The organism is Rhodococcus sp. IEGM 1302 (genome assembly GCF_030056935.1).
Lineage (GTDB): Bacteria > Actinomycetota > Actinomycetes > Mycobacteriales > Mycobacteriaceae > Rhodococcus_F > Rhodococcus_F qingshengii.
This window is the reverse complement of record NZ_JASHKY010000012.1, coordinates 114,215-163,035: the sequence shown is the minus strand read 5'-3', so window position 1 is coordinate 163,035 and position 48,821 is coordinate 114,215. Positions and strand designations below refer to the sequence as shown.

46 protein-coding genes and 1 riboswitch (1 of these 47 cut by a window edge) are annotated in these 48,821 nt (G+C 62.8%); of the genes, 21 read left to right on the top strand and 25 right to left on the bottom strand.

From position 1 onward, the window contains the following. From QM609_RS18240 to QM609_RS18210, 7 genes are all read left to right on the top strand, one after another. Positions 1-550: Cgl0159 family (beta/alpha)8-fold protein (locus tag QM609_RS18240; RefSeq protein ID WP_502942720.1), on the top strand; the 550-nt coding region annotated here is incomplete at its 5' end. A gap of 21 nt (positions 551-571) precedes the next feature. Next, positions 572-1,444: a 5-deoxy-glucuronate isomerase gene (iolB, locus tag QM609_RS18235; RefSeq protein ID WP_003940746.1), complete on the top strand. Its 873-nt coding sequence runs from the start codon at positions 572-574 to the stop codon at positions 1,442-1,444. 14 nt (positions 1,445-1,458) lie between these two features. Continuing rightward, on the top strand, positions 1,459-3,414 hold the full coding sequence (gene iolD / locus QM609_RS18230; RefSeq protein ID WP_050654910.1) for a 3D-(3,5/4)-trihydroxycyclohexane-1,2-dione acylhydrolase (decyclizing): 1,956 nt from the start codon (positions 1,459-1,461) through the stop codon (positions 3,412-3,414). A 52-nt stretch (positions 3,415-3,466) separates the two neighbouring features. Beyond that, positions 3,467-4,372, top strand: a complete 906-nt coding sequence (locus QM609_RS18225) for a sugar phosphate isomerase/epimerase family protein (RefSeq protein ID WP_007727370.1) — start codon at positions 3,467-3,469, stop codon at positions 4,370-4,372. Between the two features lie 26 nt (positions 4,373-4,398). Continuing rightward, complete coding sequence (locus QM609_RS18220) at positions 4,399-5,439, top strand: Gfo/Idh/MocA family protein (protein ID WP_007727372.1); 1,041 nt, start codon at positions 4,399-4,401, stop codon at positions 5,437-5,439. 2 nt (positions 5,440-5,441) lie between these two features. Next, positions 5,442-6,326 (top strand): sugar phosphate isomerase/epimerase family protein, encoded by an 885-nt coding sequence (locus QM609_RS18215; RefSeq protein ID WP_050654862.1) that lies wholly within the window; start codon positions 5,442-5,444, stop codon positions 6,324-6,326. Between the two features lie 24 nt (positions 6,327-6,350). Further along, the gene (locus tag QM609_RS18210; protein WP_050654861.1) at positions 6,351-7,856 is read left to right on the top strand and encodes a CoA-acylating methylmalonate-semialdehyde dehydrogenase; all 1,506 of its coding nucleotides are present in this window, start codon (positions 6,351-6,353) and stop codon (positions 7,854-7,856) included. Between the two features lie 62 nt (positions 7,857-7,918). Here QM609_RS18210 and QM609_RS18205 read toward each other — a convergent pair whose 3' ends face one another. Then, positions 7,919-8,491 carry a dihydrofolate reductase family protein gene (locus QM609_RS18205; RefSeq protein WP_003940686.1) on the bottom strand — a complete coding sequence of 191 codons (573 nt, stop codon included), beginning with the start codon at positions 8,489-8,491 and terminating at the stop codon, positions 7,919-7,921. Positions 8,492-8,689: 198 nt separating this feature from the next. Here QM609_RS18205 and QM609_RS18200 point away from each other — a divergent pair, with 198 nt between their 5' ends. Then, positions 8,690-10,003, top strand: coding sequence for a D-alanyl-D-alanine carboxypeptidase family protein (locus QM609_RS18200; protein WP_083197715.1), 1,314 nt, complete (start codon positions 8,690-8,692; stop codon positions 10,001-10,003). On the opposite strand, the gene yhjD is transcribed toward QM609_RS18200, so the two are convergent. From yhjD to QM609_RS18165, 7 genes are all read right to left on the bottom strand, one after another. Next, the gene (yhjD, locus tag QM609_RS18195; RefSeq protein WP_050654860.1) at positions 10,000-11,034 is read right to left on the bottom strand and encodes an inner membrane protein YhjD; all 1,035 of its coding nucleotides are present in this window, start codon (positions 11,032-11,034) and stop codon (positions 10,000-10,002) included. The two genes, QM609_RS18200 and yhjD, sit on opposite strands and share 4 nt — an antisense overlap. 51 nt (positions 11,035-11,085) lie before the next feature. Beyond that, positions 11,086-12,120 carry a tryptophan--tRNA ligase gene (trpS, locus tag QM609_RS18190; protein WP_003941025.1) on the bottom strand — a complete coding sequence of 345 codons (1,035 nt, stop codon included), beginning with the start codon at positions 12,118-12,120 and terminating at the stop codon, positions 11,086-11,088. Positions 12,121-12,146: 26 nt separating this feature from the next. Then, positions 12,147-12,641 carry a barstar family protein gene (locus tag QM609_RS18185; protein ID WP_030535081.1) on the bottom strand — a complete coding sequence of 165 codons (495 nt, stop codon included), beginning with the start codon at positions 12,639-12,641 and terminating at the stop codon, positions 12,147-12,149. Further along, positions 12,641-13,159, bottom strand: coding sequence for a guanyl-specific ribonuclease (locus QM609_RS18180; protein ID WP_050654908.1), 519 nt, complete (start codon positions 13,157-13,159; stop codon positions 12,641-12,643). Before QM609_RS18180 ends, QM609_RS18185 begins: the two co-directional genes overlap by 1 nt. Before the next feature lie 26 nt (positions 13,160-13,185). After that, the gene (locus tag QM609_RS18175) at positions 13,186-14,031 is read right to left on the bottom strand and encodes an exodeoxyribonuclease III (RefSeq protein ID WP_080712672.1); all 846 of its coding nucleotides are present in this window, start codon (positions 14,029-14,031) and stop codon (positions 13,186-13,188) included. Between the two features lie 36 nt (positions 14,032-14,067). After that, complete coding sequence (locus tag QM609_RS18170; RefSeq protein WP_050654859.1) at positions 14,068-15,207, bottom strand: MFS transporter; 1,140 nt, start codon at positions 15,205-15,207, stop codon at positions 14,068-14,070. 199 nt (positions 15,208-15,406) lie between these two features. After that, the gene (locus tag QM609_RS18165; protein ID WP_003940772.1) at positions 15,407-16,630 is read right to left on the bottom strand and encodes an NADP-dependent isocitrate dehydrogenase; all 1,224 of its coding nucleotides are present in this window, start codon (positions 16,628-16,630) and stop codon (positions 15,407-15,409) included. A 305-nt stretch (positions 16,631-16,935) separates the two neighbouring features. Further along, positions 16,936-17,076: riboswitch (SAM riboswitch) on the top strand. 143 nt (positions 17,077-17,219) lie between these two features. Here QM609_RS18165 and QM609_RS18160 point away from each other — a divergent pair. From QM609_RS18160 to QM609_RS18145, 4 genes are all read left to right on the top strand, one after another. Beyond that, complete coding sequence (locus QM609_RS18160) at positions 17,220-18,545, top strand: bifunctional o-acetylhomoserine/o-acetylserine sulfhydrylase (protein ID WP_007727392.1); 1,326 nt, start codon at positions 17,220-17,222, stop codon at positions 18,543-18,545. Then, positions 18,542-19,678, top strand: a complete 1,137-nt coding sequence (metX, locus tag QM609_RS18155; protein ID WP_007727395.1) for a homoserine O-acetyltransferase MetX — start codon at positions 18,542-18,544, stop codon at positions 19,676-19,678. Before QM609_RS18160 ends, metX begins: the two co-directional genes overlap by 4 nt. Positions 19,679-19,847: 169 nt before the next feature. Further along, positions 19,848-21,626 carry a DEAD/DEAH box helicase gene (locus QM609_RS18150; RefSeq protein ID WP_050654858.1) on the top strand — a complete coding sequence of 593 codons (1,779 nt, stop codon included), beginning with the start codon at positions 19,848-19,850 and terminating at the stop codon, positions 21,624-21,626. Then, entirely contained in the window at positions 21,626-22,201 is a 576-nt protein-coding gene (locus QM609_RS18145) for an SWIM zinc finger family protein (RefSeq protein WP_050654857.1), read from the top strand. The genes QM609_RS18150 and QM609_RS18145 overlap by 1 nt, the downstream gene beginning before the upstream one ends. A gap of 5 nt (positions 22,202-22,206) precedes the next feature. Here the strand turns inward: QM609_RS18145 and QM609_RS18140 are convergent, their stop codons facing one another. Together QM609_RS18140 and QM609_RS18135 are read right to left on the bottom strand one after the other, a co-directional pair. Beyond that, the gene (locus QM609_RS18140) at positions 22,207-22,491 is read right to left on the bottom strand and encodes a DUF3017 domain-containing protein (RefSeq protein ID WP_003940740.1); all 285 of its coding nucleotides are present in this window, start codon (positions 22,489-22,491) and stop codon (positions 22,207-22,209) included. 5 nt (positions 22,492-22,496) lie between these two features. Then, positions 22,497-23,354 carry a bifunctional methylenetetrahydrofolate dehydrogenase/methenyltetrahydrofolate cyclohydrolase gene (locus QM609_RS18135; protein ID WP_064112569.1) on the bottom strand — a complete coding sequence of 286 codons (858 nt, stop codon included), beginning with the start codon at positions 23,352-23,354 and terminating at the stop codon, positions 22,497-22,499. Between the two features lie 31 nt (positions 23,355-23,385). On the opposite strand from QM609_RS18135, the gene QM609_RS18130 reads away from it, so the two are divergent. Further along, entirely contained in the window at positions 23,386-23,898 is a 513-nt protein-coding gene (locus QM609_RS18130) for a GNAT family N-acetyltransferase (protein ID WP_228232559.1), read from the top strand. 32 nt (positions 23,899-23,930) lie between these two features. Continuing rightward, positions 23,931-24,206, top strand: a complete 276-nt coding sequence (locus QM609_RS18125; protein ID WP_007727403.1) for a DUF1905 domain-containing protein — start codon at positions 23,931-23,933, stop codon at positions 24,204-24,206. 6 nt (positions 24,207-24,212) lie between these two features. On the opposite strand, the gene QM609_RS18120 is transcribed toward QM609_RS18125, so the two are convergent. Further along, positions 24,213-24,833, bottom strand: coding sequence for a pentapeptide repeat-containing protein (locus tag QM609_RS18120; protein WP_030535090.1), 621 nt, complete (start codon positions 24,831-24,833; stop codon positions 24,213-24,215). Between the two features lie 33 nt (positions 24,834-24,866). Then, positions 24,867-25,547: an excalibur calcium-binding domain-containing protein gene (locus tag QM609_RS18115; protein ID WP_042923481.1), complete on the bottom strand. Its 681-nt coding sequence runs from the start codon at positions 25,545-25,547 to the stop codon at positions 24,867-24,869. Between the two features lie 136 nt (positions 25,548-25,683). Between QM609_RS18115 and QM609_RS18110 the strand changes: the two genes are divergently transcribed. After that, entirely contained in the window at positions 25,684-26,148 is a 465-nt protein-coding gene (locus tag QM609_RS18110) for a tRNA (cytidine(34)-2'-O)-methyltransferase (RefSeq protein ID WP_007727408.1), read from the top strand. A gap of 6 nt (positions 26,149-26,154) precedes the next feature. Here the strand turns inward: QM609_RS18110 and QM609_RS18105 are convergent, their stop codons facing one another. The 3 genes from QM609_RS18105 to QM609_RS18095 form a co-directional block, all read right to left on the bottom strand. Further along, positions 26,155-30,339 (bottom strand): bifunctional nitrate reductase/sulfite reductase flavoprotein subunit alpha, encoded by a 4,185-nt coding sequence (locus QM609_RS18105; RefSeq protein WP_283337331.1) that lies wholly within the window; start codon positions 30,337-30,339, stop codon positions 26,155-26,157. Between the two features lie 180 nt (positions 30,340-30,519). After that, positions 30,520-31,353, bottom strand: a complete 834-nt coding sequence (locus QM609_RS18100) for a DUF3626 domain-containing protein (RefSeq protein ID WP_050654854.1) — start codon at positions 31,351-31,353, stop codon at positions 30,520-30,522. Positions 31,354-31,360: 7 nt separating this feature from the next. Next, positions 31,361-32,497 (bottom strand): FAD-dependent oxidoreductase, encoded by a 1,137-nt coding sequence (locus QM609_RS18095; RefSeq protein ID WP_283337330.1) that lies wholly within the window; start codon positions 32,495-32,497, stop codon positions 31,361-31,363. A 73-nt stretch (positions 32,498-32,570) separates the two neighbouring features. On the opposite strand from QM609_RS18095, the gene QM609_RS18090 reads away from it, so the two are divergent. Further along, on the top strand, positions 32,571-33,251 hold the full coding sequence (locus QM609_RS18090; RefSeq protein ID WP_007727412.1) for a TetR/AcrR family transcriptional regulator: 681 nt from the start codon (positions 32,571-32,573) through the stop codon (positions 33,249-33,251). A 12-nt stretch (positions 33,252-33,263) separates the two neighbouring features. On the opposite strand, the gene QM609_RS18085 is transcribed toward QM609_RS18090, so the two are convergent. Further along, positions 33,264-34,175, bottom strand: coding sequence for a LysR family transcriptional regulator (locus QM609_RS18085; RefSeq protein WP_030535095.1), 912 nt, complete (start codon positions 34,173-34,175; stop codon positions 33,264-33,266). 91 nt (positions 34,176-34,266) lie between these two features. On the opposite strand from QM609_RS18085, the gene QM609_RS18080 reads away from it, so the two are divergent. Together QM609_RS18080 and QM609_RS18075 are read left to right on the top strand one after the other, a co-directional pair. Continuing rightward, positions 34,267-35,352 carry a TDT family transporter gene (locus QM609_RS18080; RefSeq protein ID WP_042449826.1) on the top strand — a complete coding sequence of 362 codons (1,086 nt, stop codon included), beginning with the start codon at positions 34,267-34,269 and terminating at the stop codon, positions 35,350-35,352. A gap of 74 nt (positions 35,353-35,426) precedes the next feature. Then, a complete protein-coding gene (locus QM609_RS18075; protein WP_050654852.1) occupies positions 35,427-36,068 on the top strand; it encodes a dihydrofolate reductase family protein in 642 nt (213 codons plus the stop codon). A gap of 47 nt (positions 36,069-36,115) precedes the next feature. Here QM609_RS18075 and QM609_RS18070 read toward each other — a convergent pair whose 3' ends face one another. After that, a complete protein-coding gene (locus QM609_RS18070) occupies positions 36,116-36,424 on the bottom strand; it encodes a rhodanese-like domain-containing protein (RefSeq protein WP_003940684.1) in 309 nt (102 codons plus the stop codon). An 85-nt stretch (positions 36,425-36,509) separates the two neighbouring features. Between QM609_RS18070 and QM609_RS18065 the strand changes: the two genes are divergently transcribed. Beyond that, positions 36,510-37,349: a CPBP family intramembrane glutamic endopeptidase gene (locus QM609_RS18065; RefSeq protein WP_003941033.1), complete on the top strand. Its 840-nt coding sequence runs from the start codon at positions 36,510-36,512 to the stop codon at positions 37,347-37,349. 33 nt (positions 37,350-37,382) lie between these two features. Next, positions 37,383-38,273, top strand: coding sequence for a dienelactone hydrolase family protein (locus QM609_RS18060; protein ID WP_050654851.1), 891 nt, complete (start codon positions 37,383-37,385; stop codon positions 38,271-38,273). Here the strand turns inward: QM609_RS18060 and QM609_RS18055 are convergent. The 4 genes from QM609_RS18055 to QM609_RS18040 form a co-directional block, all read right to left on the bottom strand. Further along, positions 38,260-39,267 (bottom strand): zinc-dependent alcohol dehydrogenase family protein, encoded by a 1,008-nt coding sequence (locus QM609_RS18055; RefSeq protein ID WP_050654850.1) that lies wholly within the window; start codon positions 39,265-39,267, stop codon positions 38,260-38,262. The two genes, QM609_RS18060 and QM609_RS18055, sit on opposite strands and share 14 nt — an antisense overlap. A 56-nt stretch (positions 39,268-39,323) precedes the next feature. Continuing rightward, positions 39,324-40,094 (bottom strand): glucose 1-dehydrogenase, encoded by a 771-nt coding sequence (locus tag QM609_RS18050; RefSeq protein ID WP_003940866.1) that lies wholly within the window; start codon positions 40,092-40,094, stop codon positions 39,324-39,326. Between the two features lie 14 nt (positions 40,095-40,108). Continuing rightward, complete coding sequence (locus QM609_RS18045) at positions 40,109-40,456, bottom strand: hypothetical protein (RefSeq protein ID WP_007727425.1); 348 nt, start codon at positions 40,454-40,456, stop codon at positions 40,109-40,111. A gap of 234 nt (positions 40,457-40,690) precedes the next feature. After that, positions 40,691-43,978 (bottom strand): error-prone DNA polymerase, encoded by a 3,288-nt coding sequence (locus QM609_RS18040; protein ID WP_050654849.1) that lies wholly within the window; start codon positions 43,976-43,978, stop codon positions 40,691-40,693. A 268-nt stretch (positions 43,979-44,246) separates the two neighbouring features. Here QM609_RS18040 and phoA point away from each other — a divergent pair, with 268 nt between their 5' ends. Further along, a complete protein-coding gene (gene phoA, locus QM609_RS18035; protein WP_003940796.1) occupies positions 44,247-45,779 on the top strand; it encodes an alkaline phosphatase in 1,533 nt (510 codons plus the stop codon). A gap of 31 nt (positions 45,780-45,810) precedes the next feature. On the opposite strand, the gene QM609_RS18030 is transcribed toward phoA, so the two are convergent. The 4 genes in view from QM609_RS18030 to QM609_RS18015 are tightly spaced (each overlapping or abutting the next) and all read right to left on the bottom strand, a layout consistent with a single transcriptional unit that may run on beyond the window. Next, a complete protein-coding gene (locus tag QM609_RS18030) occupies positions 45,811-46,581 on the bottom strand; it encodes a (2Fe-2S)-binding protein (RefSeq protein WP_050654848.1) in 771 nt (256 codons plus the stop codon). Continuing rightward, positions 46,578-47,411: an ABC transporter ATP-binding protein gene (locus tag QM609_RS18025; RefSeq protein ID WP_082238961.1), complete on the bottom strand. Its 834-nt coding sequence runs from the start codon at positions 47,409-47,411 to the stop codon at positions 46,578-46,580. Before QM609_RS18025 ends, QM609_RS18030 begins: the two co-directional genes overlap by 4 nt. After that, positions 47,408-48,448 (bottom strand): FecCD family ABC transporter permease, encoded by a 1,041-nt coding sequence (locus QM609_RS18020; RefSeq protein WP_050654847.1) that lies wholly within the window; start codon positions 48,446-48,448, stop codon positions 47,408-47,410. The genes QM609_RS18025 and QM609_RS18020 overlap by 4 nt, the downstream gene beginning before the upstream one ends. Next, on the bottom strand, positions 48,445-48,821 hold the 3' portion of the coding sequence (locus tag QM609_RS18015; protein ID WP_042449828.1) for an ABC transporter substrate-binding protein. The gene runs 619 nt beyond the window's last position; the window shows 377 of its 996 coding nt (coding positions 620-996); its start codon lies off the right edge, out of view — the gene reads right to left on this strand; it ends in the stop codon at positions 48,445-48,447. The genes QM609_RS18020 and QM609_RS18015 overlap by 4 nt, the downstream gene beginning before the upstream one ends.

Genomic DNA, 48,821 nt, shown 5'->3' with positions numbered 1-48,821 from the left:
CCGCGGCGGCCTGGCAGGCGCGAGCTTCGAACTCGACGACCGCATGACGGGATACACCGCGGCGGGCACCGCGAAGTTCGGAATGAACGGCGGAAAGATGCTGCTACGCATCGCACTCGACGACGCGGGCACACTGCCCACCATGACGGCATGTGCCGAAGCCGTGGACGAACTGGCCGCGGCCGGACTGATCGCGATGCTCGAGCCGTTTCTCTCCAGCCGCGTGAACGGCAAGGTCGTCAACGATCTCAGCCCCGACGCCGTCATCAAATCCATCCACATCTCCCAAGGTCTCGGCTCCACCTCGGCGTACACGTGGATGAAACTGCCGGTCGTCGACGAGATGGAACGCGTCATGGATGCGACCACCCTCCCGACGCTCCTGTTGGGCGGCGATCCGCAGATCGCGCCGGAAGAAACGTACGCAAAGTGGGACGCTGCACTTCAGCTGCCGTCCGTGCGCGGACTGATCGTCGGACGCGCGCTGCTCTACCCACCCGACGGCGACGTCACCGCGGCCGTCGACACCGCAGTCAAGCTCGTCCACTAGAAGCGACCTGGCAGGAGCAAGATGTTCAGCAAGTACTACGTCCCCGCCGGATCGTCCGCCGACGGTGATTTCACGACAGTGGTCACGCCGGAGTCCGCCGGGTGGACCGAATCCAGCTTGTGGACACTCGAACTCGCCCCGGGTGCGAACGTCCACCTGCAGTCCGGCGAGAACGAGATCATCGTCGTTCCACTGGCGGGTTCGGCCGTCGTTGTTGCCGAGGGGACGGAGATTCCCCTGACCGGCCGCGCATCGGTTTTCGACGGTCCGAGCGATTTCGCGTACGTCGGTCGCGACGCCGACTACTCGGTCAGCAGCACGGGCGGAGGCCGCTTCGCCCTGTGCGGAGCGCGCGCCGGCGCCAAGCTTCCCCATCGATACGGTCCCGCGTCCGGAGTCGCGGTCGAACTTCGCGGCGCCGGAAACTGCAGCCGACAGGTTCACAACTTCGCCACCGCAGACACTTTCGAGGCAGACTCCATCATCGCGTGTGAGGTCATCACCCCCGGCGGGAACTGGTCGTCGTATCCCAGCCACAAGCACGACGAGAACAGCGACGTCGAATCGGCCCTGGAAGAGATCTACTACTTCGAGATCGACAGAAGCCCCACCGGGACCGAAGGTTTCGGCTACCACCGCGTGTACGGAACCGCCGAGAGACCTATCGAGGTGCTCGAGGAAGTCCGCTCGGGCGACGTCGTCCTCGTGCCGCACGGCTATCACGGCCCGTCCATCGCAGCGCCGGGCCACCACATGTACTACCTCAATGTCATGGCAGGTTCGGGCGAGATCCGGGCGTGGAACATCTGTGACGATCCGCAACACACCTGGCTACGTGGAAGCTGGGATCACCAGGACATCGACCCTCGACTGCCGTTGCAGTCCCACAACTGACGGAAGTGAAAGCTGTGGCACCCACCAACAACGCAACCGGCAATCGTCCACCTCGCGACGAGCCGACCGTATACCTCACCGTTTCTCAAGCTGTCGTCCGCTTCCTCGCCAACCAGTACACCGAACGCGACGGCCAGCGCACCAAGCTGTTCGCCGGCTGCTTCGGAATCTTCGGGCACGGCAACGTCGCCGGACTGGGGCAGGCACTCTTGCAGGCCGAGATCCAGGATCTCGACGCCGGCCGTGAGCCGACACTCCCCTACGTGCTCGGCCGCAATGAACAGGCGATGGTGCACTCGGCTGTCGCGCACGCCCGCATGAAGGACCGCCTGCAGACGTGGGCGGTCTCGTCCAGCGTCGGCCCCGGTGCCACCAACATGATCACCGGCGCGGCACTGGCCACCATCAATCGTCTACCTGTATTACTCCTTCCCGCAGACACTTTCGCGACCCGCGCCAGTGCCCCCGTCTTACAGGAACTCGAACTCCCGTCGAGCGGCGACGTCACAGTCAACGACGCTTTCAAACCCGTCTCACGATACTTCGATCGGGTATGGCGCCCGGAGCAGTTGCCGAGCGCTCTGCTCGCCGGGATGCGCGTTCTCACTGATCCCGTCGAGACCGGCGCGGTCACCATCGCCATCCCGCAGGACGTGCAGGCCGAGGCTTTCGACTGGCCCGAGTCCTTCTTCGCCGAACGGGTGTGGCACGTGGCCCGCCCGCTCCCCGAACGATCGGTGATCGAACGCGCCGCCGCGATCATCCGCTCGGCTCGCAAGCCACTGATCGTCGCCGGCGGCGGCGTGATCTACAGCCAGGCCACCGACTCTCTGGCAGCGTTCTGCGCGCAGACCGGAATCCCCGTGGGGCAGAGCCAGGCCGGCAAGGGTTCATTGGTCTACGACCATCCACAATCCGTCGGGGCGGTGGGGTCCACCGGCACTACGGCTGCAAACGCACTGGCCACCGAGGCTGACGTCGTCATCGGAATCGGTACGCGGTACAGCGATTTCACGAGCGCGTCCCGCACCGCGTTCACCAATCCCGACGTTCGCTTCGTCAACATCAACGTCGCATCACTGGACTCCGTGAAGCAGGGCGGAGTCAGCGTTGTCGCCGACGCACGTGAGGCACTCGACGCGCTGGCACTTGCACTGAACGACTACCGGGTGGACGAGGAATACGCGTCCAGGATCGGTGACCTCGCTCGCGATTGGGATGCGATCGTCGAATCCGTCTACAACCCAGCCGAACCCGCTGCCGACGGGTCACTGAATCAGAATCAGGTGATCGGCCTGGTCAACACACTGTCCGATCCACGTGACGTCGTGGTGTGCGCTGCCGGGTCCATGCCAGGTGACCTCCACAAGCTGTGGCGAACCCGTGATTCCAAGGGGTATCACGTCGAATACGGGTACTCGTGCATGGGATACGAAGTTGCCGGCGGTCTAGGCGTCCGCATGGCGTGCCCCGATCGCGACGTGTTCGTGATGGTCGGAGACGGTTCCTATCTGATGATGGCCACCGAATTGGTCACCGCCGTACAGGAACGCCTCAAGGTCATCGTCGTCCTGGTGCAGAATCACGGATTTGCCTCCATCGGTTCACTGTCCGAGTCGCTGGGTTCCCAGCGCTTCGGCACGCAGTACCGCTACCGCTCGAATGACGGACGTCTCGACGGAGGGGTTCTCCCGGTCGATCTGGCCGCGAACGCTGCCAGCCTCGGTGTCGACGTCATCCGCGCCAACACCGCTGCCGAGTTCGCCGACGCGATCAAGGTTGCCAAAGCAAGCGACACCAGCACCGTCATCCACGTCGAAACCGATCCCCTGATCGGCGCCCCGGACAGCGAATCCTGGTGGGATGTACCGGTATCGGCCACCTCCGAACTGGAGTCCACCAAGAAGGCACGGACAACTTACGAGTCCTGGAAGAAGATCCAGCGACCGTACCTCCGTCCATCCGAATGAAAATTCCGCACAACCACACCCCATAAAGCTTGCCCGCGAAAGGAATCTAGACATGAGCGCGATTCGCGTCGGATCAGCCCCCGACTCCTGGGGCGTGTGGTTTCCGGACGATCCACAGCAGACCCCTTACACACGATTCCTCGACGAGGTATCCGCGTCGGGATACGAATGGATCGAACTCGGCCCGTTCGGATACCTTCCGACCGATCCAGCCAAGTTGACGGACGAACTCGGCGCCCGCGGCCTGAAGCTTTCGGCCGGTACCGTTTTCGAACACCTGCACCAGGACGATTCCTGGGATGCCGTCTGGAATCAGATCAAGGACGTCGCCAAGTTGACCGCAGCCGTCGGCGGCAAGCACGTGGTGGTCATCCCTGAGATGTGGCGCGACCCTTCCACCGGAGCGGTACTCGAAGACCGCAATCTGACGCCCGAGCAGTGGCGTAAGAAAACCGACGGCATGAACGCTCTCGGGAAGGCAATGCTCGAGGAGTACGGCGTCATGGCGCAGTACCATCCTCATGCCGACAGTCACGTCGACATCGAAGACAACGTCTACAAGTTCCTCGAAGGGACCGACGAGCGTTTCGTGAATCTGTGTCTCGACACCGGCCACATCAGCTACTGCGGCGGCGACAATCTCGCAATTATCAACAAACATCCGGAGCGCATCGGGTACCTACACCTCAAACAGGTGGATCCGGCGATAGTCGCCAAGGTTGAGGCGGAGGACCTGCCGTTCGGTGAGGCCGTCAAACTCGGTGCCATGATCGAACCGCCGCGCGGAATCCCCGACATGCCGCCGCTTCTGGAGGCCATCGAGAAGCTCGGCATCGACGTGTTCGCGATCGTCGAGCAGGACATGTATCCCTGCCATCCCGACACACCGCTGCCCATCGCAGCGCGCACTCAGAAATACCTGTCCACCTGTGGCGTCCCCGCCGTCCGTTTCAACTGAGCAACACAATCGAGGAGTACCACCGCATGTCTGACAACCAGGATCTCCGGATCGCAGTGCTCGGCGTCGGCATCATGGGGGCCGATCACGTCGACCGCATCACCAACAAAATCGGCGGTGCCCGCGTCACCGTCGTCAACGACTACTCTCTCGCCCGCGCCGAGGAAATCGCAGCACTGACGCCAGGGGCGCGCGTCGTCGTCGATCCGTTCGATGCCATCGCAGCCGAGGACGTCGACGCCGTTGTTCTCGCAACCCCGGGCCCGACCCATGAGAAGCAGGTTCTTGCCTGCCTCGAAGCGGGCAAGCCTGTTCTCTGCGAAAAGCCGCTGACCACCGACGCGGACAGTTCGCTCACGATCGTCAAAGCCGAAGCAGCGCTGGGAAAAAGACTGATCCAGGTTGGTTTCATGCGCCGGTTCGACCACGAATACACCCAGCTCAAGGATTTGATCGACAGCGGCGATCTCGGTCGCCCTCTCGTTGTGCACTGCGCGCACCGCAATCCTGCGGTTCCGAACGGCTTCGACAGCGCGATGATCGTCAAGGACTCACTCGTCCACGAGGTCGACGTGACACGATTCCTGCTCGACGAAGAGATCACCTCGGTGCAGATCATCCGACCGGCCGCGAATTCGCTTGCTCCCGAGGGCATTCAAGACCCACAGATCGCGATATTCGAGACCGAGTCCGGCAGACACGTCGACGCCGAGGTGTTTGTCACCACCGGAGTTGCCTACGAGGTGCGCACCGAAGTTGTCGGCGAACTCGGAAGCGCGATGATCGGACTCGACGTGGGACTGATCCGAAAGACCAAGCCCGGCAACTGGGGTGGACAGATCACCCCAGGATTCCGCGAACGCTTCGGGCAGGCCTACGACACCGAGTTCGCCCGGTGGATCAAGGCAGTGAAGACGGGCGCCGGCACCGGCAACTACATCGACGGACCAGGTGCTTGGGACGGGTACGCCGCGGCCGCTGTCTGCGCCGCCGGTGTGAAGTCTCTGGAGACGGGTCAGCGCGTCGTCGTGGACATGGTTGCGCGCGACTCTGTGGCCGGAGCTTAGCGATGAAGGTCGCACTCGACCCCACACCTTTCCATCACGATTACTCACTACTCGAGCTACCTCAGGTTGTTGCCGATCTCGGGTACGAGTACCTGCAGCTCACACCGCACGTCGACATGATCCCGTTCTTCAATCACCCGAAAGCCGACCACGCGCTCGTCACCGAGTTCCGGAAGGCCTGCGCGAGTGCGGGAGTCGGCATCGCGTCGGTGCTTCCGGTCCTTCGGTGGTCCGGCCCGGACGAGGACGCTCGCGAAGCAGCCGTGCGCTACTGGAAGCGGGCCATCCAGATCACGGTCGATCTCGGTGTCAACGTCATGAACACCGAATTCTCCGGCCGCCCCGAAAAGGCCGAAGAGTCCGAGCGTGCGTTCTATCGTTCGATGGAGGAACTGGTTCCGATCATCGAACGCGAGGGAATCGACGTCCTGATCGACCCCCACCCGGACGATTTTGTCGAAGACGGACTAGCCGCGATCCGCACGATCCGTGGTGTGAACTCCAAGAACCTCGGCATGGTGATCGTGGCGTGCCACCAATTCCACATGGGTGGGGACCTTCCCGCCATCATGGAGGCCGCCGGCGACATGGTCCGACTCGTTCACGTGGCGGACACCATGGATCATCACCGTTCCCACGGACTGCGCTACATCACCAATCCGCCAGGCAATGCCGTTCGAGTGCATCAGCATCTCAAAATCGGTGACGGAGACGTCAACTGGGACGAATTCTTCGGCGGTCTCGGCAAACTCGGCTTCTACGAACGTGAGAACACCGTGATGGTGTCGAGCGTCTTCGCCGAGAACGAAAACGCGCACGAGGTTTCCCGGTACCAGCGCGAGACGATGAACGACTACGTCGCCAAGTACACCTCCCCGAACTCCTGAGTCACCAGACCACTAGGAAATACCATGACCAGCACTGATACTCGTGTCATCGCGCACTGGTTGGACGGCAAGCCGTTCGCCGGAACGTCCGAGGACACCGCCCCCGTCACCAACCCCGCCACCGGACAGATCACCGGCCGACTGGCCCTGGCGAACCTCGAGGACGCCCGCGCTGTCATCGACGCGGCTGCGGCGGCCTTCCCCGCCTGGCGTGACACCTCACTGGCCCGGCGCACACAGGTACTGTTCAGCTTCCGCGAACTCCTCAATGCTCGCAAAGGTGAACTCGCCGAGATCATCACAGCCGAGCACGGCAAGGTTCTCTCCGACGCCCTCGGCGAAATCAGCCGCGGGCAGGAAGTTGTCGAATTCGCTTGCGGAATACCGCATCTCCTCAAGGGCGGATACACCGAGAATGCATCGACCAAGGTCGACGTCTACTCCATCCGCCAACCCCTCGGCCCCGTCGGCATCATCTCGCCCTTCAACTTTCCCGCGATGGTCCCCATGTGGTTCTTCCCGGTCGCCATCGCCGCCGGGAACACCGTGATTCTCAAGCCCTCGGAGAAGGACCCCACCGCGGCGATCTGGCTCGCCGAACTCTGGGCCGAAGCCGGTCTGCCCCCCGGCGTCTTCAACGTCCTCCAAGGTGACAAGCTCGCCGTCGACGAACTTCTGGAAAACAAAGCAGTCAAAGCGATTTCGTTTGTCGGATCCACCCCCATCGCCCAGTACGTCTATGCCACCGGCACCGCCAACGGCAAACGCGTGCAAGCACTCGGCGGCGCCAAGAACCACGCCATCGTTCTGCCGGACGCCGACCTCGACCTCGCCGCCGACGCAATGGTCAACGCGGGATTCGGCTCCGCGGGCGAACGATGCATGGCGATCTCCGCCCTGGTCGCAGTCGGCGACATCGCCGACGAACTGGTTGCCAAGATCGTCGAACGCACCACTCCCCTCGTCACCGGTGACGGCACCAAGAACTCCGACATGGGTCCGCTCGTCACCAAGGCCCATCGCGACAAGGTCGCGTCCTATGTCGATGCCGGCGAGAAGGACGGTGCCACGATCGTGGTCGACGGACGCACAGTTCAGGCCGATGGTGGACCGGACGGCTTCTGGCTCGGGCCCACCCTCATCGACCACGTCACCACCGACATGTCGATCTACACCGACGAAATCTTCGGACCTGTCCTGTCCGTCGTGCGTGTCGATACCTACGACCAAGCCCTCGAACTGATCAACAACAACCCGTACGGAAACGGCACCGCCATCTTCACCAACGACGGCGGCGCTGCCCGACGCTTCCAGAACGAGGTGGAGGTCGGAATGATCGGCATCAACGTCCCCATCCCGGTTCCCATGGCCTACTACAGCTTCGGCGGCTGGAAGAACAGCCTCTTCGGTGACACCCACGCTCACGGGACAGAAGGTGTTCATTTCTTCACGCGAGGTAAAGCCGTCACCAGTCGCTGGCTCGACCCCAGCCACGGCGGAATCAACCTCGGCTTCCCCGAGAACAGTTAGCCGGCAAGACATCTGTGGCCGAGACTCTCGAAGAGTCTCGGCCACAGATGTTTTCGAGAGGTCTACGTGACCGTGGGGTGGTACGTCAGTACTTGAACTCCGGATTCGTACCGACGATCGTCCTTCAACTCGAGGACGATCTTGTCGGCCGATTCGGGGAACACTCTCCCGCCGGACCCGAGAATGACCGGGAAGACCATCAGACGAAGCTCGTCGACCAGACCGGCCAGCAACAACGCGTGGACGAGCGTCCGACTTCCCGCGACCAGGATCTCGCCGTCGATCTGCTCCTTGAGCTTCGGGACAGATTCCTCGATGGGACCGTCGAGCGCCGTCGAGTTGTTCCATTCGAGCGGTTCGGTCGAACTCGTGACGACGTACTTGGGCATCTCGTTCATCTTGTCCGCAAAGCCTTGGTCGTCCTCGCGCTCAGGCCAGGCACCGGCGAAGCTCTCGTAGGTCCGCCGCCCGAGCAGAAGGACGTCCGCGGCGAGGGTTTCGTCGAGTTTGAACTTCATCTGATCGCCCTCCTGGTACGGAAAGACCCATCCAGTGTGCGCATAACCCGGTTCGCCACCGGGAGCTTCCATCACCATGTCCAAGGACACGAATTCTGTCACCACGATCTTGCCCATACCGATCCCCTGTCGTCAGTGCGTGTGCGCCATTCGAGTAGCCGACTACCCCACTGTTACAGACTCTGCGTGGTGGTGGAACTCATCGGCGGCGATCGTCCACTATGACCGATGTACAAACCGAATCGCCTGTTTTCGATCCCTCTGCTTGCGTGGCGATTCGGACGTTCCCTCACGTTCGCATACCCTCGTATATCGATGATGTGGCGTCGAAAGTGTGCAGTGGCAGTTGCCGGAACAGTGCTCTCAGGGAGCATTGCGTTTACCGGTGTCGTCGGGACCTCGGGAGTGGCCGGCGCCCAACCGGCCCCGCCGCCGCCCACCACCACCACCGAAGCGCCGTTCACAACACCCAACACCGACAGCTGCCCGTTCACGAGTAGCCCGGCACCGGCGATCGATCTCTCCGAAGCACCCGCGCCCGGATCCACAGCCCCGACTGCTGTCCCGATTCCGGAAAGCCCCGTCGGTGGAGACAAGCTCGGCGAGTGCGGTGTTGTGCTCCCTGACGGCGCTCCCCCGCTCCCGGCCGACATCGCGGCATCAGGATGGGTACTCGCGGACGCCGAAACCGGCGAGGTCCTCGCCGCCAAAGATCCGCACGGTCGCTACCGCCCCGCCAGCACCATCAAGATGCTCTTGGCTCTTGTCGCGCTCGACGAACTCGATCTCGACACCGAAATCACCGCAACGGCCGAAGACGCGGACGCTGAAGGTAGCGCTGTCGGCATCGGCAAGGGCGGCAAGTACACCAACCGGCAACTGATGCAGGGTCTGGTCATGGCGTCGGGAAACGATGCCGCGCATGCTCTTGCCCGCCAACTCGGCGGTGACGCTGCAGCCGTGTCGAAAATGAACGCGCTCGCGGCCGAACTCGGCGCCCTCGACACTCGCACGGCAACTCCATCCGGACTCGACGGCCCGGGGATGAGCAGCTCGCCGTACGACCTGGCCGTGATTTTCCATACCGCCCTGCAGAATCCGACGTTTGCCGGTCTGATCCATACCGAGACCGTCGAATTTCCCGGCTTCCCCAAGGATCCGACGATTCCCGACGATCAGGACCGCCCCGGATTCACTCTCGCCAACGACAATCAGCTGCTCTACAACTACGACGGCGCATTGGGCGGCAAGACCGGCTTCACCGACGACGCCCGCCACACGTATGTGGGTGGCGCGGAGCGTAACGGCCGGAAACTACTGGTGACATTGATGGGCGGCGAAGCCAAGCCGATCCGTCCGTGGGAACAAGCTGCCCGTCTACTCGACTACGGATATGCACTCCCCGCGAGCACAACCGTCGGCTCGTTGACGGACCGATCCACCGACGATGCCTCGCCCGAGGTCACTCGCACACCGTCTGCCGCTGCACCAGGCTCGATCTCGGCTGCACCCACCGCTACCGACGCCGAATCCGACACCACTGACCGCATACTCATCGGTGCGGTCGGCGGAGTAGTGGTGATCGCGCTGGTGGCGGGAGCCGTTGCCCTCAACCGTCGGAGGCGCTAGCGCGGCCGACGACGCATGAAGCCCGAAAGACCCAGGCCGGCAACCGCACCCGTGGCGATCAGCGCAGCCACGCGAGACGGTGAAGCACCGTCACTGACAACGATTCGCGGCGAGATCACGGCGGGATCCGGCGGCGGAACGAACGCCAGGGCCATACTTTCCTTGGTCGTCGCCGCCCACGCCGTGCAGAACAGCAGCATCCGTGACGCCGTGAACACGAACACGAGCAAACCGATGATCGGACCGAATGCCACGCCCGCTGGTCCGTTGGTGACGGCAGCGAGGTAGATCGCACCCACCTGCTTGAAGATCTCGAACACAACTGCGGCGATAAGCGCTGCCTGCGCAGCGCTACGCAGCGTGACAGGCTCGCGCGGCAGCCGGGCGATCACCCACAGGAACACCGCCCACGTCGCCAGGAGTGAGAGCAACAGTGAAATGACTCTGAGCCCCACGCCGACACCGGTGATGTTCTCGAGGTTGAGCCATTTCACGATCTGAGTCGCAACCGGCCCACTGCTCAGCGCCGACATTCCCAGTGAGACGACCATGGCGAGAGCCAGACCGACGAGGGCCCCCGCGTCACCAAGTTTGGTACGTACGAAACCCTTCGGCTCGCGCTTGCTCTCCCACATCGCCGTCAGCGCGTCGCGAACGTTTGCCATCCAACCGAGACCCGCGTACGCGGCACCCAGGAGACCGAAGATTCCGACGCTCGCGCGCGAGTCGATGGCCGAATCGATCAGCGTGTTGATGGTGTCACCCAAGCTGCCCGGAATGCTCTTGGTGATCTGCTCCTGAATCGACTCCAGGTACTCGGGATGCCCGGCCAATACGAAACCGGCCACTGCAAACGCGACCATCATGATCGGAATCAACGCGAGAACGCTGAAGTACGTGATACCAGCAGCGTAATAGTCGCCTTTTTGCTCTTGAAACCGTCCGGCCGCGCGAACCAGATGATCGAGCCAGGGTCGCGCTGCCCGTTGCTTCTCGAGAAAGCTCGGTGCGTCGTCGTCCGTGTCAGCCATTGCCGTCCCCCTCATGTTCGGTCAGGCGTCGTGAGTCCGAATTCGCGTAAGTCAGCCCTTCGGTGCCAGGAATCCGACCTTGTCATAGACAGCGGCGAGAGTGCGTGAAGACACCTCACGGGCGCGGTGCGCTCCAGCCGCGATGATGCGATCCAGCTCTGCCTCGTCGGCAAGGTAACCGTCGACCTTCGCCTTGAGTGGGGTGACGAACTCGGTCAGCACGTCAGCGGTATCGGTCTTGAGGTCGCCGTACCCCTTGCCCTCGTAACCGGCCACCAGAGTCTCGATCGGTACTCCCGAGAGAGCCGACTGAATGGTGAGCAGGTTGCTGACGCCCGGCTTGGCCTGCGGGTCGAAACGAATCTCGCGCTCGTTGTCGGTGACGGCCGACTTGATCTTCTTCGCCGACACCTTCGGATCGTCGAGCAGATTGATCAGTCCGGCCGCACTGGCAGCGGACTTGCTCATCTTCGCGGTCGGATCCTGCAGGTCGTAGATCTTTGCCGTGCCCTTGATGATCTGCGGCTCGGGAACGACGAACGCCTTGCCGTAGCGGGTGTTGAACCGTCCGGCCAGATCGCGTGCGAGTTCGAGGTGCTGACGCTGATCCTCACCCACCGGAACTCGCTGCGGGCGGTACAGAAGGATGTCCGCGGCCATCAGAACCGGATACGTGAACAAGCCGACACTGGCGTTGTCGCTGCCTTGCTTGGCGGACTTGTCCTTGAACTGCGTCATACGGCTGGCTTCACCGAAACCGGTGATGCAGTTCAGGACCCACGCCAACTGTGCGTGCTCGGGAACCTGACTCTGTACGAACAGCGTCGCCCGATCCGGATCGATCCCCACCGCAAGGAGCTGAGCCACCGCAACCTTGGTGCGACGACGCAATTCCTTCGGGTCCTGCGTCACCGTGATGGCGTGAAGATCCGGAATGAAGTAGAAAGCGTCGAAATCGTCCTGCAACGGAACCCACTGCTGCAGCGCACCCAGGTAGTTGCCGAGGTGGAAAGAATCCGACGTCGGCTGGATTCCGGAAAGCACGCGAGGCTTTGCGGTGGGCTTCTGTTCTGCAGGGGTCGACATGGTTCCGATCTTTTCACGAGTGGAAATCAGTGCAGTGGCGTGGTGCCCGGGTAGTCGAGTTCGACGAGGTCTTCACCGTGGGCGGTGAGGTCCTCCGCACCGAACTGGTAGACGGTCCGGAAAACGACGGGTTCCCATTCTTCGGCGTAGAAGTCCATCGTTTCGCAGAACCACTCCAACTGATCCTGTTGCTCGGACAGTAGAGAACCCGCGCCTCGGACCACAACTACATATCCGGCGCCGAGTCCGAGGACGTCGTCGAGATCGCGCATGACGTCGTCGAAAGCGTCTTTATTTCGCCCGAAGTGGGACGGAAACTGGAAGGCTGCCGCAAACTCGTCGAAGACCTGCGCCGTTGTCCGCATGTTCTCTCCGCGAACCACCCGAACGACAAAATTCTCGGCACGGAGTTGACGTGCAAGATCATCTGCAACGGCCGGGTCGCTCTGCAGCGCCACCGAAGCCACATCCGAAGACGGATCCAGCCACTGCGCCACGCTGACCGTAGACGAATCGGACATCAGCGAATCCTCACAAACGTGTCGTAGTGATCGAGGGTGTACCACGCCGAACCGTCGTTGCCGGTGACGATTCGCTCGGCGTCGCGTCCTTGGCCGTTCTTCTTCGGGTTCACGTCCCATTCCTGATAGACGACACGTCCGCCACCGGCACCGACAGCGGGTAGACGTCCTTCGCTGTTGCGGAAGGTGATGCCGCCCTTGGTGCCCGGCGCATTGGCGGAATCCGGCCACCTCCCGGCGTCGATCTCCACCAGCGTGGCGAGCACTCGCGCCGGCGCATCGCTGTTCGTCTGCTGCGTTGTCTTGACAGCGGAGCTCGAGGGCACGGAACTCGACGGCGCAGCCTTGGTGGTGGCGCCAGGCTTGGCTTGAACACTCGAGGACTGGGCACTCGAGGACTTCGTCACCGACGACGCCGAACTGTCGGAGTCACGTGAAGAAAGGGTGACCGCCAGCACGAGCGCAACCACCGCCACCACGACGGTGATGATGGCGTTGCGCGTCTTTGCGCTCGGCATTTTCAGACCTTCAGACATACGCGTCTCTATCGGTACGAGACGGTGACAGGCGCATGATCCGACCAACGGAGGTCGTAGGACTCAGCGCGTTCCACGAGCGCGACCTTGGCCCGCTCGGCGTATCCGCGAGTGGCAACCTGGTAATCGATACGCCAACCCGAATCGTTGTCGAATGCCTTTCCGCGGTACGACCACCACGAGTACGGGCCGTCGACACCCGGATGGAGGGCGCGGAAGACGTCCACCCACGCGGAATCTTCGGCGAACAGCAGATCCATCCAGGCGCGCTCCTCGGGGAGGAATCCCGAAGACTTCTTGTTGGTCTTCCAGTTCTTGAGGTCGAGTTCGGTGTGCGCGATGTTCCAATCGCCGCTGACCACCACGTGACGATCGGCAGCCTCGGCCGCCGCAGCGGTGGTAGCGAGGTGAACTGCGAAGGACGCCATGAACCGCTCCTTCTCCTCCTGCTTCGGCGTGAGCGCCTCACCGGAGGGCAGGTACAGGCTCGCGACGGTCAGATCGGCGAAGTCGGCTTCGATGTATCGACCGGCGTCGAGAAACTCGTCGTCCCCGTGACCGATCCGCACCGCGTCAGGTTCCGTGCGTGAGAGCACCGCGACTCCGTTGCGTCCCTTCGCGGACGGCTCGGCGGAGACGAGGAACCATCCGTTGCCGAGCGCTGGTTCGAGAGTCTCGCGAAGCTGATCGTCCGACGCACGCGTTTCCTGAAGGCAGATGAAATCCGCCGACGTCTTCTCCAGCCAGTCGAGCATGCCCTTGCGGGCAGCTGCTCGAACGCCGTTGACGTTCACGGACGTGATGGTGTGGGGCGCAAGAATGTGGGAGTCAGCAGTTTGTGGCACGGCAAGCACCGTAGCCGATTCCACCGACGCGGATGGGCGCCCAGGTCAGCGCGCGGCCCTACGCTGCAAAATCACCGCTACCGCCAGCACGACGAGACCCGCGACGGCCAGCAACGACCCCACCGCTGCCGGCGCGGTGTACCCGTAACCGGCTGCGATGACGACGCCGCCGATCCACGCTCCGAAGGCGTTGGCGATGTTGAGTGCGGCGTGATTGAGAGACGCGGCCAAGGTCTGAGCATCCTCGGCGACATCCATCAACCGTGTCTGGAGGCCAGGCACCATCGACGACCCGGCGAGCCCGATGAGGAAGACGAAGATCAGTGCCGTGTACGGATTGCGCACGGCCATCACGAAGACCGCGAGGATCACAACGAGGGATCCCATCGACAGGAACAAGCCCTTCATCAGTGCGCGATCCGCGAGGTATCCACCGACGAAGTTGCCGGCCACCATGCCCAGTCCGTACAGCATGAGTGCGAGGGGAATGAACGAAGCGCCAAGCCCGGACACGTCGGTGAGAGTCGTACTGATGTAGGTGTAGACGGCAAACATCCCGCCGAATCCGACCATGCCCACGATCAAGGTCATCCACACCTGAACGCGGCCCAGTGCCCCGAGTTCGGTGATCGGATTCGTCACCGGCATACCGTCCAACCGCGGAATCCAGACGAACAGCGAAGCAACCGTTGCCACTCCGATCACCGCAACCAAGGCAAAGGCGCTGCGCCAGCCGAGTGCCTGGCCGATCCAGGCCGCGACCGGCACACCGATCACGTTGGCCACGGAAAGACCCATCATCACCATCGCGACGGCCTTCGCGCGTTTTCCCGGTTCGGCCAGGTGAGCTGCGACCAGTGCGGCGACTCCGAAGTAGGCGCCGTGCGGCAATCCGGCGACGAAGCGGGCCATCATCAGCGTCGTGTACGAGGGCGCGAAAACCGAAGCGGCATTGCCGACGGTGAACGCGACCATGAGTGCGATCAACAGGGTGCGGCGCGGAACCCGTGCGGTGAGTGCAGCGATCAGTGGAGCACCGACGACAACCCCGAGCGCGTATGCCGAGATCACGTGGCCCGCGATGGGTTCCGAGACACCGAGCCCGGTTGCCATTTCCGGGAGCAATCCCATGGCGACGAACTCGGTGGTGCCGATACCGAAACCGCCGAGGGCAAGAGCGAGCATCGCCGGACCTCTGGCGGAACGAACCCCGGGTGTCGAGGTGTCAGAAAGGGAGAGGGTAGACGAAGTCACTGATCAATTGTGGTCTCACACCTGGTTGAACTTCCAAGTGAGAGCGGGTGAGTTCACTCACTTGAGACCGCGAACACAAATGGGACGCCCGGTTTCCCAGACGTCCCATTTGACAGGTGAAGCGGTGAATCTACTTCGCGGCCATGGCCTTCTGCAGGTTCACGTCGAGCGCGCCGAGGAACTCCTCGGTGGTCAGGTAGCCCTGATCGCCGCCGACCAGCATCGAGAGGTCCTTGGTCATCTGGCCGCTTTCGACGGTCTTGATGACAACGTCTTCGAGCGCCTGCGCGAAGCCGATGACCTCAGGGGTGCTGTCGAGCTTGCCACGATGCTCGAGCCCGCGGGTCCACGCGAAGATGGACGCGATCGGGTTGGTCGAGGTGGGCTTGCCCTGCTGGTGCTGACGGTAGTGACGCGTCACGGTGCCGTGAGCAGCCTCTGCCTCACAGGTCTTTCCGTCCGGTGTCAGCAGAACCGACGTCATGAGGCCGAGCGAACCGAAGCCCTGGGCCACGGTGTCGGACTGGACGTCGCCGTCGTAGTTCTTGCATGCCCAGACGTATCCGCCCTCCCACTTGAGTGCGGAAGCGACCATGTCGTCGATGAGGCGGTGCTCGTAGGTCAGACCTGCAGCATCGAACTCAGCCTTGAACTCGGTCTCGTAGACGTGCTGGAAGATGTCCTTGAAGGCACCGTCGTACGCCTTGAGAATGGTGTTCTTGGTGGACAGGTACACCGGGTAGTTCTGCTGCAGTCCGTAGGTGAGCGACGCGCGAGCGAAGTCACGGATGGACGTGGTGAAGTTGTACTGCCCCTGGACGACGCCGCCCTCTTCGGGGAAGTTGACCAGTTCGTGCTCGATCGGTGCGCTGCCGTCCTCAGGCGTGTAGGTGATCATCACCTTGCCGGGGCCGGGGACCTTGAAGTCTGTGGCGCGGTACTGGTCGCCGAATGCGTGACGGCCGATGATGATCGGCTTGGTCCAGCCCGGAACGAGTCGCGGAACGTTGGAGATGATGATCGGTGCGCGGAAGATCGTGCCGCCGAGAATGTTGCGGATCGTTCCGTTCGGGGAACGCCACATCTTCTTGAGACCGAATTCCTCGACACGTGCCTCGTCCGGCGTGATCGTGGCGCATTTGACGCCGACGCCGTGCTTCTGGATCGCGTGCGCTGCGTCGATGGTGACCTGGTCGTCGGTCTCGTCGCGGTACTCGATACCGAGGTCGTAGTACTCGAGGTTCACATCGAGATACGGATGGATCAACTTGTCTTTGATGAACTGCCAGATAATGCGCGTCATCTCATCGCCGTCGAGTTCGACGACGGTGCCCTCAACCTTGATTTTGGACATGGGTGCTTCGCGTCCTCCTAGGAAGTTTCCCTGGTTACACGGTTGCGGTCACACTTTGTGAGTGGGTCCGCGAACGGTTCGATTATCAAACCTAGACGGTGTGGACTGATCTCGGGAGATGAGTCCCAAACAAGACAAGCGTACTGCTAACCCGTGAGGCCGCAACCGGCAGGTCCACTCATCGGTCTCTACTCGCGAGTAACTTTTGCCTGCTAGTGGGCTGCGTCGCCCTGCCTCGCGTGCGGTTGCGGCTCACATTTCGCCCCGTGTCAGGACTGCGCTCACTTCCCGGTAGAATCCGACTTGGTCATGAGTGCCAGCGTCAAGCCCCGGCTCGCTGGACGGCAACCCTCCAACCGCGGTGGGGTGCCCCGGGTGATGACCAGGTTTCCCGACGTGGATCTGCTCGCGCAGTTCCACCGCAATTCGGGTGACAAGCGCGGGTCCGACAGGGACGGACCCCAGACCGGGCCGAGCCCCACGGAGGTATTTCAGTATGTGTCGCACTTGTAGATAGACCCCAGCACGGGGCGGCGATCATTCGCCCCCGTCCGACATCTATCCGTCAGACCACTGGAGTGAACAGATCATGACCGACAACACAGCCGACGCCGCAGCAACTTCGGATCCGACCGCCAACTGGTCGTTCGAGACCAAGCAGGTGCACGCCGGACAAACAGCGGACACCGCCACAAATGCGCGCGCTCTGCCGATCTACCAGACCACCAGCTACGTCTTCGACAGCACCGATCACGCTGCTGCACTGTTCGGCCTCGCCGAGCCGGGCAACATCTACACGCGGATCATGAATCCCACACAAGACGCCGTCGAGCAGCGCATCGCTGCCCTCGAAGGCGGAGTCGCCGCACTCCTCCTCTCCTCGGGTCAGGCCGCCGAGACCATCGCGATCCTCAACATCGCCGAGGCCGGCGACCACATCGTCTCCAGCCCGTACCTGTACGGCGGCACGTACAACCTCCTGCATTACACCCTTCGTAAGCTGGGCATCGAAGTCACGTTCGTCGAGGATCCCGACAATCTCGAGCAGTGGCGCGAAGCCATTCGCCCGAACACGAAGGCGTTCTACGGCGAAACGATCGCCAATCCGAAGAACCACATCCTCGACCTACCCGGTATCTCGTCACTGGCCCACGAGAACGGTCTTCCGTTGATCGTGGACAACACAGTCGCGACGCCGTACCTGCTTCGCCCACTCGAACACGGCGCCGACATCGTCGTTCACTCCGCCACCAAATACCTTGGTGGACACGGCACCGCGATCGCCGGCGTCATCGTCGACGGTGGCACTTTCGACTGGACGCAGGGTCGCCACACGAACTTCACGACGCCTGATCCCAGCTACCACGGCGTCACCTTCGCGGACCTCGGCGCGCCGGCGTTCGCACTCAAGGCCCGCGTCCAACTGCTGCGCGATCTCGGTTCCGCCGTGGCGCCGTTCAACGCGTTCCTCATCGCGCAGGGTATCGAAACCTTGAGCCTGCGCATCGAGCGCCACGTATCCAATGCACAGAAGGTCGCCGAATTCCTCGACGGTCACGTCGAGGTGGCCTCCGTTTCCTACGCGGGACTTCCCTCCTCGCCATGGTTCGAACGTGGAAAGCAGCTGACGCCCAAGGGAACCGGCGCCATCGTCACCTTCGAGCTGCCCGGCGGTATCGATGCGGGCAAGACATTCGTCAACGCCCTGACGCTGCACAGCCACGTCGCCAACATCGGTGACGTTCGCTCACTCGTCATCCACCCCGCGTCGACGACACACTCGCAGCTCACCCCCGAAGAGCAGCTCGCCTCCGGTGTCACACCCGGGCTCGTCCGCCTCGCGGTCGGCATCGAAGGAATCGACGACATCCTCGCCGATCTCACCGTCGGCCTGGCAGCGGTGGCAAACTCGTGACCGTGAACGAATTGGAGCCCAGGATCGACCTCCTGCCCCCACCCGACGGCCAGGTGGGGTTCGTCGACATCGGTGCCTTGGAACTCGAGAGCGGCGCGGTGCTCCCATCGGTTTCGCTCGCCGTTCAGCGGTGGGGTGAGCTTTCCCCGAACCGCGACAACGTCGTACTCGTCGAGCACGCACTGACCGGAGACTCACACGTCACCGGACCGATCTCCGCGAATCAGCCCTCCCCCGGCTGGTGGAACGGGATGGTCGGCCCCGGCGAACCGATCGACACCGGCGAATGGTGCGTCATCGCAACCAATGTCCTCGGTGGTTGTCGCGGCACGACCGGTCCCAGTTCGCCGGCCGACGACGGCAAGCCGTGGGGCAGCAGGTTCCCGGAGATCTCCATCCGGGATCAGATCGCGGCGGAGAAGAAGCTCGTCGATCTCCTCGGGATCGACCAGTTGGCCTCGGTAGTCGGCGGATCCATGGGGGGCATGCGCACCCTCGAATGGGCAGTTACCTACCCGGACGGCATTCGCTCCGCGTTGGTTCTCGCAACCGGTTCACGGGCCACTGCAGATCAGATCGGCACCCAGACGACGCAGATCGCTGCCATCGTCTCCGATCCGGATTGGCAGGGCGGTGACTACCACGGAACGGGGCGGGCACCTCGCACCGGACTCGGCATCGCCCGTCGCATCGCGCACCTGACGTACCGCACCGAGTCCGAACTGGACGCGCGCTTCGAGAACTCCGCTCAGAACGACGAAAATCCTTGGAACGGTGGACGATACGCCGTACAGAGTTACCTGGAACATCAGGCAGACAAGCTGGTCGACCGCTTCGACCCGAGCACGTACGTCCTCCTGACCGAGGCCATGAACCGGCACGACATCGGTCGTGGACGCGGCGGTGTTGCGGCGGCGTTGGCATCGATCACGGCACCGGTCGTGGTGGGCGGCGTCGACTCGGATCGGCTGTATCCCCTTCGCTTGCAGGAGGAGATCGCCGACGGAATTTCCACGTGCAGCGGCCTCGAGATTCTCAAGTCCAAGGACGGCCACGACGGCTTCCTGACGGAGGCGGACGCCGTCGCCGGACTGCTTCGCCGAACGATGGAGTTCGCACGTACGGCTCGCTGATTCGGCACAGAGCCACGTTTTCAGGATTCGTCAATGTCGGGAAAACCACAGCTGATCTGCGGGTTTTCCCGACATTCTCATTGGCGAACGTGAGCCGGCGCGGCTAGCATCGGCGAACGTGAATCAGCCATGCTCGACGCGCCTGCAGGCTACGTACATTCCCGAGCACATGTCCTTCGCGTTCTGGGGTGACGCAGACCCGGCAGCGCGGCTGTCGGCACTGGGGATGCCGACCGGGTCGCCGGGCGTGTGCAGGCTTGCGATCCCGGTCGACGAGTCGATCACAGCAACCGACGTCGGAGCGCAACTGCTCGACCTCACCACCGCGATCGACGCGTTCCACAACCTCGATGCTGGTCGCGGCGACCTCGGATCGTCGCTGCTCGCGTGGAAGCGCGTCATCGACACCGGCGCACATGACATTCCGACCGCAGCGCATGCCGCTATCGAGCGCGACGACACGAAGATCCGAAGCGCCGAGTCCACGGTGCGGTTGTTCACGGATGCGCGTACAGCCGTGGACAGCCTTCGCCGAGCAAAGATTCAGGCGACTCTTCGCCCGTATCAAATGCAGGGAGTTGCCTGGCTGACGGCTCTGTCGGGTTCGGGTGGTGGGATCTTGGCCGACGAGATGGGTTTGGGTAAGACACTGCAAGCGATTTCGATGATCGCGATCCGCGCCGGCGACGGTCCGCATCTGGTTGTGTGTCCCACCTCGGTGATAGGAAACTGGCGCCGCGAGATCGAGCGATTCGCTCCGCATCTGCCACTGCACGTTCATCACGGGGCCGCCCGTGCACTTCCCACTCGTATCCCCGCCGGCACTACGGTTCTGACCAGCTACAGCGTCTTGCGTTCCGACGCAGCCCAATTGGCCCCGGTCCATTGGAGTTCAGTGGTCTTCGACGAGGCGCAACAGATCAAGAACCCCGCTTCCCTCGCCGCGAAAGCAGCAATGCAGTTGTCGGCGGACGTCAAGGTAGCGATGACCGGCACGCCGGTGGAGAACCGCCTCGAAGAATTGTGGTCACTCTTTCGCGTCGCCAACCCCGACGTCCTCGGAACTCGCGCACGGTTTCGTCAACGCTTTGCCGTCCCGATCGAATCCGGTCGATCGGCCACCGCGGCGACCAGACTTGCCGCGGTGATCGATCCTTTCATTCTGCGCAGAACCAAAGACATAGTGGCCAAGGATCTTCCGCCCAAACAGTTCTCCACGGTCTCGTGCACTCTGACGTCGGAACAGGCGCGCATCTACCGGTCGGCAGTTGCCGATGCGTTCGACTCCGGATTGGGCACGGGAATCGCCCGGCGTGGCAACATCCTTGCGCTTCTGACCACTCTCAAGCAGGTATGCAATCACCCGGCGCAGGTCACCGGCGATACGGACGACCTCTACGGAAGATCCGGAAAGCTCGACCGCGCAACGGAAATGATCGCCGAGATCGTCGACGACGGCGATCGCGCGCTGATATTCACGCAGTACCGGACGATGGGCGAGATGCTCTCGCGACACCTGGGAGCCGAACTGGGAATCGGCGCCGTGCCTTTCCTCCACGGCGGCCTGAACACCGACAAACGAGACGCGATGGTCGACGCGTTCCAGAACGAGACGGATTCACCACCGGTTCTGATTCTGAGCTTGCGCGCCGCCGGCTTCGGCCTCAACCTCACGCGCGCAAGTCATGTCGTGCACTACGACCGGTGGTGGAACCCAGCCGTCGAGGATCAAGCAACCGACCGGGCACACCGCATCGGCCAGAAACGCACCGTCAACGTCCACACCTTGGTGACGGGCGGTACCGTGGAGGATCACATAGCAGCGATGCACGAGTCCAAACGAGTTGTGGCCGATGCTGTCTCCGGGAACGTCGAGGCCGCGCTGGCCGATCTCCCCGACACCGAACTGCGTGAACTTCTCGAACTCGACGGCGCGGTGATCATCTGATGGCCAACGAATTCGGCGTCACCGCTTGGGGTCGAGCGTGGCTGCGCACGGTGGAGCGGACCGCGGCGTCCGGTCCGAACCCGTCCCTGCCGACGGCTCGCACCCTGGCACGCAACGGTTCCGTGGAGTTCACCGTCGTCTCGTCGGGGACCGTCGTCGCCGAGGTGAGCACCAAGGCAAAAACTTCGTCAGTGACGATTGGTGTCCCGCTCTGGACCAAATCCGAGATCGCTGCAGTGAAGAGCCTTCTCCGTTCGGCTGGAAAGGCGAACAGATCCGTATCCACCGGCGAACTGCCGGACAGCATCGTCACCGAACTGCAGGCTCGAAATATCGCAGTAGCCGTTGATCTTTCGGAGTGCACTGCCAGCTGCGACTGCTCAGGTAGACGCTCGCCGTGCGTTCACCATCTCGCCGCAATCTACGCCCTCGCCGGGCGAATCGACGAGGAACCTGCACTTGCGGTGACGTTACGGAGTGCACCGGTCAAGGCTGGAAAGAAGTCGACATCCGCACATTCACCGGAGTGGATCCCTTTGAGTGATATCGATATTCGCTCGTTCTACGGGGGCTGATCTTCTCAGTCGGTACCGAGCGGATCGATGGTCAGGGCGAGCGTCGCGATCAGCACACCCATAACGCCCATCGCCGCAGTGTCGAAGACCCTTCCACGCACCGCGAGCAACCCCACACGGTTCTCGGGAACGAACCACCGAGCGGCAGCTCCGATGATGACGGCAACACCGAAGACGAGGGCGCCGCGGCGCCACCGGTCGGCCAGCACGAGAACAACCGCTGCCGCGATCACGGCGAGGACCGCGAGCATGGGCAGATTCTTCTTCGCGAGGCCGACCAGTGAGGACATCGGACTCAGGCCTCGGCCAGAACCCGCTCGGCGCGTTCGACCACGTTGGTGATCAGGAACGCGCGGGTCAGCGGTCCGACACCACCGGGGTTGGGTGAGACGAAGCCGGCGACCTCGCTGACGTCGGCTGCGACGTCGCCGCGCAGGCCGTCGTCGGTGCGACTGACGCCGACGTCGAGGACCGCCGCTCCAGGCTTGACCATGTCTGCGGTGATGAGGCCGGGAACGCCAGCGGCAGCGACGATGATGTCGGCGCGGCGAACCTCGGCCGCGAGATCGCGGGTACCGGTGTGGCAGAGCGTGACCGTCGCGTTCTCGCTACGACGCGTCAGCAGCAATCCGATCGGGCGACCGACTGTGACGCCTCGTCCGACTACCACCACGTGTGCGCCTGCAATAGGGACCTCGTAGCGGCGCAGGAGATGCAGGATTCCACGCGGGGTGCACGGCAGCGGGGCTTCCTTGCCCAACACCAGTCGACCGAGGTTGACCGGGTGCAAGCCGTCGGCGTCCTTGTCGGGGTCGATGCGCTCGAGGGCTGCGTTCTCGTCAAGGTGCTTGGGAAGCGGCAACTGCACGATGTAGCCGGTGCACTCGGGATTGGCATTGAGCTCGTCGATCGTCGCGTTGAGCTGCTCCTGCGTGATGTCGGCAGGCAGGTCGCGTCGCAAAGAATTGATACCGACCTTGGCGCAGTCGTTGTGCTTGCCGCGCACGTAAGCCGCGGATCCGGGGTCGTCGCCCACCAGGATGGTGCCCAAGCCGGGTGTGATGCCCTCTGCCTTCAGAGCGCTCACCCGCACCTTCAGGTCTTCGAAGATTTCGTCGCGGGTAGCTTTGCCGTCGAGGATCGTTGCAGTCACGGCGACCATTGTTCCAGGTTAGGGTCGATGAGTGACAACGGCTCCGGAACTACGCGGCCCGAGGGTGCTCCTCTCCCCCGTCGCGCCCGATCATCACGCCCGTCTGCGGGCAATTCACCTGCACCCGGACGTCGTGCAGTGGTGGCAAAATCCCGACGACGACTGGCCTACGGCGCCGGAAGCCGGCACCACGCACTACAGCATCTTCCACGGCGACCACCTGATCGGCTTCATCCAGTGGTACGAAGCGGAAGACAATCCTGACTTCCGCCACGCCGGGCTCGACTTGTTCCTCGATCCCGACTTCCACGGCCGAGGGTTCGGTCGCGAATCGATACGGGTGCTGTGTGCCCACCTGATCGACGACCTCGCATTCCACCGTCTGGTCATCGACCCGGAAGTCGACAACTCCGTCGCCGTCGCGTGCTACCGATCGGTGGGGTTCAAAGACGTCGGGGTGATGCGCGAGTATTCGCGAGATCGCCATGGTGTGTGGAAGGACGGACTGCTGATGGATCTGCTCGCACGGGAATTCATCCGCTGATCGACTGGGACGAGTTCGAAAGGACCGACATCATGTTGCTGGACAAGGAATTCACGGCCACCCTGCAGAAGAGCGACGCCAAGGGCGGGTGGACTTATGTGATCTGGCCGGAGTCCGCCGAGTTCTTCGGCACCCGCGGCCTGGTCAAGGTACGCGGGACGATCGACGGACATCCGTTCCAGAGTTCGTTCATGGCGTTGGGAGACGGTAACCACAAGCTGCCGGTCAAAGCCGATCTTCGCAAAGCCATCGGCAAGGAGACCGGCGAGCTGGTGACGGTGCGCCTCGAGGAGCGCTTGGAGAGCTAGGCGCTGCTACTTCATGTCGACGACAAGACCGTGCGCCGACGCGTACGCCACCGCCTGCATCAACTCGATCTGCGCGTTTCCGACGGACGCGGACGTCCACAGGCTCGGATCGATCCGTGCACCGCGCAGGTCTGCACCTTCGAGTTTGAGTCCACCCGTACGAGCACCGGACAGATCCGCCGACGCCAGCACCGCGCCCCGCATGTCGGCCCGAACCAGGTTCGCTTCACGGAAGCGGCATGAGGTGAAGTCGATCTTTCTCAGGTCCGCCCCGCCGAGTGAGGTCAACGAGAAGTCGACTTCGTCGAGCGTCAACGGCCGGATGCGGCAACCGTCGAACGTCGACCCGAGCAGACTGCAGTTTCGGAACGTGCTGTGCCACAGGCTGGTCCGGGCAAAATTGCACGAGCGGAACGCAGTTCCCGTGTGCACGGACTCCCCCAGATCGGTGCCGGTGAAATCACAATCCGTGAACACCACCGACTCCGTCGTGAGTCCGGTGAGGTCGGCGTCTCGGAAATTGCAGTTGGTGAAAGTGCGCTGACGCCACTTCTGCCCGGCCAGCCGCGCGTCTGAATAGTCTTCGCCGACGATATCGTCGGATTCTTCGGGGAGCATGCCGTCCATACTGCCCCGCCGCACCGACACCGGTTCGATCGCCTAGGTCTCGCAGGCCACGCCGTCACCGTCACGATCAAGCTTGGACGAATAGCCGGGATCGCCGCGGTAGATCGGGGCAGCACCGGCCGCTCGCACGGCTGCACAGTTGGCGTAATACACCCCCGCGTCGGGCACCTTGGCCGGCGGCGGAACGTACGCCGGTTCTGTTGTCTTCGGCGGTGTGTACGCCGGAGCGGGCGGAACATACGGCGTAGTCGTGGTCTCCGGGACCTGCGGAACCAGCGGCACTATTGCCACGGTGGTTGTCGTCGGTGGCGGCACGATCGTTGTCGTCGTCGGCAAGAGGGACGAAGTCGTGGTCTTCGTCGTCGACGGGACCGTGCTTTTGGTTGTCGTCGCTGCAGCTGTCGTCGAAGAGGTCGCAGCAGGCGTCGTCGATTCTTCCGACTTGCCCGCTCCCGTCGCCGCGGCGATGGCAACCAGCCCCACGACTGCCGCGCCGGCGATCCACGGCCACTTACGCCGCGTCTTGCCTTCCTCGGCGTTAGTGTCCGGCACCGCCGATCCGGGTGCGCCGAAGACCTGCGTGGGAGTGCCGAAAGCCTGAGTGGGTGCGTCGACGCCCTTGGGCCGTGTCTGCGCGGTCCACTGCTGACCGTCCCAGTAACGGTCGATCGTGGGGTCGAAGGGGTCGGGGTTCCAACCGGCGGGAGGGTTCATCAAAATGTCCGTTCTGCGAAGAGTGCCGGAAATAGATTCGCACGGACTGGCCGGTTTGTTACCAATTCGCCCACACTTCTCCACCGCTCTTCTCGCAGACGCGGGCACCGATATGCCGCCCGGTACAGTTCCTCGAGTGTTCCGAGTGATGTTCCACGAGCCCCGCATCCCACCCAACACCGGAAACGCGATCCGCATGGTCGCGGGCACCGGTTGCGAACTCCACCTGGTCGGCCCTCTCGGGTTCGACTTGTCGGAGCCGAAGCTCAAGCGCGCAGGCTTGGACTACCACGACCTGGCGACTGTCACGGTCCACGAAAACCTGACCGCTGCCTGGGAAGCCGTCACCCCCGCTCGCGTATTCGCCTTCACCGCGCACGCGACCACGTCGTATGCCGATATCGCCTACCAACCCGGCGACGTCCTGCTGTTCGGACCCGAACCCACCGGACTGTCCGAAGAAGTATTGGCGGACGAACACGTCACCGAGCGCCTGCGTATCCCGATGCTGCCCGGACGCCGGTCCCTCAACCTGTCCAACGCTGCCGCCCTCGTGACGTACGAGGCCTGGCGTCAGCACGGGTTCAAGGGCGCTGTCTGATCGACGTCAGTAGACGTCCCGGACATAGCGCTTCTCCGCCGAAAGAGCCTTCACGTATGCCTCGGCACTGCGAGGAGCCAGTTTTCCGTGTTGAGCGACCACCCCGTTGAGGGCACTGTCGACGTCCTTGGCCATCCGGTTGGCATCGCCGCAGACGTAGAAGTGCGCTCCTTTCTGCAACCACTCCCACAGCAGCGCACCCCGCTCACGCATCCGGTCCTGCACGTAGACCTTGTCGGCTTGATCCCGGGAAAACGCGAGGTCGAGTTCGGTGAGGAATCCGTCTTTCCGCAATTCTTCGATTTCTTCGCGGTAGTAGAAGTCGGTCGCGGCGTGCTGTTCTCCGAAGAACAGCCAGTTCGGACCCGTGTGCCCCAATGCCCGCCGCTCATGCAGGAAGGCACGGAACGGTGCAATGCCGGTCCCCGGACCGACCATGATCATCGGGGTTTCGGGATCGGAAGGTGGCCGGAAGTGGGTCGACTTCTGCACGTAGATACCGATGTCGTCATCGTGAGCGTGGTCGGCGAGGTAAGTCGAGCACACTCCACGCCGTGGGACACCCGCAACGTTGTATCGCACCGCGGACACCGTCAACTGCACTTCGCGTGGGTTCTCTTTCGGGCTGGAAGAAATCGAATACAGCCGCGGCTGAATCGGTTTGAGCAGCGAGAGCCATTCGTCTGTCGAGGCACGAACGGGCGACTGCGCGAGAATGTCGACGGACTGTCGTCCCCACGACCAGTCTTTGAACGTGGAGACATTCTCCGGCTTCAACAACTCGGCCAGGTCCGAATCGCGGGTTCGTTGATGCACGAATCGAATCATGTCGGTCGAGATTCGAGTGATCTCCAAGCGCTCGGTGAGCGCGGTACGCAGCGTCATTTCCCCGTACTGCCCCAGTTCGACGGTCTCGTCACCGTCGAGGCCGGTAAGGGTGAGCCACTCGTCGACAAACGGAGAGCTGTTTCGGGGCCAGACTCCGAGAGCGTCGCCGGCTTCGTAACTGACCGTGTCACCTGGAAGGTGAAAGCCCAACTGCCGCACGTCTTTGGAAGAACCCGGACGGTTGAGCACGACATTGCGCGTCAAGGCTGTGGTCAGCGGCGCCTTCTTGTTGTATCGCAGCGGCGGCGACATCGCCGGTGAAATCGGCGCGGCTGCAACGGTTATCCCAGAATTCTTCTTTGCAACGAGGACGTCGGTCGTCTCGCCGGCCACCGAGCTCCGAAGCTCAGCCGTGACCGCCTCCAGCCATCCAGCAGCGGTGTCCTCGAAATCGGGCTCGCAGTCGGCGCGATCGACGATACGACTGGCTCCCAGTTCGGCAAGGCGGGCGTCGAGCTTTCGTCCGTGTCCACAGAAGTCGGCATAGCTCGAGTCGCCGAAAGCGATGACTGCATAACGTGTCTCGGACATGCGGGGCGCCGTGTCAGCAGACAACGCATCCCAGAAACCGCTGCCGTTGTCCGGGGATTCGCCGTCACCGGAGGTACTGGTGATCAGCAGGACCTCTCTGGTGGCTGCCAGGTCGGCGGCCGGGAATTCGTCCATCGCGTGCATCACGACGGGCAAGCCGATTCCCCCGAGACGAGTGGCGCACTCAGCAGCGAATTCTTCCGCGTTTCCGGTCTGCGATGCCCAGAGCACCACGATCGGCGCGCGCTCGGATCCAATACTCGGACTCGATGACAACGCAGGCCCGTCGGTGTCAGGAAGTGAGATCCGCGAGTACAGGCCGGCCAGAACACCGTCGACCCACATCCGCTTTTCGGCATCGAAGGGTGCCGTCGACGGCAAGGTAGGTACCCCGGCAGTGCGATCGGCGTCCGCACGCAACGCAGCGAGAAGGCCGGCCAGGTAGCTCTGCTGGAGCGCATCGAATACCACTGCAGGTGTTCCAGTTTGACCGAGGACGCGCGCGAGGACATCGGTTCGCGACAACGCCCGATCAGCTGGCGCGGGAGCCAGCAGCGCCGCCTCGGCGAGCACTGTTTCAGGTGTGTTCACGGCGACCTTCGTCATCGTGACAGCGCAGGCTTTGAACTCCGGTTGCTGCGAGGCAGGGTCGATGGCGTCGTTGGTGACGGCGTTGATGGACAGATATTCACCGAAGGCGTCGTTCCAGTGAAATGGGGCAAAGCAGTTCCCCGGACGCACTCGGTCGGTGACAACAGCCGGAAGCACAGCGCGACCTCGGCGTGAGGCAACCTCGATCGCATCCTGGTCGACGATGCCGAGCCTGGCGGCGTCGTCGGGATGGATCTCGACGAAGGGACCTGGGTTGAGCTTGTTCAACTTGGCCACCTTGCCGGTCTTGGTCATGGTGTGCCACTGGTGCGCGAGACGACCGGTGTTGAGCAGGAAGGGGTAGTCGTCGTCGGGCATTTCGGCGGGAAGCATGTGCGGCCGTGCGAAGAACATCGCACGGCCAGTGGCGGTGGGAAATGCGAGCCGCGGAGTGCTGCCGTCCTCGCGGATCAGTAGCCTTTGACTGACACCGTCATTGACGTATCGGATGGGATGACGGTCCTGATCACTGTCTGGCGGGCATGGCCACTGGATCGATGTCTTGCGGAGGCGCTCGTAGGTGACGCCGCGTAAGTCGTAGCCGGTCTTCGGATTCCAGAACTGCTTGATCTCTTCGAACACCTCTTCGGCGCAGGTGTAGGTGAACGCTTCGGCGTACCCCATCTCGCAGGCGATCCGGGCGATAATCTGCCAATCAGGCAGCGCCTGCCCAACCGGATCCAGTGCCTGCTGAAAGAGCGTCAGGTTGCGTTCGGAATTGATCATCACTCCGTCGGACTCCGTCCACAGCGAAGCAGGCAGCAGAACATCGGCATATTCGTTGGTCTCGGTGCCCAGGAAAGCATCCTGGGTGATGACGAGGTCGGCCTTCTCCAAGCCGTCGATGACGGTCTTGCGGTTGGCCACCGTCGCAACGGGATTGGTGCAGATGATCCAGCACGCTTTGATGTCGCCCGCCGCCATTCGGGAGAACATGTCGATGGTGCCACCGCCGATGTCGGTGCGCAGCGAGCCCTGCGGGATCCCCCATCGCTCCTCGACGAAGTCGCGATCGGCGTCGACCATCACGGCGCGCTGACCTGGCAAACCTGGCCCCATGTAGCCCATTTCACGCCCACCCATGGCGTTCGGCTGACCGGTCAACGAGAACGGACCGCTGCCGGGCTTGCAGATCGCACCGGTCGCAAGGTGAAGGTTGCAGATGGCGTTCGTGTTCCACGTGCCGTGGGTGCTCTGGTTCAAACCCATTGTCCAACAGCTCATCCAGTTGGCGGCCTCACCGATCCACTGCGCTGCAGTGCGGATGTCGGCCTCGGGGATACCGGTGATCTCACTGACCTTCTCCGGGGTGTACTCCGCGAGGAAACTGGGCATCACCTCCCAGCCTTCGGTGAAGTCGGCGATGAAGTCCGGATCTGTGTGGCCGTTTACGACGAGCAGGTGGAGTAGTCCGTTGAGTAGCGCGAGATCGGTGCCGGGAGCGATCTGCAGGAACAAGTTCGCCTTGTCGGCGGTGGCGGTGCGTCGAGGATCGACGACGATCAACTTCGCGCCTGCCTTGATCCGCTCCTGCATCCGCAGAAAAAGGATCGGATGGCAGTCCGCCATGTTCGCGCCGGTCACGAAGAACACGTCGGCGTGTTCGAAGTCCTGATAGGAACCGGGCGGTCCGTCGGCCCCGAGTGACTGCTTGTAGCCGGTGCCGGCACTCGCCATGCACAAACGGGAATTCGATTCGATCTGATTGGTCCCGATGAAGCCCTTGGCCAGTTTGTTCGACAGGTACTGAGCTTCGAGTGACATCTGCCCGGACACGTACAACGCAAACGCGTCGGGACCGTGCTCGTCGATGATTGCCCGCAGGCGCTGGGCGGTGTCAGTGATGACTGCGGCCATGTCCGCCGCTTCGATCGCATCACCTCGGCGCGGACGGCGATATGCAGATTCCATGCGCCCCGGGCCTGCGAGCATGTCTGCGGTCGTGGTGCCTTTGGTGCACAGACGCCCGAAGTTGGTGGGATGTGTCTTCAGACCGGAAGACTTCGCAGCCTTCCGACGTCCCGTCTCCGGATCGGTGATGATGTCGAGGACAAGACCACAGCCCACCCCGCAGTACGCGCAGAGTGTGTCGACACTGGTGGTGGTGAGTTGAGCGCCCATCGATTCATGCATCCCTTCGACCGAGGATCAAGGTCGACTTCTATCTTCGGATGCAGTTGTTTCGGGAGTTCATGCCTGATGTTGCGTATCAATCACTCTTTCCTCACCGCGACCTTCGGACCGATGTGCGGTCCCGGGACCAGCGGTCGTCGACGTGCAGCTGTACGCGAATGCCCAGTTCTACGCTCTGCCGCCGAATCGAGCGATGTAGTGCCAAACCTTCTTGACGTCCTGCGGATCGAAGGATGCACCCCGTGCGAGCCCCAGGACGGCAGGCGTCAGCCGCCTGCCGTGCGCAATTTCTCGGGCAAGGTCGATCACGGCCGCTCCCCGGTATTCGGGATGTTCGGCTATCTCGTCGACATCGACCGCGTAACCGTCGTGCCACAGCACCGGGCACGTGAGCGAGTGGGCGATCTCTTCGATCCGTGTGCCCCGGTAACTCGGATCCAGAACGAGCGCCTCGACGTCCGTCCCGATGTCGACGGCGCCGTGGACGTGCGCCTCGATGTAGTGGTCGAGCGGATCGTCGAGCTCGGCAGCCCGTGCGGCGCCGACCAAGCTCATCGCTTCGGCCGTTCCGAAATGATCAGGCTCGAAGACGCTGTCGGGAAAGCAGAAAGTGGTGCGGTCGAGCGTGTGCTCGGCAAGCCGGAAGTAGGACGAGCCGAACCGAGGGGATGCCCCGTAGGGATCGGCGGAGAAGTTCAACGATCCGTACTTCGGCCGTTCCGAGGGCTCTCGCTCGTCGTAAGCTCCGCCGAATATCCGACTCTCCCAACGCCAACGATCGCCGCCGTGATGCGCCGTCAGTCCGCCGTTGCTCGTTCGAGTCTCGAACTGGGTCACATAGGTGCCTTGACGTGCGATCGAGGCCAATGTCAGACCACGTTCAGACGGGAGGTCCGGATGAAAGTGCAACGTCACCCGGTGATTTCGATCCAACGGGCCGCCCTTCGAGAGACCGCTCACGTGCACAATCGCGGCAGACCAAGGAGTGGAATCAACAGGCATTCGCCCATTATCCGGATATGGAAGCAGCGCCGGTGAAGAAATCGACCAGTGAATACGGTGTGCCTTCACCGAGGCAGAGATCAAGGATCACGTGCGAGTCCGCGGCCTCGGATGCGCTGCGCACGAACATCGCTTCTTCGTACTCGGCGAGTGCCCCTTCGATGTCGTCGGGGTGCGTGGCGATCGCCTTTCCCAGTTCGGCGCCGTCGAACATCGCCAAGTTCGCACCCTCACCGGACGGGGCCATCAGGTGCGCCGCGTCACCGAGGAGCGTCACCCCAGGCACGCGATCCCATCGGTGCTCGTCGGGAAGTGCATGGATCGCGCGCGGAATCGGAGCGGTTTCGCCATCGGTGATCAGCGCCGTGAGTTCCGGTGCCCAACCGTCGAACTCGGCCGCGACCCGCGCTGTCGCAGCGGCGGCGTCGGTGAAATCGATACCGGCAAACCACTCCGCCGGACGGTTCAGCTGAACGTAGGTGTGCACGATGTCTCCCGCCTCTCGATGCGCGGCGATCGCTTTTCCTGGTGTGGGCGCGTACATCGCCCCGTCCCCGACGGCTTCGGCTGCAGCCGAATGCTTCTCGTCGACGTCGTAGAGGTAGGTCTCGACGAACGTGGTGCCGACGTATTCCGGCTTCGCATCGGAGAGCAGCGGCCGGACCTTCGACCAGGCACCGTCTGCACCGACGAGAAGGTCGGTGGTCACTGTCGAACCGTCGACGAAGGTCAACTCGTGGCGATCATCTCCGAGCGAGCGCACAGTGTCGACTTTGCGTCCCCATTCGATCGTGTAGTCCGGAAGGGAATCAATCAGGATTCGACGGAGGTCGCCGCGCAGCACCTCGGGACGTGCTCCCGTGCCGTCGTCGGGTTCGTCGAGGAGCACGGCGGCGCGTTGATCGAGTACGCGCGACGCGGCGCCGCCCGCGTGGATGATCGCGCGGAACTCGTCGGTGAGTCCGGCAGCGTCGAGCGCGGCCTGACCGTTGTGTTCGTGGATGTCGAGTTGGCCGCCCTGCGTGCGAGCTTCTGCCGACAGTTCCGCCTCATAGATCTTCGACGGAATTCCATGAACGTGGAGGACACGCGCGAGCGTCAGACCGCCGAGGCCCGCCCCGATGATCGTTATCGAGTTGCTCATGTTGTTTCCTTTCAGGCTTCGATTGGAACGTCGTTCCAATGACATCTTGGAACGGCGTTCCAGATATGTCAAGATGGTTCGCATGGCGACCAGGAATCAGCGGACCGAACGACGTACGGATGCGCTCTCGAAGGAGCGAATCGTCGAGGCTGCGATCGAGATCCTCGACGACGAGGGCGAAGCCGCGCTGACATTTCGCGCGCTCTCCGCACGCCTGGCAACAGGTAGCGGGGCGATTTACTGGCACGTTGCCAACAAGAGCGAACTGCTCGCCGCGGCGACCGACGACGTCATCGCCCGCGTGACAACCGGTGCAACCGAAGGCGCAGCCCCACGGGAGGCGATCCGGACCATCACCCTCGGCGTGTTCGACGCGATCGACGCCCACCCCTGGGTCGGCACCCAACTCTCACGTGAACCGTGGCAATCAGCGGTGATGCAGATCTTCGAAAGTCTCGGCGAGCAACTCCAGGCGCTCGGCGTTCCCGAATCGGCACAGTTCGACTGCGCGTCCGCGCTCCTGAACTACGTGCTCGGTCTCGCCGGACAGTACGCCGCGGGCGCCCGTCTGCTCCCCCGTGAGACAGATCGGTCCGCTTTCCTCGCGGGCGTCGCCACGCGATGGGAAGAACTCGACTCTGCGAAGTACCCGTTCCTCAATCAGGTGACGGCGCAGTTGCGCGACCACGACGACCGAGAACAGTTTCTGGCAGGCATCGAGCTCATCCTCGCGGGGATCGACACCGTCCGATAGCGGCCGTAGCCGTCAGCGTGAATGAACAGCGGTGTTGGATCCGAGCGCTATGTCGAGGAAATCTCTTGCCGCACCGCGCAATCCGCGATCGGGATCCCAGACGGCTTGGAGTCGACGCGGCATCCGCAAGCCGTCGACGTTGACCGCGACCAGTCGGCCGTCCGTCAGGTCGGCGGCAACTGCCAGCGACGACAGAACAGCCGGGGCGTTGCCTGCCACCACCGCAGCCTTGACAGCGGTACACGAGGTGAGCTCGAGCAGCGGCGGCACACAATCGGGAACAGCATTCTCGAGCGTCAGGCGCGTACCGGACCCTGACTCGCGCTGAATCAGCGGTGTGCGTGCGAGTTCCTCGACCGGAACGGGCACACCATTCGCCCAGTCGTGTCCCGGCGGCACAACCACGACGAGGTGATCACGCGCTACTTCGCACGACGCGAGCGCCGACGGCACATCCGGCCCTTCGACAAATCCGATATCGGCCTGGCCGGCCTGAACTTGAGCAGAGACGTCCGAGGAATTGTGCAAGCTCACCGACGCCACGACGTTGGGGAACTTGTGCCGCATCGCGACCGTCCATCCGGGAACCAGATACTCGGCGATGGTCATGCTGGCGGCAACCGTGACGGCAGCATCACGTTCACCGCGAAGTGCGGCAACTCCCGATGCCATTTCCTCGGCACTGACGAGGATGTGACTTGCCCACTCGAGAATCAGACCGCCCTCGGCGGTGGGACGAACACCGGTCGCCGCTCGATCGAACACCTTGATTCCGAGTTGGCGTTCGACCGAACGCACCCGGGCGCTGACCGCCTGCTGACTGAGTCCGTGCTCCCGGCCGGCAGCACCCATGCTGCCCAGACGCCCTACGGAAAGGAGGACGTCGAGGGCACTGAGTTCTGGCACCCGAGGAGACAACGACATAGTCCCAAGATTAGACCCACAAGGCGAGTTTGTGGGCATTCAAGAACAACCGGTCTACCGGTACGGACCGGATGAGACGACAGTGAAATACATGACCACCACAACGAGTTCCACCTTCGCCCACATCACTCCGAACTGGTTCGCGGCAGCGATGGGAACGGGAATCGTGTCGGTGGCCGCCGCTTCGCTCGAACCGGAGATCGAGGGCTTGAAACTGGTCTCCGAGATCTTCTGGGTTCTGGCGGTTCTCGTACTGTGCGCCTTGATCGGAGCATTTGCCACCCATTGGTCACAACATCGATGTCAGGCCCTCGCCTACCTGCACAGCCCCGCGATGTTCCCCTTCTACGGCGCCGTCGCAATGGCACTGCTGACCGTGGGATCCGCAACCGGCATCACCGGCCCGGACTTCCTCGGCCACGACGTGGCGATCACCGTGTCGCTGACACTGTGGACACTCGGCACGGCACTCGGCCTGGTCACCTACGTCGTGATGATGATTCGACTCGTTCGAGATGCCGGGATGGCGACGGCAATGCCGTTCTGGCTCATGCCCGTCGTACCTCCGATGGTCTCGGCCACCACCGGCGCAGCGGTCAGCACCCACATGCCCGAAGGCGCTCCACGCATCGCGGTACTGGTTTTCTGCTACATCCTGTTCGCTCTGGCGCTGACCGCCGCCATCGGCATTCTGGTAGCCGTCGCCAGGCAGTTCGCACGCAACCGTTCGGCCGGCGTCGACGTGATCCCGTTCAATGCCATTCCCTCACTGTGGATTCCGTTGGGCGTGATCGGACAGTCGATCGCGGCATCCAACCTGTTGGCCGCCGCCTCACGGCATGCACTCAGCCCCGAGCATGCCGACACCCTGCACGAATTCGGGATCGCCTACGGAACCGTCGTCGGAATCATCGGCGTGATCGCGTTTGTCACCGTCACCGTCGTCACCATCCACGCACTGCGCCGCGGCTTGGACTTCTCGCTCGGCTGGTGGAGCTTCACCTTCCCCATCGGAGCATGTGCCGTCGGAGCGAATGCCTTCGGAGTCGCCACCGGTTCCACCCTGATCCTGGGAATCGCACTTGCCCTGCTGACCGTACTGATCCCCATCTGGGCAACCGTCGCGGTCAGGACCGTCCGGTCGATCCGCAGTGGAGTTCTACCGGCGGCTGCATGAATTCGCACCGATGAGTTTTGGCTCGCCGTACGGTCTGTACTCACGTAGACCATTGTCGAGAGCAGGAGTACACGGTGAGTCAGTTATTGCGAGTGCAGAATTTCGGCGTTTCCAGTGACGGAATAGCCTGCGGTCCGGACCAGAGCTTCGAGAGCCCGTTCGGCCTGGACCACGGTGAAATGTTTGCGTGGGCAGGAGCTACGGCCAGCTGGCCCAATCGCACCGATCCCGGCGGCAGCCGAGGCCTCGACGACTATTTCACGCGGGACTTCTCCAACAACATCGGCGCCGAAATCATGGGCCGCAACAAATTCTCACCCTACCGCGGCCCTTGGGAGAATCTCGAGTGGCAGGGCTGGTGGGGCGACGAGCCACCGTTCCACACCCCGGTTTTTGTCTTGACCCACCACGTGCGGCCGTCGTTCACGCTATCGGACACGACATTCCACTTCGTCGACGCCGACCCCGCGACGGCCCTCGCGCAGGCACGTGAGGCAGCGCAGGGCAAGGACGTTCGACTCGGCGGCGGAGTCAGCACTATCCGTGAATTCCTCGACGCCGATCTGGTCGACACGATGCACATCGCTGTCTCCCCGATCAAATTCGGATCCGGTCTACGACTGTGGGAGACACCTGACGAGTTACTCGACCGCTTCAACCTCGACGTTGTGCCGAGCCCGAGCGGCGTGACGCACCACCTGTTCTGGCGGAAGTGACGTGTTGGGGCAGCTCCGTAAACGGGAGCTGCCCCAACAGTTACGCACTATTCGCCGGTCTCGACCTGGCGCCCCGACTGGTACCACGCCATCGTTCCACCGGCCACCGAAACGGCATTGATGCCGCGAGCCTGCAGATACTCAGCGGCTTGCAAGCTCCGACCACCGACGGCGCAGATGATGTACACCGTTTCCGCGTCCGGAATTTCACCCACGCGAGAGACGAATTCGCTGAGCGGAATGAGCGTCGCACCGGGAACTCGGACCTGAGCGAACTCGTCGGCCTCACGGACGTCGATCAACGGCTCACCCGCTGCCAAAGCCGTGTCCAGTGCATTCAAATCGACTTCCAACATTTCTTCTGCGCCTGCCTTCGTGTTCGCTGCTGTCCGAATAGACGGTACCCGCGCGTTTTCGTGCAGCTCCCTTTACGATCTGACAATGACCAATACGGTTCCCGAAAAGTCCGGTTTTTGGAGTCGCCCCACCGTATGGAAAGTGCTCCTGCTGATCGTCGTCTACCTGGCGTTCTATCTTGCTGTCGGGCAGGTTACCTCCAGAGTTTTTGCAGACCAGATCGACACGGACAATGTCGTGGCAAGCGCCTCCAGCATCCTCCTCGGCGTCGCATTGCCCATCGCGATCGGCGGGATCGCCCTGCTGGTTTTCACGACAAAGGTCGGCTGGCTGCGCGGCGTCTTCGGCCCACAACCCATTCGTGGGCGCGGTTGGATGTGGATCGGTCCGATCATCGTGGTCGCCGCCATTGTTGCGCATCTGGCGGGAACCGATTGGAGCGCCTGGACCACCGGCGAGGTAATCGCCCTGCTGGTGCTCGGTGCGTGCGTCGGCCTGACCGAGGAATTGGCCACCCGTGGCCTGGCAGTGAAGATGCTGCGCGACGCCGGCCACCGCGAGCGCTTTGTCGCCGTCGTGTCTTCACTGGTGTTTGCACTCATGCACACGGTCAACCTGATCGCCGGGATGAAGCCGTCGACCGTCCTTGTCACCGTGGTCTACACCTTCGGTTTCGGTATGTGCATGTACCTGACAATGCGTGTGACGGGCACGATCTGGGCCGCAATCGTGTTACACGGCCTCACCGACCCCACCACAATTCTCTCGACCGGCGGGCTGGACACTTCGGTGACCACGGAAGTGAGCGGCGCCGCCGCCATCACCTCTCTACTGACGGTCCTCTTGGTCGTCTTCGGGGTGATCGCCGTCTTCCTCATCCGAGATCGAATCGGCGAAGAACGGCACACACCCGTCTCGGCCTGACCGACCGCGACTGTACAAGACATACTTGTGCCCATGCCTTCTCGAACCAAGTACTCGTTCGCCGTCGTGACTGCATCGTGTGTGCTGGCACTCTCCGGTGCCGTCACTCATGCCACCGCGGGGGTTCCGACAACTCCCGAAGTCGCGACCACCGAATCCATCGCGTCGGAATCGATCAGCGATCTGTATGCAGCCCAGGGCGCGCACGAAGTGGCTGCCGATTCAGTTCCCGGGTACCAACTGTTCTACCCAGCCGACTTGTCGTCTGATGGCAATCGGCATCCCGTCGTCACCTTCGGCAACGGCAGCTATGCGACTTACGAAGAGTACGAAGCGCTCCTGCAGCATCTCGCTTCTTGGGGTTTTGTCGTTGTGGTGGCCGACAGCAGCGTCACCGGCGACGGGACGGAGATCTTGGGGGCTGCCCAGTACGTCGTCGATCAGAACACCAACGCTGAGAGCATTTTTCACCAGCGGATCGACACCGACAACATTGCCTCGGTCGGACACTCCCAGGGCGCCGGTGGCGCGATCAACGCGGCAACCCAGTCCGCGAATCTGATCACCGCCACGGCGGTACTCGATTTGCCTGACCCGTGGTGGGCCTCGCGACCTGTCGACGTGATCGACGTGGCCCAGTTGACCGGACCGACGTTCTTCATGACCGGCGCCGACGACCCGGTCTCCACCGCCGATCCGCAAGCCGAGTACTTCGACAAAACCGCCGGACCGGCGGTCCGCGGCAGACTGCTTGGTGTCGGCCACAATTGGGCCGCAGACGGCGAAGGATTCCGGGGCTACCTCACCGCATGGCTGAGATTCACCCTCAGCGGCGACCAGACTGCCGCACGTGCATTTGTCGGCGACTCGGCGGAAATCCTCACCGATCCCAGTTGGGACCGGCAAGCGATCAAGGGTTTGTGATGACGATCTTGCCGTAGGCCTGCCCGGATTTCTGCTGCTCGAAAGCATCAGCGAGGTGGTCGAGGCTGTAGGAAGAATCTATGACGGGACGAAACGCCAGGCTCTCCAGCCCGGCGACCATCTCCTCCTGATGTGCACGACTGCCCACCAGAACACCTTCGATGGTGACCTGTTTAATCAGTAGCGAAGTCAGGTCGATCGACGACGACGGGCCGTTCATGATTCCCAGCGCACAGATCCGCCCGCCGGGTCGGACTGCAGCGAGAGATTGACCGAGCGTGGAAGGCCCGCCGACGTCGAGGACGAGATCGATTCCGCCGCTGAGCCGCATCGCCTCCGATCCCCAGTCCGGGCGCTCGCGGTAGTTGACCACGTGATCGGCACCGAGTTCGGTCAATCGAGCCATCTTGTCGGGGGCCGACGAGGTTGCGATCACCTGGGCTCCAACAGCTTTGGCCAGCTGGACGGCAAACAACGCTACCGTGCTGGTCCCAGGGATCAACACCGACGACCCTGGGATGATCGGGACTCCGGCAAATAGTGCGCGCCACGCTGACAATCCCGCGGTGGGCAAGGTAGCGGCTTCCTCGTAGGTGTAGTTTCGCGGCATCACTGTCACAGCAGATACCGGCACGGTGACGGTGTCGCGGGCGAACCCGTCGACACCGTCACCCGGCGAATTTCCGAATCCGTCGAAATCCGGTGTGCCGCTCCGCCAATGCGGCAAATAGGTGCTCATCACGCGATCTCCGACGCTGAACTGTGTTACGCCGTCTCCGACCGCAACGACCTCCCCGGCAGCATCGGACAACAGGATCCGCGGACCGTCGGTTGCTATCTCTCCGGTCGCCACGAGGTAGTCATGGTGGTTGAGCGAATTCGCGTGGATCGCGATCGTCACCTCACCCGCACCCGGGCCCGGGGTCTCGATCGTCCTCGATTCGAGGTTGTTCAATCCTCCAGGCGGGAGTACGTACACGGCGCGGTTGGTCATGGTGTGGATCCTCGCACGAATGGTGATCGGGTGACGTTCGGAAAGGGTTCTACTGCTCAGAGGAGAGAAGCGGTGAACCCTCCGTCGAGAACCAGGCTGCTGCCGTTGCACCACGACGACTGGTCGCTCGCAAAGAACACTGCGGCGGCGGCAACTTCCTCGGTCCGGCCATAGCGCGTCTGCTTCGTGACCATCAAGTCGTCGAATCCCCCGGACTCGAGGCCGAGGGCATTCTCGAAATCCTGCTGGTGACTCTTGACCAGGTCGGTATCGATGAATCCGGGCAGCAATGCATTCGCGCGGATTCCGTGGAAGCGAAGTTCGGCTGACAGGGTTTCGGTGAGATTGCGAACTGCTGCTTTGGCTGCGGCATAGCTGCCGATCAAAGGCGAGCCGGTGGTCGACGAGATCGACGAGATGTTCACGATCGAACCGCCACCGGATGCGACGAGAGCGGGCAGCGAATGACGCACTGTCAAGAACACTCCATCGAGGTTGACCGACATCACTTTCCGCCAGTCCTCGAACGAGGTCTCGATCAGCGGGGTCGTGGTGGCGATACCGGCGTTGGGTACTACGACGTTCAGTCCGCCGAACTCTTCGACCGCTCTGGCGACGAGATCCTTGACCTGCTGTTCGTCGGTGACATCAGTTGTGACAGCGATAGCTCCGTCGATCGAGTCCGCCACTGCCTGTGCTGCGCCACCGTTGATGTCGGAGACCACGACCCTCGCGCCCTCCGCCCCGAACGCCCGGGCAATGGCGGCGCCGATTCCGGCACCTGCGCCGGTGACAATTGCAACTTTGTTCGCGAGAAGATCGGACATGTCAGCGTTCCCCTTCAATTCTCGGTCGGGACGTAGAAAAGCAATTCGGGTCCGGTGTCGCCGGTGGTCGCGATGGCCTCGGACATGTCGAGAGTTCCGTCGCCCAAAGCACTTCCCAACGCCTGCGCGGTGCCCGCGAGATCTTCCGTGTCGAGTTGATAGATGCTCAGGTAGCGGCGCGCGGGCAATGCATCCTCGGGCAGCAACTGCACATCCGCCAGGAAGAATCTGGAGGCGGAGACAACTCCGGGCACTCGTTCGACGACCTGCGGAATATGCACGTCGTCGTACCAGCGGTTGAACGCATCCTCCGAAGACGGATCGGCGGGGTGTACGTGTGCGACGAGAATCGCTGTGCTCATGAAGTTCCTCTTCGACTCGAAGTGCTTTTGGTTCAGCGCGTTTGGAAGGCGACGATATTCACGCGCAAGGCAACTGACCGCGGCTGCGTGTGGTGAATCGATCGCGTTCAAGCGACAACCCTAGGGAGCAAATGTGACCCGCACCATATGCTCGGAGGTCAGAGTTGAGCTCCACATTTGTCCTCTCGGCACAAAACTGTCTCTCGGCACTAACACGGTGGCCAGAATCAGGCGTTAACGGAAGTCTCGCGATTTGGCCGTGACTCGCAGATCCATCAGCTGCATCCGGTCTGCCACGACGGTGACAGCGCCTTCTGCATTCTGCACCTTCCCTCGAATAAGCAACGCCGGCGCCGTATTTGCCAATTTTCGGTACTTTGCCCACAACCCCACCGAACACACGACGTTGACCATGCCGGTTTCGTCCTCGAGGTTGATGAACGTGACGCCCGCAGCTGTGGCCGGACGCTGCCGGTGTGTGACTGCTCCCCCCACCAGCACACGGTCACCGTCCGGGATGTCGAGAAGTCTCGACGCCGGCACCACGCCGAGCGCGTCGAGCTGTGGGCGGAGGAATTGTGTCGGGTACGTGTCGGGAGATACTCCTGTCGCCCAGACATCCGCCGCCGCCAATTCGACGTCGCTCATGCCGGGCAAGGTGGGAGCTGTGACCGACGCACCGATACCGGGCAAGCGGTCGGGGCGCTCCCCCGCCGCAGCGCCCGCTGCCCACAGCGCTTCTCTACGCGAGATACCGAAGCTGGCTAGCGCACCGGCGGTCGCCAGCGATTCAGCTTGTGCGGTAGTCAGTTCCACCCGCCCCGTCAGATCGAGAAACGACGTGAACGGTCCACCGAGGTCGCGCTGTTCGACAATTTTCTCGGCGAGTGCATCGCCGATGTTGCGCACTTCCCCCAGCCCCAGCCGAACCTCGAATCCACCTGCCTCGACGGTGGCATGCGCGAGGCTGACATTGATGTCTGCACCGTGTACCTGCACTCCGTGCCGGCGCGCATCGGCGACCAAGGACTGCGGCGAGTAGAAACCCATGGGCTGCGCGCGCAGAAGTCCGGCGCAGAACGCAGCGGGATGATGAAGTTTGAACCACGAGGAGTAGAAGACCAGCGCGGCAAAACTCTGTGAATGGCTTTCCGGGAAACCGAAATTAGCGAATGCATAAAGCTTTTCGTAGATCCGGTCGGCAACCTCGTCACCGATGCCGTGTAGGTCTCGCATGCCCTGATAGAACCTCGCGCGCAGTTGTTCCATCTTCTCGGTGGAGCGTTTCGATCCCATTGCCCGACGCAATTGATCGGCCTCGGACGGCGTGAAGCCCGCAACGTCGACAGCCATCTGCATCAACTGTTCCTGGAACAGCGGAACCCCCAACGTGCGTTCGAGTGCCTTCTCGAGCGACGGATGGTCGTAGGACACAGGTTCGAGTTTGTTGCGCCGACGAATGTACGGATGCACTGATCCGCCTTGAATCGGCCCCGGACGGATGAGCGCGACCTCGACTACCAGGTCGTAGAAGTTTCGAGGCTTCAGGCGCGGCAGTGTCGCCATCTGCGCACGTGATTCCACTTGGAACACACCCACCGAATCTGCCCGCTGCAACATCTCGTACACCGCTGTTTCCGACAGATCGAGTTGCGCCAAATCGACTGTGATGCCTTTGTGTTCGGCCACCAGATCCATCATGTAGTGCAAAGCTGAGAGCATGCCGAGGCCGAGCAGATCGAACTTGACCAGCCCAGCGGCAGCGCAATCGTCCTTGTCCCATTGCAGGACACTGCGATTGGCCATCCGCGCCCACTCCACCGGGCAGACGTCGGCGATGGGACGATCGCAGATGACCATGCCGCCCGAGTGGATACCGAGGTGCCGCGGATAGCCTTCGATCTGCGCCGCCAGTTCGAGTACCGGACGCGGAATATCGGTATCCGCATTCTTGTCGATACCGCCCCACCGGCCGACCTGCTTACTCCACGCATCTTGCTGGCCCTGCGAAAAGCCCAGCGCCCGAGCCATGTCCCGCACCGACGACTTTCCTCGATAGGTGATGACATTGGCTACCTGCGCGGCATACGTACGCCCGTACTTCGCGTACACGTGCTGGATCGCCTCTTCCCGGCGGTCGGACTCGATGTCCACGTCGATGTCCGGCGGGCCGTCACGTTCAGGCGCAAGAAACCTCTCGAACAGCAGTTTGTTGCGAACCGGATCGACATTGGTGATGCCGATCGCGTAACACACCGCCGAGTTCGCAGCGGAACCTCTTCCCTGACAGAGGATGTCGTTGTTCTTGCAGAACGACACGATGTCATGCACCACCAGGAAATATCCGGGAAAGTTCAATCCCTCGATGATGGCAAGTTCATGTTCGAGCTGTTTGTATGCCTTCGGTGCACCTTCCGGCGGTCCGTAGCGTTCCAGCGCCCCCACCATGGTGAGCTCACGCAACCACGACGCCTCGGTATGCCCGGCTGGCACGTCGAACGGTGGCAATTTGGGCGCGATGAGCTTGAGATCGAAAGCGCACTCACGACCAAGATCGGCGGCACCACTGACAGCCTCGGGATAGAGCGAGAACAGTGCCGCCATCTCCGCGCCGGACCGCAGGTGCGCTCCGCCGGTAGGGGCCAACCATCCTGCTGCCTCGTCCAAGCTTTGACGCGACCGTACAGCCGCCATTGCCATGGCGAGGCGTCGACGCGGAGGAGCGGCGAAGTGCGCGGCGGTGGTCGCCACCGTACGTAGTCCATGCTCTCTCGCCAATTCGGCCAGAACGGCATTGCGCTCGTCGTCCTCCGCCAACCCATGATGAGTGAGTTCCACCGACACTCGCTCCGCCCCGAAACGCTCGACCAGATCCCCCAAGGCATCCGCCGCTGCTTCGCGACCACCCGACGTCAAGGCTTGCCGCACATGACCTTTCCGGCACCCGGTCAGGATCTGCCAGTGGCCACCGGCTGCTTCGGTCAGCACGTCGTAGTCGTACTGCAGTTTGCCCTTCTCGCCGCCCGCCAGATGCGCGGCAGCGATCTCCCGCGAGAGCCGGCGATACCCTTCCTGCCCACGGGCAAGTACCAGGAGGTGCGTTCCACCGGGATCTGCCGTGCCGGTTCTGGGTACCGAATCCAGAGACAACTCGGCCCCGAACACGGTGCGCATTCCCCATTCACGTGCGGCTTCCGCAAACCTCACCACGCCGTAGAAGCCGTCGTGATCGGTGACGGCGATAGCTTCGAGCCCGAGACGCACTGCTTCCTCGACCAGCTCTTCCGGCGGTGATGCACCGTCGAGGAAACTGAAGGCCGAGTGAGCGTGCAGTTCTGCGTAAGGAATTACACCGGCACCACGGGTGAGCTCGCCCGCGTGGTACTCGCCGCGCTTTCTTGACCAGGCGGGGCTGTCGCTTCCATCGCCCGGAAACAAATCCTCGTGTTCCACACGGCCGGGTCGTCCGGAAAGCACCCGTTCCATCTCGGACCACGTCGGCGGCCCATTTCCCCAACCCACACTGACCTCGCACCTGATCGAGTCGGCCGTCAGGGACGACCGACTGCTCGAGGATGCCGAAAGGGAAGACGCACCACATGCATCGAACTGATGTTCGATGCAGATTCAGTCTGACAGGTCACTCACCCACAGTCAACAGAGCGAATCTCAACCCTCACCGTCTCGTCACATTCAGATGTACGCATGTCTGCACTCCGTTCACTTTCGCCCCAGATCATTAGCGGCGTTCATAATCTCCATCCATACTGTTTCCAGGAGTACTACTCGTATGTCGTTCTCGCGCAACACACGTAGGTTGACGGCCGTCGCCGGCGCCGTCGCCGTTCTGGCCGCTGCCGGCTGCAGCAGCAGCGCCGACGAGGCCACCGGCTCGAACGGCGCGACCGTCGATCGCGCCGCGACCGGCGAACTGTCCTCGAACGGTGGCGCTCGTCGCATCGACGGTGATCAGTCGGCCGCAGTGCGCGACGCCGTCAATGCCTCCGGCGCGAAGAACGTCATCCTCCTGATCGGGGACGGCATGGGCGACTCGGAGATCACCGCCGCACGCAACTACGCCGAAGGCGCTGCGGGCAGCTTCCCCGGCCTCGACGCCCTGCCGATCACCGGCCAGTACACGCACTACGCACTGACCAAGGACGGCAAGCCCGACTACGTCACCGACTCCGCAGCCAGCGGATCGGCATGGTCCACCGGCACCAAGACCTACAACGGCGCGATTTCCGTCGACATCAAGGGGCAGGCCCAGTCGACCGTCCTCGAGATCGCCAAGGCGAACGGCAAGGCCACCGGCAACGTCTCCACCGCCGAGGTGCAGGACGCCACCCCCGCAGTGCAGGTCGCGCACGTCAGTGGCCGCAAGTGCTACGGACCGGAGGCGACGTCCAAGTCCTGCCCGGAGAACGCCCTCGAGAACGGCGGCAAGGGATCGATCAGCGAACAGCTCCTCGACACCCGCGCCGACGTCACCTTTGCCGGCGGCGCCAAGTCCTTCGCCGAGACTGCGAAAGCCGGTGACTGGCAAGGCAAGACACTCAATGAGCAGGCCGCCGCCCGTGGCTACCAGCTGGTGAAGAACGCCGCCGAGATGAACGAGGTCGGCAAGGCCGATCAGGATGCACCCGTGCTCGGCTTGTTCGCCGACGGCAACATGCCCGTCCGCTGGGAAGGATCCGTCGCCACCCGCGACGGTTACCTGCAGCCCGCCGAAACCTGCGTCGACAACCCCAAGCGAACCTCCGACGTACCCAAGCTCGCGGACATGACTCAGAAGGCCATCGACCTACTGAAGGTCAACGACAACGGATTCTTCCTCCAGGTCGAAGGTGCCTCGATCGACAAGCAGGATCACGCAGCCAACGCATGCGGTCAGATCGGTGAAACCGTCGACCTCGACGAAGCTGTGCAGAAGGCACTCGAATTTGCGAAGACCGACGGAGAAACCCTGGTCATCGTCACAGCCGACCACGCTCACACCAGCCAGATCGTCACCAATGTCAGCGCCGACGACATCGCCACCATCGCCAAGGACCAGAACATCCCGGTCGAGCGCGCCCAGGAAATCGTCTACCCCGGCCTGACCCGCAAGCTGACCACCAAGGACGGCTCGGAGATGACGATCAGCTACGGAACGTCCGAGGATCCGGCCGTCGAGTCCGAAGGACACACCGGAACTCAGTTGCGCGTAGCAGCTTTCGGCCCGCATGCGGCCAACGTCAGCGGTCTCACGGACCAGACCGACCTGTTCTTCACGATGACCGACGCGCTGGGACTCGACCGTTCCAAGGTCGCAGCTCACTGATCCGATAACACCTGAATCCGCCCACCCACAGTCACACCAGAGCAGCCAAGGCGCGCACCCGATCTTCGGGTGCGCGCTTCGGGCAACTGGTGCATTTGCCTTCACCGGGTACCTCGTAGATCAGGCAGCACGACGCCCGCTGCGTGAATCTGCGTCGCCCGAATGCCACCGGCGTCAATGGATTTCTTACGCGCACAGCAGATTCTCTGCGATCCACGTCCACGAAACGCGGGACCGGAATGCCCGGGTTCTCACCGCGGAGAACTTCGATCAGACCGGCCGCAAATGCACTTCCGCGCTCCCGCGCATTACCGGCGGCATCGAGGCTGCGATTGGCGATGGAGTCCGTTGTGATCGCCCACAGCGCCTGCTGCCGAACGCCGGACACCTCGGCGAGTACCTCGATCACGGGATTGAGCGAGCGGAACATCGCGTGGCCCAACTCCGCCACACTCCGCGAGATCGGAATGACCGATCCGGCAGCAAAACCGCCCAGATAGCCGTTGTCACGCAAGAAGATCCGCCCACCGTCCAACGATGGATCGGCCGCGAACCCGGTGACCATCCCGGTTCCGATCGGAATGCCGGTCAGCGTCGAGCTGGCCGAGTACCACCACAACGTGCCGTTCACTCGACTGTCCGCACTCCCCCATCGCTCTGCCGTATCGGCGACACGTGCTGCCAACCACTGGGGGTCGGTCATCAACACCGCGGGCACCGTATCCGGATACGCGCTCAGGTTGTCGAAGAACGGCACAGCTACTGCCATACGGGCGTAGATCCCGGCCACCGATTCCGTCATGCCAGCCCCAATATCTCCATCCGCGGACGTACTCCGCGTTCGACTCGCGCCCTGATGCCGAAAACCTCGGCCAACAACGGCTCGTCCAACACCTCGACCGTAGACCCACACGCGCGGAGTTCACCTTCGGTGAGCACGGCAAGGTTGTCGCAGTACTCGACTGCCAACCGTAGATCGTGCATCGTGACCACAACTGCGAGCCCCGCCGACGCAAGTTCGGTAAGCAGTTCCATCACGATCAACTGGTGACGAAGATCGAGATGATTGGTCGGCTCGTCCAACAACAGAACCTTGGGCTCCTGAGCCAATGCGCGAGCTATCGAGACACGTTGCCGCTCACCACCCGACAGGGTCGATACGTCTCGTCCGGCAAGCTCGACCAAACCGACCTGCTCGATGCACCGGTCCACGATGGCGGTATCGCGCTCCGTGCTTCGGTCCAACCAGCTGCGGTGCGGAGTTCGTCCGAGCGCGATCGATTCACGAACCGACAGTCCTGCCGAGACAGTGGGTTCTTGAACACTTGCCGAGACAGTTCGGGCGATGTCCTTACGCGAGAGCGTCGTCGAGTCGACTTGATCGATCAGAACTGCGCCACCTGTCGGCGTCAAAGCGTTGTAGCAGCAGCGCAGCGCCGTCGTCTTGCCACTGCCGTTCGGCCCGACCAAGCCCAATATTTCACCGGACTTGACTGCGAAAGTGATGCCGCGCAACACTTCGCGATTTCCGAGCCGCGCCCGGGTCTCGACGAGTTCGAGCAGGGGCGCAGTTTCGGAGTCTTTCGGGAGTGCCACTGTTCTGGCCTGTGTCACTGTTCTGGCCTGTGTCACTGTTCGAGCCTCCGATACTGCCGGTAGAGCATCCAGACGAAGATCGGTGCACCCACGAGGGCCGTGATCACTCCGACCGGAACTTCAGTGGATTGTGCCACCGAGCGCGCAGCGGTATCCGCGGCAACCATCGCGACGGCGCCCAGCAGGGCTGCAGCAGGGAGCAGTCGAATTGCTCTGGTGCCGACGATGAAGCCGGCCAGATGCGGGATCAGCAGACCGATGAAACCGATTCCACCGGCAACGCTGACTGCTGCGCCCGCCAGTACGGAGACCGCGAGCAAGGACAACACACGGAACCGTCGGACGTTCATACCGAGTGCAGCGGCCCCGTCGTCACCGGTCTGCAAAACGTCCATCCATCGCGAACTGAACAGAAGGGCTGTGCCGACGACGGCCAGTGTGATCGTCGGGAAGATCAGCGTCGACCATCGTGCATCACCGAATCCGCCGGCAATCCAGTGCATCACCGACGTCACGTGCCGATCATCGGCCAATACCAGGATGCAAAAGGTGATGAGCGCCGAGAATATCTGGGCGAGCGCGACACCCACCAAAATGATCGCGGTCGGCTGCGGATACCGGCCGCCGATCAGCAGTGCGAGAAACAACGGGATCATCGCCCCGACGAATGCTGCGACCGGAATCGTGAAAACCCCGAGGAGGCCGGCGCCGAAACCCAGCACCGACACGAGCACCACCATGAATCCCGCGCCCGACGAGACTCCGAGCAGATACGGGTCGGCAAGAGGATTCCGTGTGACAGCCTGAGCAACAGCACCCGACATCGCCAACGAAGCACCCACCACCGCGGCAGTGAGTGCACGTGGCAGGCGGGAGTCGATCACGATCGACTCCCGCGCCGCGGTCCACCACGTCTCGAAAGTCCCTGGCGCCAAACGGGCTCCGACTATCGCCCAGACGTCACCGACGGGAATGCGAACCGATCCCAAGGAGACGGCCAACCCCAGGACGATCGCCAAGGCGACCGCCAAGCCGACAAGCAGGGCGCCGTACCCGTAACGCGTGCGGGTCACTTCGCCGCGTCAGCGCCTGAATGGAAGGCTGTTGCGATGGTCTGTGCCGAACGCACCAACCGTGAACTCTCGAACAGGTCAGCGAGAGGAACCACGACGAACCGGTTCTGCTGCACAGCAGGGGTGGTCGCCATCAACGGCTGGGCACGGAGGAAGTCGATCTTCTGCTCGGCGGTCTTGTCGCCGTAGTCGATGACCACGATTGCCTGGGGTGCACGCTCGGCAACAGCTTCCCACGATGCGTCGATGTAGGGCTTTGTCCCTTCGGCGAAGATGTTCGAGACGCCGGAGTATTCCGCGACCAATTGACCGACGCCGACTCCGCCGATGGTCGTCGGAACCTGGTCACCGCTGTCGTAGAAGAAGGTCGGTA

What these genes read in the sequence shown, in the direction of transcription:
- QM609_RS18125 (WP_007727403.1), top strand. Translation starts at nt 23,931, where the DNA reads ATGTTGCTGGACAAGGAATTCACGGCCACCCTGCAGAAGAGCGACGCC.
- QM609_RS18045 (WP_007727425.1), bottom strand. Translation starts at nt 40,456, where the DNA reads ATGAGCACAGCGATTCTCGTCGCACACGTACACCCCGCCGATCCGTCT.
- QM609_RS18170 (WP_050654859.1), bottom strand. Translation starts at nt 15,207, where the DNA reads ATGCTCGCTCTTGCCCTCGGCGGTTTCGGTATCGGCACCACCGAGTTC.
- QM609_RS18180 (WP_050654908.1), bottom strand. Translation starts at nt 13,159, where the DNA reads ATGCCGAGCGCAAAGACGCGCAACGCCATCATCACCGTCGTGGTGGCG.
- QM609_RS18120 (WP_030535090.1), bottom strand. Translation starts at nt 24,833, where the DNA reads ATGGACGGCATGCTCCCCGAAGAATCCGACGATATCGTCGGCGAAGAC.
- QM609_RS18210 (WP_050654861.1), top strand. Translation starts at nt 6,351, where the DNA reads ATGACCAGCACTGATACTCGTGTCATCGCGCACTGGTTGGACGGCAAG.
- QM609_RS18030 (WP_050654848.1), bottom strand. Translation starts at nt 46,581, where the DNA reads ATGACGGAATCGGTGGCCGGGATCTACGCCCGTATGGCAGTAGCTGTG.
- QM609_RS18050 (WP_003940866.1), bottom strand. Translation starts at nt 40,094, where the DNA reads ATGTCCGATCTTCTCGCGAACAAAGTTGCAATTGTCACCGGCGCAGGT.
- trpS (WP_003941025.1), bottom strand. Translation starts at nt 12,120, where the DNA reads ATGTCGACCCCTGCAGAACAGAAGCCCACCGCAAAGCCTCGCGTGCTT.
- yhjD (WP_050654860.1), bottom strand. Translation starts at nt 11,034, where the DNA reads ATGGCTGACACGGACGACGACGCACCGAGCTTTCTCGAGAAGCAACGG.
- QM609_RS18105 (WP_283337331.1), bottom strand. Translation starts at nt 30,339, where the DNA reads ATGGGCGCTCAACTCACCACCACCAGTGTCGACACACTCTGCGCGTAC.
- QM609_RS18220 (WP_007727372.1), top strand. Translation starts at nt 4,399, where the DNA reads ATGTCTGACAACCAGGATCTCCGGATCGCAGTGCTCGGCGTCGGCATC.
- phoA (WP_003940796.1), top strand. Translation starts at nt 44,247, where the DNA reads ATGTCGTTCTCGCGCAACACACGTAGGTTGACGGCCGTCGCCGGCGCC.
- QM609_RS18140 (WP_003940740.1), bottom strand. Translation starts at nt 22,491, where the DNA reads ATGTCCTCACTGGTCGGCCTCGCGAAGAAGAATCTGCCCATGCTCGCG.
- QM609_RS18065 (WP_003941033.1), top strand. Translation starts at nt 36,510, where the DNA reads ATGACCAATACGGTTCCCGAAAAGTCCGGTTTTTGGAGTCGCCCCACC.
- QM609_RS18095 (WP_283337330.1), bottom strand. Translation starts at nt 32,497, where the DNA reads ATGAGCAACTCGATAACGATCATCGGGGCGGGCCTCGGCGGTCTGACG.
- QM609_RS18225 (WP_007727370.1), top strand. Translation starts at nt 3,467, where the DNA reads ATGAGCGCGATTCGCGTCGGATCAGCCCCCGACTCCTGGGGCGTGTGG.
- QM609_RS18100 (WP_050654854.1), bottom strand. Translation starts at nt 31,353, where the DNA reads ATGCCTGTTGATTCCACTCCTTGGTCTGCCGCGATTGTGCACGTGAGC.
- QM609_RS18085 (WP_030535095.1), bottom strand. Translation starts at nt 34,175, where the DNA reads ATGTCGTTGTCTCCTCGGGTGCCAGAACTCAGTGCCCTCGACGTCCTC.
- QM609_RS18200 (WP_083197715.1), top strand. Translation starts at nt 8,690, where the DNA reads ATGATGTGGCGTCGAAAGTGTGCAGTGGCAGTTGCCGGAACAGTGCTC.
- QM609_RS18090 (WP_007727412.1), top strand. Translation starts at nt 32,571, where the DNA reads ATGGTTCGCATGGCGACCAGGAATCAGCGGACCGAACGACGTACGGAT.
- QM609_RS18150 (WP_050654858.1), top strand. Translation starts at nt 19,848, where the DNA reads ATGTCCTTCGCGTTCTGGGGTGACGCAGACCCGGCAGCGCGGCTGTCG.
- QM609_RS18160 (WP_007727392.1), top strand. Translation starts at nt 17,220, where the DNA reads ATGACCGACAACACAGCCGACGCCGCAGCAACTTCGGATCCGACCGCC.
- QM609_RS18205 (WP_003940686.1), bottom strand. Translation starts at nt 8,491, where the DNA reads ATGGGCAAGATCGTGGTGACAGAATTCGTGTCCTTGGACATGGTGATG.
- QM609_RS18215 (WP_050654862.1), top strand. Translation starts at nt 5,442, where the DNA reads ATGAAGGTCGCACTCGACCCCACACCTTTCCATCACGATTACTCACTA.
- QM609_RS18055 (WP_050654850.1), bottom strand. Translation starts at nt 39,267, where the DNA reads ATGACCAACCGCGCCGTGTACGTACTCCCGCCTGGAGGATTGAACAAC.
- QM609_RS18115 (WP_042923481.1), bottom strand. Translation starts at nt 25,547, where the DNA reads ATGAACCCTCCCGCCGGTTGGAACCCCGACCCCTTCGACCCCACGATC.
- QM609_RS18185 (WP_030535081.1), bottom strand. Translation starts at nt 12,641, where the DNA reads ATGTCCGATTCGTCTACGGTCAGCGTGGCGCAGTGGCTGGATCCGTCT.
- iolB (WP_003940746.1), top strand. Translation starts at nt 572, where the DNA reads ATGTTCAGCAAGTACTACGTCCCCGCCGGATCGTCCGCCGACGGTGAT.
- QM609_RS18165 (WP_003940772.1), bottom strand. Translation starts at nt 16,630, where the DNA reads ATGTCCAAAATCAAGGTTGAGGGCACCGTCGTCGAACTCGACGGCGAT.
- QM609_RS18060 (WP_050654851.1), top strand. Translation starts at nt 37,383, where the DNA reads ATGCCTTCTCGAACCAAGTACTCGTTCGCCGTCGTGACTGCATCGTGT.
- QM609_RS18145 (WP_050654857.1), top strand. Translation starts at nt 21,626, where the DNA reads ATGGCCAACGAATTCGGCGTCACCGCTTGGGGTCGAGCGTGGCTGCGC.
- QM609_RS18080 (WP_042449826.1), top strand. Translation starts at nt 34,267, where the DNA reads ATGACCACCACAACGAGTTCCACCTTCGCCCACATCACTCCGAACTGG.
- QM609_RS18070 (WP_003940684.1), bottom strand. Translation starts at nt 36,424, where the DNA reads ATGTTGGAAGTCGATTTGAATGCACTGGACACGGCTTTGGCAGCGGGT.